The organism is Streptomyces sp. NPDC016309 (genome assembly GCF_043077235.1).
Lineage (GTDB): Bacteria > Actinomycetota > Actinomycetes > Streptomycetales > Streptomycetaceae > Streptomyces.
Map to the genome: position 1 here is coordinate 166,090 of NZ_JBIBSG010000010.1, position 53,277 is coordinate 219,366.

62 protein-coding genes and 2 pseudogenes (2 of these 64 cut by a window edge) are annotated in these 53,277 nt (G+C 72.1%); 19 read left to right on the forward strand and 45 right to left on the reverse strand.

The genetic code is table 11. The features are described from left to right. The 5 genes from ACF068_RS25300 to ACF068_RS25320 all read right to left on the reverse strand — a co-directional run. A protein-coding gene (locus ACF068_RS25300) for a DUF6087 family protein (RefSeq protein WP_392276579.1) crosses the window boundary here: on the reverse strand, positions 1 to 259 show its 5' portion. 35 nt of this gene lie to the left of the window's left edge; the window shows 259 of its 294 coding nt (coding positions 1–259); the start codon lies at positions 257 to 259; its stop codon lies beyond the left edge, outside the window. A gap of 17 nt (positions 260 to 276) precedes the next feature. Continuing rightward, the gene (gene tgmC / locus ACF068_RS25305) at positions 277 to 1,440 is read right to left on the reverse strand and encodes an ATP-grasp peptide maturase system methyltransferase (RefSeq protein WP_392276580.1); all 1,164 of its coding nucleotides are present in this window, start codon (positions 1,438 to 1,440) and stop codon (positions 277 to 279) included. Beyond that, the gene (tgmB, locus tag ACF068_RS25310) at positions 1,437 to 2,396 is read right to left on the reverse strand and encodes an ATP-grasp ribosomal peptide maturase (protein WP_392276687.1); all 960 of its coding nucleotides are present in this window, start codon (positions 2,394 to 2,396) and stop codon (positions 1,437 to 1,439) included. The genes tgmC and tgmB overlap by 4 nt, the downstream gene beginning before the upstream one ends. A 5-nt stretch (positions 2,397 to 2,401) precedes the next feature. Further along, a complete protein-coding gene (gene tgmA / locus ACF068_RS25315; protein WP_392276581.1) occupies positions 2,402 to 2,662 on the reverse strand; it encodes a putative ATP-grasp-modified RiPP in 261 nt (86 codons plus the stop codon). A 79-nt stretch (positions 2,663 to 2,741) separates the two neighbouring features. After that, positions 2,742 to 2,948, reverse strand: coding sequence for a hypothetical protein (locus ACF068_RS25320; RefSeq protein WP_392276582.1), 207 nt, complete (start codon positions 2,946 to 2,948; stop codon positions 2,742 to 2,744). Between the two features lie 347 nt (positions 2,949 to 3,295). Here ACF068_RS25320 and ACF068_RS25325 point away from each other — a divergent pair, with 347 nt between their 5' ends. The 3 genes from ACF068_RS25325 to ACF068_RS25335 all read left to right on the forward strand — a co-directional run bounded on the left by ACF068_RS25325 (position 3,296) and on the right by ACF068_RS25335 (position 5,742). Beyond that, a complete protein-coding gene (locus ACF068_RS25325) occupies positions 3,296 to 4,552 on the forward strand; it encodes a multiprotein-bridging factor 1 family protein (protein ID WP_392276583.1) in 1,257 nt (418 codons plus the stop codon). 16 nt (positions 4,553 to 4,568) lie between these two features. Then, a complete protein-coding gene (locus ACF068_RS25330; RefSeq protein WP_392276688.1) occupies positions 4,569 to 4,922 on the forward strand; it encodes a hypothetical protein in 354 nt (117 codons plus the stop codon). Positions 4,923 to 5,415: 493 nt separating this feature from the next. Continuing rightward, complete coding sequence (locus ACF068_RS25335; protein WP_392276584.1) at positions 5,416 to 5,742, forward strand: nuclear transport factor 2 family protein; 327 nt, start codon at positions 5,416 to 5,418, stop codon at positions 5,740 to 5,742. A 64-nt stretch (positions 5,743 to 5,806) separates the two neighbouring features. On the opposite strand, the gene ACF068_RS25340 is transcribed toward ACF068_RS25335, so the two are convergent. Then, positions 5,807 to 6,559 carry an SDR family oxidoreductase gene (locus ACF068_RS25340; protein WP_392276585.1) on the reverse strand — a complete coding sequence of 251 codons (753 nt, stop codon included), beginning with the start codon at positions 6,557 to 6,559 and terminating at the stop codon, positions 5,807 to 5,809. A 100-nt stretch (positions 6,560 to 6,659) separates the two neighbouring features. Beyond that, positions 6,660 to 6,815 (reverse strand): annotated as a pseudogene (locus tag ACF068_RS25345) (gfo/Idh/MocA family oxidoreductase); the annotation flags it as partial. A gap of 115 nt (positions 6,816 to 6,930) precedes the next feature. On the opposite strand from ACF068_RS25345, the gene ACF068_RS25350 reads away from it, so the two are divergent. Then, positions 6,931 to 8,313, forward strand: coding sequence for a multidrug effflux MFS transporter (locus tag ACF068_RS25350; protein ID WP_392276586.1), 1,383 nt, complete (start codon positions 6,931 to 6,933; stop codon positions 8,311 to 8,313). Here ACF068_RS25350 and ACF068_RS25355 read toward each other — a convergent pair. Then, positions 8,295 to 9,638, reverse strand: a complete 1,344-nt coding sequence (locus tag ACF068_RS25355) for a hypothetical protein (protein WP_392276587.1) — start codon at positions 9,636 to 9,638, stop codon at positions 8,295 to 8,297. The two genes, ACF068_RS25350 and ACF068_RS25355, sit on opposite strands and share 19 nt — an antisense overlap. A 130-nt stretch (positions 9,639 to 9,768) precedes the next feature. On the opposite strand from ACF068_RS25355, the gene ACF068_RS25360 reads away from it, so the two are divergent. Beyond that, positions 9,769 to 10,764 carry a small ribosomal subunit Rsm22 family protein gene (locus tag ACF068_RS25360; protein ID WP_392276588.1) on the forward strand — a complete coding sequence of 332 codons (996 nt, stop codon included), beginning with the start codon at positions 9,769 to 9,771 and terminating at the stop codon, positions 10,762 to 10,764. Positions 10,765 to 10,878: 114 nt separating this feature from the next. Further along, positions 10,879 to 11,400 (forward strand): hypothetical protein, encoded by a 522-nt coding sequence (locus ACF068_RS25365; protein ID WP_392276589.1) that lies wholly within the window; start codon positions 10,879 to 10,881, stop codon positions 11,398 to 11,400. A 67-nt stretch (positions 11,401 to 11,467) separates the two neighbouring features. On the opposite strand, the pseudogene ddaH reads toward ACF068_RS25365, so the two are convergent. Next, positions 11,468 to 12,310: pseudogene (ddaH, locus tag ACF068_RS25370) on the reverse strand (dimethylargininase); the annotation flags it as partial. A gap of 79 nt (positions 12,311 to 12,389) precedes the next feature. Beyond that, entirely contained in the window at positions 12,390 to 12,569 is a 180-nt protein-coding gene (locus ACF068_RS25375) for a DUF6243 family protein (RefSeq protein WP_392276590.1), read from the reverse strand. A 135-nt stretch (positions 12,570 to 12,704) separates the two neighbouring features. Here ACF068_RS25375 and ACF068_RS25380 point away from each other — a divergent pair, with 135 nt between their 5' ends. Together ACF068_RS25380 and ACF068_RS25385 are read left to right on the forward strand one after the other, a co-directional pair. Next, positions 12,705 to 13,322, forward strand: a complete 618-nt coding sequence (locus ACF068_RS25380; protein WP_392276591.1) for a TetR/AcrR family transcriptional regulator — start codon at positions 12,705 to 12,707, stop codon at positions 13,320 to 13,322. Between the two features lie 226 nt (positions 13,323 to 13,548). Next, positions 13,549 to 14,286, forward strand: coding sequence for a bifunctional DNA primase/polymerase (locus tag ACF068_RS25385; RefSeq protein WP_392276592.1), 738 nt, complete (start codon positions 13,549 to 13,551; stop codon positions 14,284 to 14,286). Between the two features lie 101 nt (positions 14,287 to 14,387). Here ACF068_RS25385 and ACF068_RS25390 read toward each other — a convergent pair whose 3' ends face one another. From ACF068_RS25390 to efeO, 4 genes are read right to left on the reverse strand one after another with little or no spacing between them, the layout of a single operon-like run. After that, entirely contained in the window at positions 14,388 to 15,305 is a 918-nt protein-coding gene (locus tag ACF068_RS25390) for a hypothetical protein (protein ID WP_392276593.1), read from the reverse strand. Beyond that, positions 15,256 to 16,242: an iron uptake transporter permease EfeU gene (gene efeU / locus ACF068_RS25395; protein ID WP_392276594.1), complete on the reverse strand. Its 987-nt coding sequence runs from the start codon at positions 16,240 to 16,242 to the stop codon at positions 15,256 to 15,258. Before efeU ends, ACF068_RS25390 begins: the two co-directional genes overlap by 50 nt. 15 nt (positions 16,243 to 16,257) lie before the next feature. Next, positions 16,258 to 17,499, reverse strand: coding sequence for an iron uptake transporter deferrochelatase/peroxidase subunit (gene efeB, locus ACF068_RS25400; protein WP_392276595.1), 1,242 nt, complete (start codon positions 17,497 to 17,499; stop codon positions 16,258 to 16,260). A gap of 6 nt (positions 17,500 to 17,505) precedes the next feature. After that, positions 17,506 to 18,648, reverse strand: coding sequence for an iron uptake system protein EfeO (efeO, locus tag ACF068_RS25405; RefSeq protein WP_392276596.1), 1,143 nt, complete (start codon positions 18,646 to 18,648; stop codon positions 17,506 to 17,508). Positions 18,649 to 18,884: 236 nt separating this feature from the next. Between efeO and ACF068_RS25410 the strand changes: the two genes are divergently transcribed. Continuing rightward, the gene (locus ACF068_RS25410) at positions 18,885 to 19,535 is read left to right on the forward strand and encodes a PhzF family phenazine biosynthesis protein (protein ID WP_392276597.1); all 651 of its coding nucleotides are present in this window, start codon (positions 18,885 to 18,887) and stop codon (positions 19,533 to 19,535) included. On the opposite strand, the gene ACF068_RS25415 is transcribed toward ACF068_RS25410, so the two are convergent. Together ACF068_RS25415 and map are read right to left on the reverse strand one after the other, a co-directional pair. Continuing rightward, the gene (locus tag ACF068_RS25415; protein WP_392276598.1) at positions 19,525 to 20,190 is read right to left on the reverse strand and encodes a heme oxygenase (biliverdin-producing); all 666 of its coding nucleotides are present in this window, start codon (positions 20,188 to 20,190) and stop codon (positions 19,525 to 19,527) included. The genes ACF068_RS25410 and ACF068_RS25415 overlap by 11 nt on opposite strands. 133 nt (positions 20,191 to 20,323) lie before the next feature. Next, on the reverse strand, positions 20,324 to 21,181 hold the full coding sequence (gene map / locus ACF068_RS25420) for a type I methionyl aminopeptidase (RefSeq protein WP_392276599.1): 858 nt from the start codon (positions 21,179 to 21,181) through the stop codon (positions 20,324 to 20,326). 58 nt (positions 21,182 to 21,239) lie between these two features. On the opposite strand from map, the gene ACF068_RS25425 reads away from it, so the two are divergent. After that, positions 21,240 to 21,467, forward strand: a complete 228-nt coding sequence (locus ACF068_RS25425; protein ID WP_392276600.1) for a hypothetical protein — start codon at positions 21,240 to 21,242, stop codon at positions 21,465 to 21,467. Positions 21,468 to 21,530: 63 nt separating this feature from the next. On the opposite strand, the gene ACF068_RS25430 is transcribed toward ACF068_RS25425, so the two are convergent. Beyond that, entirely contained in the window at positions 21,531 to 22,136 is a 606-nt protein-coding gene (locus ACF068_RS25430; RefSeq protein ID WP_392276601.1) for a hypothetical protein, read from the reverse strand. A gap of 101 nt (positions 22,137 to 22,237) precedes the next feature. Between ACF068_RS25430 and npdG the strand changes: the two genes are divergently transcribed. Both npdG and ACF068_RS25440 read left to right on the forward strand, forming a co-directional pair. Next, positions 22,238 to 22,912: an NADPH-dependent F420 reductase gene (gene npdG / locus ACF068_RS25435; protein WP_392276602.1), complete on the forward strand. Its 675-nt coding sequence runs from the start codon at positions 22,238 to 22,240 to the stop codon at positions 22,910 to 22,912. A gap of 68 nt (positions 22,913 to 22,980) precedes the next feature. Beyond that, positions 22,981 to 23,154 (forward strand): hypothetical protein, encoded by a 174-nt coding sequence (locus ACF068_RS25440; protein WP_392276603.1) that lies wholly within the window; start codon positions 22,981 to 22,983, stop codon positions 23,152 to 23,154. Here the strand turns inward: ACF068_RS25440 and ACF068_RS25445 are convergent. Further along, complete coding sequence (locus ACF068_RS25445; protein WP_392276604.1) at positions 23,141 to 23,947, reverse strand: site-2 protease family protein; 807 nt, start codon at positions 23,945 to 23,947, stop codon at positions 23,141 to 23,143. The genes ACF068_RS25440 and ACF068_RS25445 overlap by 14 nt on opposite strands. 87 nt (positions 23,948 to 24,034) lie before the next feature. Between ACF068_RS25445 and ACF068_RS25450 the strand changes: the two genes are divergently transcribed. Then, complete coding sequence (locus ACF068_RS25450) at positions 24,035 to 27,340, forward strand: BTAD domain-containing putative transcriptional regulator (RefSeq protein ID WP_392276605.1); 3,306 nt, start codon at positions 24,035 to 24,037, stop codon at positions 27,338 to 27,340. 3 nt (positions 27,341 to 27,343) lie between these two features. Here the strand turns inward: ACF068_RS25450 and ACF068_RS25455 are convergent, their stop codons facing one another. The 4 genes from ACF068_RS25455 to panB all read right to left on the reverse strand — a co-directional run bounded on the left by ACF068_RS25455 (position 27,344) and on the right by panB (position 30,661). Then, the gene (locus ACF068_RS25455; RefSeq protein WP_392276606.1) at positions 27,344 to 28,150 is read right to left on the reverse strand and encodes an ABC transporter permease; all 807 of its coding nucleotides are present in this window, start codon (positions 28,148 to 28,150) and stop codon (positions 27,344 to 27,346) included. Beyond that, positions 28,147 to 29,145, reverse strand: coding sequence for an ATP-binding cassette domain-containing protein (locus ACF068_RS25460; protein WP_392276607.1), 999 nt, complete (start codon positions 29,143 to 29,145; stop codon positions 28,147 to 28,149). The genes ACF068_RS25455 and ACF068_RS25460 overlap by 4 nt, the downstream gene beginning before the upstream one ends. Before the next feature lie 111 nt (positions 29,146 to 29,256). Next, positions 29,257 to 29,628 carry a cupin domain-containing protein gene (locus tag ACF068_RS25465; RefSeq protein WP_392276608.1) on the reverse strand — a complete coding sequence of 124 codons (372 nt, stop codon included), beginning with the start codon at positions 29,626 to 29,628 and terminating at the stop codon, positions 29,257 to 29,259. Positions 29,629 to 29,797: 169 nt separating this feature from the next. Next, the gene (gene panB, locus ACF068_RS25470; protein WP_392276609.1) at positions 29,798 to 30,661 is read right to left on the reverse strand and encodes a 3-methyl-2-oxobutanoate hydroxymethyltransferase; all 864 of its coding nucleotides are present in this window, start codon (positions 30,659 to 30,661) and stop codon (positions 29,798 to 29,800) included. A 302-nt stretch (positions 30,662 to 30,963) separates the two neighbouring features. On the opposite strand from panB, the gene ACF068_RS25475 reads away from it, so the two are divergent. From ACF068_RS25475 to ACF068_RS25485, 3 genes are all read left to right on the forward strand, one after another. After that, a complete protein-coding gene (locus ACF068_RS25475) occupies positions 30,964 to 31,989 on the forward strand; it encodes an endonuclease/exonuclease/phosphatase family protein (protein ID WP_392276610.1) in 1,026 nt (341 codons plus the stop codon). A 139-nt stretch (positions 31,990 to 32,128) separates the two neighbouring features. Then, positions 32,129 to 32,359, forward strand: coding sequence for a hypothetical protein (locus ACF068_RS25480; protein ID WP_392276611.1), 231 nt, complete (start codon positions 32,129 to 32,131; stop codon positions 32,357 to 32,359). 96 nt (positions 32,360 to 32,455) lie between these two features. Next, the gene (locus tag ACF068_RS25485) at positions 32,456 to 32,896 is read left to right on the forward strand and encodes a hypothetical protein (protein WP_392276612.1); all 441 of its coding nucleotides are present in this window, start codon (positions 32,456 to 32,458) and stop codon (positions 32,894 to 32,896) included. Here ACF068_RS25485 and ACF068_RS25490 read toward each other — a convergent pair. The 6 genes from ACF068_RS25490 to ACF068_RS25515 form a co-directional block, all read right to left on the reverse strand. Further along, complete coding sequence (locus ACF068_RS25490) at positions 32,862 to 34,622, reverse strand: NAD+ synthase (protein WP_392276613.1); 1,761 nt, start codon at positions 34,620 to 34,622, stop codon at positions 32,862 to 32,864. The genes ACF068_RS25485 and ACF068_RS25490 overlap by 35 nt on opposite strands. Positions 34,623 to 34,797: 175 nt before the next feature. Further along, the gene (locus ACF068_RS25495; protein WP_392276614.1) at positions 34,798 to 35,217 is read right to left on the reverse strand and encodes a CBS domain-containing protein; all 420 of its coding nucleotides are present in this window, start codon (positions 35,215 to 35,217) and stop codon (positions 34,798 to 34,800) included. 157 nt (positions 35,218 to 35,374) lie between these two features. After that, positions 35,375 to 36,004, reverse strand: coding sequence for a DUF305 domain-containing protein (locus ACF068_RS25500; protein ID WP_392276615.1), 630 nt, complete (start codon positions 36,002 to 36,004; stop codon positions 35,375 to 35,377). Next, positions 36,001 to 36,651, reverse strand: a complete 651-nt coding sequence (locus ACF068_RS25505) for a DUF3105 domain-containing protein (RefSeq protein ID WP_392276616.1) — start codon at positions 36,649 to 36,651, stop codon at positions 36,001 to 36,003. Before ACF068_RS25505 ends, ACF068_RS25500 begins: the two co-directional genes overlap by 4 nt. A gap of 66 nt (positions 36,652 to 36,717) precedes the next feature. Then, a complete protein-coding gene (locus ACF068_RS25510) occupies positions 36,718 to 37,116 on the reverse strand; it encodes a hypothetical protein (RefSeq protein ID WP_392276617.1) in 399 nt (132 codons plus the stop codon). 30 nt (positions 37,117 to 37,146) lie between these two features. Continuing rightward, a complete protein-coding gene (locus ACF068_RS25515; protein ID WP_392276618.1) occupies positions 37,147 to 38,226 on the reverse strand; it encodes a PP2C family protein-serine/threonine phosphatase in 1,080 nt (359 codons plus the stop codon). A gap of 119 nt (positions 38,227 to 38,345) precedes the next feature. Between ACF068_RS25515 and ACF068_RS25520 the strand changes: the two genes are divergently transcribed. Then, positions 38,346 to 39,707, forward strand: coding sequence for a glutamine synthetase family protein (locus ACF068_RS25520; protein ID WP_392276619.1), 1,362 nt, complete (start codon positions 38,346 to 38,348; stop codon positions 39,705 to 39,707). A 76-nt stretch (positions 39,708 to 39,783) separates the two neighbouring features. Here ACF068_RS25520 and ACF068_RS25525 read toward each other — a convergent pair whose 3' ends face one another. The 15 genes from ACF068_RS25525 to ACF068_RS25595 form a co-directional block, all read right to left on the reverse strand. Beyond that, positions 39,784 to 41,052, reverse strand: coding sequence for a tyrosine-type recombinase/integrase (locus ACF068_RS25525; RefSeq protein WP_392276620.1), 1,269 nt, complete (start codon positions 41,050 to 41,052; stop codon positions 39,784 to 39,786). Between the two features lie 81 nt (positions 41,053 to 41,133). Then, on the reverse strand, positions 41,134 to 41,406 hold the full coding sequence (locus ACF068_RS25530) for a helix-turn-helix domain-containing protein (RefSeq protein ID WP_392276621.1): 273 nt from the start codon (positions 41,404 to 41,406) through the stop codon (positions 41,134 to 41,136). Positions 41,407 to 41,823: 417 nt separating this feature from the next. Further along, the gene (locus ACF068_RS25535) at positions 41,824 to 43,299 is read right to left on the reverse strand and encodes an ATP-binding protein (RefSeq protein WP_392276622.1); all 1,476 of its coding nucleotides are present in this window, start codon (positions 43,297 to 43,299) and stop codon (positions 41,824 to 41,826) included. Positions 43,300 to 43,302: 3 nt separating this feature from the next. Next, complete coding sequence (locus tag ACF068_RS25540) at positions 43,303 to 44,151, reverse strand: DNA primase (RefSeq protein ID WP_392276623.1); 849 nt, start codon at positions 44,149 to 44,151, stop codon at positions 43,303 to 43,305. Next, positions 44,148 to 44,834 (reverse strand): SAM-dependent methyltransferase, encoded by a 687-nt coding sequence (locus ACF068_RS25545; protein ID WP_392276624.1) that lies wholly within the window; start codon positions 44,832 to 44,834, stop codon positions 44,148 to 44,150. Before ACF068_RS25545 ends, ACF068_RS25540 begins: the two co-directional genes overlap by 4 nt. Before the next feature lie 101 nt (positions 44,835 to 44,935). Then, complete coding sequence (locus ACF068_RS25550; protein WP_392276625.1) at positions 44,936 to 45,124, reverse strand: hypothetical protein; 189 nt, start codon at positions 45,122 to 45,124, stop codon at positions 44,936 to 44,938. Positions 45,125 to 45,144: 20 nt separating this feature from the next. After that, complete coding sequence (locus ACF068_RS25555; protein ID WP_392276626.1) at positions 45,145 to 45,399, reverse strand: hypothetical protein; 255 nt, start codon at positions 45,397 to 45,399, stop codon at positions 45,145 to 45,147. A 149-nt stretch (positions 45,400 to 45,548) separates the two neighbouring features. Beyond that, positions 45,549 to 47,621, reverse strand: coding sequence for a cell division protein FtsK (locus ACF068_RS25560; RefSeq protein ID WP_392276627.1), 2,073 nt, complete (start codon positions 47,619 to 47,621; stop codon positions 45,549 to 45,551). Between the two features lie 94 nt (positions 47,622 to 47,715). Further along, positions 47,716 to 47,883, reverse strand: coding sequence for a DUF6257 family protein (locus tag ACF068_RS25565; protein WP_392276628.1), 168 nt, complete (start codon positions 47,881 to 47,883; stop codon positions 47,716 to 47,718). A gap of 19 nt (positions 47,884 to 47,902) precedes the next feature. Beyond that, positions 47,903 to 48,085 carry a hypothetical protein gene (locus tag ACF068_RS25570; protein ID WP_392276629.1) on the reverse strand — a complete coding sequence of 61 codons (183 nt, stop codon included), beginning with the start codon at positions 48,083 to 48,085 and terminating at the stop codon, positions 47,903 to 47,905. An 82-nt stretch (positions 48,086 to 48,167) separates the two neighbouring features. Beyond that, positions 48,168 to 48,563, reverse strand: a complete 396-nt coding sequence (locus tag ACF068_RS25575; RefSeq protein WP_392276630.1) for a DUF6251 family protein — start codon at positions 48,561 to 48,563, stop codon at positions 48,168 to 48,170. Positions 48,564 to 48,583: 20 nt separating this feature from the next. Continuing rightward, positions 48,584 to 48,922, reverse strand: a complete 339-nt coding sequence (locus tag ACF068_RS25580) for an RRQRL motif-containing zinc-binding protein (RefSeq protein ID WP_392276631.1) — start codon at positions 48,920 to 48,922, stop codon at positions 48,584 to 48,586. Next, the gene (locus ACF068_RS25585; protein ID WP_392276632.1) at positions 48,922 to 50,040 is read right to left on the reverse strand and encodes a conjugal transfer protein; all 1,119 of its coding nucleotides are present in this window, start codon (positions 50,038 to 50,040) and stop codon (positions 48,922 to 48,924) included. Before ACF068_RS25585 ends, ACF068_RS25580 begins: the two co-directional genes overlap by 1 nt. Then, the gene (locus ACF068_RS25590) at positions 50,037 to 50,483 is read right to left on the reverse strand and encodes a Pycsar system effector family protein (RefSeq protein ID WP_392276633.1); all 447 of its coding nucleotides are present in this window, start codon (positions 50,481 to 50,483) and stop codon (positions 50,037 to 50,039) included. Before ACF068_RS25590 ends, ACF068_RS25585 begins: the two co-directional genes overlap by 4 nt. Further along, entirely contained in the window at positions 50,480 to 50,749 is a 270-nt protein-coding gene (locus ACF068_RS25595; protein WP_392276634.1) for a DUF6284 family protein, read from the reverse strand. The genes ACF068_RS25590 and ACF068_RS25595 overlap by 4 nt, the downstream gene beginning before the upstream one ends. 660 nt (positions 50,750 to 51,409) lie before the next feature. Between ACF068_RS25595 and ACF068_RS25600 the strand changes: the two genes are divergently transcribed. Together ACF068_RS25600 and ACF068_RS25605 are read left to right on the forward strand one after the other, a co-directional pair. Next, complete coding sequence (locus tag ACF068_RS25600) at positions 51,410 to 52,180, forward strand: helix-turn-helix transcriptional regulator (RefSeq protein WP_392276635.1); 771 nt, start codon at positions 51,410 to 51,412, stop codon at positions 52,178 to 52,180. Beyond that, the gene (locus tag ACF068_RS25605; RefSeq protein WP_392276636.1) at positions 52,177 to 52,650 is read left to right on the forward strand and encodes an NUDIX hydrolase; all 474 of its coding nucleotides are present in this window, start codon (positions 52,177 to 52,179) and stop codon (positions 52,648 to 52,650) included. The genes ACF068_RS25600 and ACF068_RS25605 overlap by 4 nt, the downstream gene beginning before the upstream one ends. Here the strand turns inward: ACF068_RS25605 and ACF068_RS25610 are convergent. Then, on the reverse strand, positions 52,638 to 53,207 hold the full coding sequence (locus tag ACF068_RS25610) for an HD domain-containing protein (protein ID WP_392276637.1): 570 nt from the start codon (positions 53,205 to 53,207) through the stop codon (positions 52,638 to 52,640). The two genes, ACF068_RS25605 and ACF068_RS25610, sit on opposite strands and share 13 nt — an antisense overlap. Positions 53,208 to 53,218: 11 nt before the next feature. Beyond that, positions 53,219 to 53,277, reverse strand: partial view of a GntR family transcriptional regulator gene (locus tag ACF068_RS25615; RefSeq protein ID WP_392276638.1) — the 3' portion only. The gene runs 385 nt beyond the window's last position; the window shows 59 of its 444 coding nt (coding positions 386–444); its start codon lies beyond the right edge, outside the window; it ends in the stop codon at positions 53,219 to 53,221.

A 53,277-nucleotide genomic window follows, 5' to 3' on the forward strand; every position in this document is an offset into this window, starting at 1 on the left:
TCCCTGGGCCGAGCTTCGGTGTTGCCTCACGGGTGGAGGTAGCGTCGGTGTGGGGAAACAGGATGCGTCGTGCTTCCGCGAGGTTCGCCGCGAAGCCGTGCGGTTCCCACAGATGGCCGTTCCACCGCTGGATCGCGCGGGGAGCATCGGGGTTCAGATGCGATGCCCTCGGGTCGCCGGTGACGAGGGGTACGGCGCGGAGCTGCCCGATCCTCGCATCGCGACGCTCGGCCCACTGGGAGAGCGGTTCGTCGTCCATGTCCGGAGCGTAGTGGGTCAGGTGATCCGGTGTTCCCAGCGCAGGGAGGGCGCCTGGTCAATCCAGTACCGGTGGGACGTGGGCGTCACGTGGAGCCGTACGGAGTCGATCTCCGGTGCCCCGGCGACCTGCCAGGCGACGAGGGAACGTTCCACGTCGTCCCACAGGGCCACCGGACCGCCTTGGCGGACGGTCCAGTTCTCGCCGTCGGCGAGGAACTCGGCGAACGACTCCTTCTCCGGATCGAACAGGTACCGCAAGGGCGAGCCGTCACCGCCCGTCGCGCGGACGAACTGAACGCCGGGCGCCGCCAACTGCGCAACGAAGGCGGGCATCCACTCCTCCAGGACAAGAGGAGACACCTGAGTGCGCCGCTCACTGTCCGCGTACGCGGTCCGGGCGGAGAGATCGCCAGCCGCGGGAGCCACTGCCTGGGCGCGCGCCTGCATGAAGGAGGAGCGCCCGACGAACGAGCCCTCGGCGGTGCCGTCATCGCCGACGGTCAGTTTCGCAAGGCCGGTTCCCCACGGCCACGAGCCGACCGTGCCGAGGACGATGCCTCCAGGGATCGTCTGCCTGATCCAGGCGTACGGGATGCGGCGAACCGCGCAGGTGGCGATGACCCGGTCGTACGGTGCTCGGTACGGGTGGCCGAGGAGACCGTCGCCCGTCACCGTCCATGTCGAGAAGCCGACGGCTTCGAGAGCGGCATCGGCGCGTGCGGCCACCTGTGCGTCGACCTCGACCGTGGCGACGTTGTCCTCGCTGAGGTAGTGGCACATCAGGGCTGTGGAGTAGCCGGTGCCTGTGCCGATCTCCAGGACTCGGTGGCCCGTCACGAGGTCCAGGGTCTCGATCATGCCGACAACGGTGGCCGGGTCGGTCGAGGAGGACGTGGGCACGCCCATTACGGGTTCGTCGGCCTGGTCGGCGGTGAGGTGGCCGTCGAGCTGGGTGGTGAGGGTGTCGACGCTGTATGCGATCTTCAGCCACTCGTCCGGATTCGTGTCGGTGACGGTGACGGGCCGCCAGGTCCGCCCCTCGTCCAGGAAGACTCCCGGGCGGAGGAACCGCTCGCGGGGGACGGACTCGATGGCCTCACGCAGCCAGGGGGATTTCAGGACTCCGTCATTCATGAGAACAGTCGCCATGCGGCGTCGCTCGGATGCCGGATCGGTCATCGGCGATCTCCTTGTGCGAGTAGGTCGGCGAAGGCAGCGGACATCGGGAGGCCAGTCTCGGTCTCCAGCCACCCCCACTGTCCGTTGGGATTCAATTCCAGCCACCAGTAGGCCCCCGCCCGGTCGACCGCGAGGTCGAAGCTTCCCGATACCAGATCCAGCCGGTCCAGGTAGGCATGCAGTCCCTTGGCCACCCGGTCGGGAAGGTGCTCCACGGTGTAAGTCAGGGCGCTGTAGTCCTTGCGCCAGTCCAGGAGTTGGGAGTCGATGCGTACGGCGAACGTGTGCCGGCCTACGAGCAGTACGCGAACGTCGGCGACTTTGTCCACGCGGGCTTGGAACAGGTGGGGTGCGACCCGAACGCTGTCGTCGAGATCGTCGGGGGTGACGGGGGCGGTCCATCCCGTCATCGGCACGCTGTCACGCGTGTAGGGGGTCCATCGCAGCGTCTTGAAGATCGCCTGCCCTTGAGCCTGGACGAACTCGCGGGCCTCGTCCGGGTCGTTGGTGACAAGGGTGGGAGGGATGGTGAAGCCGAGTTGCTGGGCGAGAACGAGCTGCCCGGGCTTGTAGTCGGCTGCGGTAACGCGCAGGGGGTGGTTGACCCAGAGAGGGCCGCCCAGGGCGAAGAGGGTGCCACCGAGTCCGTAGCGGACCTGCGCCGCCGCGAACCGGGAGTCGTCAGCGGACAGGTGGGGAAACGTGGGCCATTCCGGGCGGCGCCAGTACACCGACCGGACGTGGGTCACATCAGCGGTTCTCGACGGGGTGCGTACCTGCCCGACCACCGGGGCCGGGCAGGTGCCGAATCGAGCCGAGACCGTGAGGTTTTCGCCGATGTCGGCGGGGTTGAACCGGACCACCGGCACATCTCGCCGGTTGAGTTCGGTGATCACCATGTCGGCGGTGATGTCGTCCGCCTCGGTGGCCACCAGAACCGGCCTCTCCTCGGTCATGGTCATCAGTCCTGCGTGCTGTCCTGATCGTGACCCTGGTCGTTCCGGGAGTCCGAGTTCGTCGTCGTGGAGGTCTCGGTGCCCGAGCTGGTGCCGTGCTTGCCCATCTCGACCACCTGCCCGACGCGGTCGCGGAACACCCCGAGCTGCGTCGTGGGGTCGATGGCGACCGTGGCGTGGGGTCGGCGGACGACCGTCGGGTAGGGCGCGAGTCGGCCCGCACCCCACGGCCGCGTGGGGCAGGGGAGTGCGACAGAGGTGGTCATGAGACTCCTCGGGTTGAAGGGTGTGATGCGGGAATCCGTCTGCGCCAGGGGGCGCGGACGGCGATCTGCGGGCCGCGGCTCAGGGGTGAGCGGCCTGGATGTTGTCGGCCGCGGTCGTCCACTCGACTCCGGACGCGGGCCGGATGTGCGCGATGCGGACCATGCCGTGGCTGTGGAGCTCTTGTGTGACGGCGACGAGCACACCCTCCCCACGCGAGGCGATGTCACGGACAAGCGTGTCCAGGAGCGGGTGGTGCTCGTAGCCGTCGGAACCGACCGGGTTCACTCCTCCGGCTCCTGCCGGGCCTCGATGCGGCGCATGAACCTCTCCCAGCCGCCGGCCGCTCGCACCCGAAGAGCCCGGCTCGGCGCACCCGGCCGGGGCTCCGGCAGCGTGTACGTACGGCCACTGACGCCAGGGTTCCTGCGGGGCAGTCCGGAGGTTGTCACTCGGTCGCTCCTCTCCGTGGGGAGCCGCCCGGAGGGTCCTTCGGCCTCCGAGCGGTGTGTGACCAGTCAACGACGATCCGTTACCTTCTCCCAGAGCGGACCTCGCGCAATGCCCGGGCGTTTTCCAGGCGTTGGCGCGTGGCGGGTATGCGTGCGTGAAAGGGTTCTCGTGAGGGGAGACCTATGACGTCGAGGCGAAGGTGCTTTGCGGAACGGCGCGCGGCCCGGGGCTACTCTCAGGAGGAATTCGCAGAAGCGCTCTCGGTGGCCGCGTCCACCGTGGTCCGTTGGGAAAGTGGTCGTGCCACCCCGCGTCCCCATCAACGGCCGAAGATCGCAGGGCTGTTGGGAGTGACCCTCCCCGAGCTGGAAGCCCTTCTCTCCGACGATCAGTTGGCCGAGACAGTCGGGCTCTCCGCTGCTCCACCCCTCCTCCATGGTGATGATGACGACATGAAGCGCCGCGAAGTCCTGGGCCTGCTCGCCGTTACGGGTGCGCTGGTCGCACTTCCCGATCCCGGTGATGCCGCCCGAGGGCGCGCAGCGTCGACGCTCTTGGAGACGGGGGACGCCTTGCATCGCAGCCTCTGGCAGGTCTACGCGCTATCGGACGCCAAGCAGGTCGTCTTCCCTGCGGTGCGCGCACAGCTCGATGTGATGGCGAAGGGACTGACCGAGACGCGTACTGCCGTGGATCGGTCCCGATTGTGTCGGATGACGGCCGACCTCTACCAGCTCGTCGGCGAGCTGTTCTTCGACGCCAACCGGTACACCGACGCCGCGCAGTGCTACACACTGGCCGCCAACGCGGCCTATGCCGGTGGCGACCACGACCTGTGGGCCTGTGCCATGACCCGCCACGCGTACGTCGAGCTGTACGCGCGCCGCGCGCACGCTGCCCAGCCCCTGCTCGCGGCAGCTTTCCGCATCGCCCGGAGAGGTGACGACACTCTCTCCACCCGTCACTGGGTCGCGGCTGTCCAGGCGCAGGCGTACGCGGCCGTGGGCGATCTCGACGCGTGCAACCGGGCTCTTGACGAAGCTGAGAAAGTGCACGCCCTCGACAGCGCTCACTCCCATAACAGCGGCTGGCTCCGCTTCGACGGCTCCCGCCTGGCAGAGGAGAGAGGGGCCTGCTACCTCCAACTGGGCCGCCCTGATCTCGCCGATGAAGCGCTCACCGCAGCCCTTGCCCAGCCTCTGTCCCTGCGTCGCCGCGCTGCCGTCCTGAGCGACCTCGCCGTGCTCGGGGTGCATAGGCGAGACATCGACCAGGTCGTGCACTACGCGGAGCAAGCACTGGGACTGGCCGACCGGTCGAATTCGGGATTCATCGGCAAGAAGCTGGACGGGCTTCGGGGGCGTCTTGCCCCGCTCATGTCCGATGACCGAGTCTCGACTCTTGATCACCGAATCGCGGCGCTTCCGCGCACCGCATGACGAGAGGGACACGCGCATGAATGACGGCCGGATCTTCCGCGAGGCGTGGATCGACGGTGTGAACAAGCACTATCCCGGCGAGCCCAAGCCTGGCTACGTCACGCCGTGGGACGACACGCCCGCTTGGGAGCGCGAAGCGGCCACCGCCGTGTACGGGCAGGTGCGCGACTTCATCGAGGTCAGCGGCGGGCATACGGCGAGGCTCACACGCGAGCAGAAGGGCCGATTCGTCGCGATCTGCTGGACCGCCCAGATGTTCAGGCACTTCGAAGACCCGAAGCCCGGATATGTTGCCGACTGGTCCGACCTGCCGGACTGGCAGCGGGAGACCGACGCGGACATCTTCGAACGCATCGAAGGGACCGTCTGATCTCAGGAGCGACGACGTCCCCGTCCGGGCCGATCCCGGCGGGGATGTCTTGTTGCGTAGCCATCAAAGTAGCCACGGAAGCACCGTACCTGCTCGTTTGTGCAGGTCATAGCGTTGCGCCGACAGTCCCCGGCGTACAGCCCAACTCGTCTGCCTCTCCCGCCTCGGTGACAATCCGGGTCACCGATCTGCACGGCATGCCCGGCACGCTCAGGTCCGGATGGCGTTCTCCGCAGCTCATGGGTCGTCGGGTGCCGCTCACTCATGTGGAGATCCCGCCCTGGCGGGGTATTCGGTCTCCCGGCTGATGGCCGTGTTCATACGGCCGATGGTCCGCCCCGCGCACCGCGTCCCGCCCGCAGCGCCGGGCGGTGCCCCTGACGCGCCACGGGTGGCGCAACGTCCCCGGAACGCGGGGTCCGGGGGTGTACCGGGTACGGGGGTGTACCGGTGGGGAACCGCCCCGCCGGCCCCAAACCCGAGGAGACACCTGATGACCATCCCCGCGGAACAGCTCAGCGACCCCGCCGTCCGTGCCTTCGTCACCGCCGTGAACGCGGGCGACCGCGCCGCGTTCGCCGCCGTCCTCGCGCCCGGGGCCACCATGGCGGACGACGGTTCCGACCGGGACCTTGACCAGTGGGCCGAGAAGGAGATCTTCACGGTGGGCGGTCACATGGACGTCGAGTCGGAGCAGGCCGGCGGCCGTGCCCTGACCGTCCGCTACCGCAACGACACCTGGGGGGAGATGCGGACGGCGTGGCGGTTCACGGTGGGCGACGACGGGAAGGTCACCCGCTTCGAGACCGGCCAGGCATAGCCCGGCGCCAGGACCGGCGCCGGTGGGCCGGGACGCCGGCGCCCTCGGGGTCCACCCGCCCGGGTCAGCCCCGGCCGATGTAGGGCATCGCCGTGGCCATCACCGTCGCGAACTGGACGTTCGCCTCCAGCGGCAGCGCCGCCATGTGCGCCACGGTGCGGGCGACGTCCGCCGCGTCCATGACCGGCTCCGGGGCCAGCCGTCCGTCGGCCTGGAGGATGCCCGTCCGCATCCGCTCGGTCATCTCCGTGGCCGCGTTGCCGATGTCGATCTGGCCGCACGCGATGCGGTACGGGCGGCCGTCCAGGGACAGCGACTTGGTGAGGCCCGTCATGGCGTGCTTGGTCGCCGTGTACGCCACTGAGTGCGGCCGCGGGACGTGCGCCGAGATGGAGCCGTTGTTGATGATCCGGCCGCCCCGCGGTGACTGGTCCTTCATGTGCCGGTAGGCCGCCTGGGCGCACAGGAACGCGCCCGTCAGGTTGACGTCGACGACCGCGCGCCACGTCCCGGGGTCCAGGTCCTCGACCGGTGTGCCGCCCCCGGCGAAGCTGCCCGCGTTGTTGAACAGCAGGTCCACCCGGCCGAACCGGTCCCGGACGGCCGCGAACAGGGCCGTCACCGCGTCGGGCGAGGTGACGTCGGTCGGGACGCACAGGGCGTCCGTGCCGGTGAGGGCGGCCGTCTCCCGCAGGGGCTCCGCCCGGCGGCCCGCGAGGGCCAGGGACCAGCCGTCCTCCGCCAGGGCGAGCGCCACGCTCCGGCCGATGCCCGAGCCGGCTCCCGTCACCACCGCGATCCTCCGTACAGCGCTCATGGGCCGCAGCGTACGGGAGGGTCCGGCACGCGATACGGAAGTGGCCGACATGTGGATGTTGTGTACCCGACAATCGGTCGGCCGGTATGCCCCTCGTTCGTCACCGGGGCGGGCGACCCGGGGCTCCACCCCGTGTGACCGCCCCGTCGGCCGGGTAGCGGACGCCGACCCGGTCCCGTACCGCGTCGAGCGTCCGCATCACGGCCAGGGTCCCGTCCAGCGGCACCAGCGGCGACTCCGTCTCACCGGCCCGCAGGTCGCCGGCACGCCCCACCGCACGGTCCCGCCCATAACCGCCCCCCCCAGATTGAGGTTTCAACCACCGTCGACGAGCTGAGAGCATTGGCCCGGCCCCCACGACAGGAGACGAGATGCCGGAGAGCGGCCCGAGCAGCGGCCCGAGCAGCCCAGGACACATACCCGCCGACCACCCTCCGGCCGCCCGCCCGGCCCCCGCGGCCGCCGGCCGCCCGCCCGCCGGGGACCCCCAGGCCCCCGCTCCCGGCACCCCGGCCGCCTCTGCCGTACCCGCCGCGCGGCGGGCGAGTCTGCTCGTGACCCTCGTCCTCGGCGGGCTCACCGCGCTGCCGCCGCTGTCGATGGACATGTACCTCCCGGCGCTGCCGCAGGTCACCCAGGCCCTCCACGCGCCCGCCGCCACCGTCCAGCTCACCCTCACCGCGTGCCTCGCCGGCATGGCGCTCGGCCAGCTCGTCGTGGGACCCATGAGCGACCGGTGGGGACGCCGCCGCCCGCTGCTCGCCGGCATGCTGGTGTACGTCGCCGCCACGGCCGTCTGCGCCCTGGCGCCCAGTCCCGAACTGCTCATCGCCTTCCGGCTGCTCCAGGGCCTCGCGGGCGCGGCCGGCATCGTGATCGCCCGGGCCGTGGTGCGCGACCTGTACGACGGCGTCGAGATGGCCCGGTTCTTCTCCACCCTGATGCTGATCTCCGGGGTCGCCCCGGTCGTCGCCCCGCTCATCGGCGGCCAGATCCTCCGGGTCACCGACTGGCGCGGGGTCTTCCACGCCCTCACCGTGGTCGGCGTCCTGCTGACCCTGGTGGTGTGGAAGTGGCTCGGTGAGACGCTGCCACCCGCCGAGCGGCACGCCGGCGGGGTCGGCGAGGCGCTGCGCACCATGCGCGGGCTGCTCGCCGACCGGGTGTTCTCCGGCTACATGCTCGCGGGCGGGCTCGCCTTCGCCGCCCTCTTCGCCTACATCTCCGCGAGCCCGTTCGTGGTGCAGGAGATCTACGGGGCGTCGCCGCAGACCTTCAGCCTGCTGTTCGGCGTCAACTCCGTGGGGCTGGTCGCGGTCGGCCAGATCAACGGCAAGCTGCTGGTGGGCCGGGTCAGCCTGGACAAGGTACTGGGCCTCGGCCTGGCGGTGATCACTCTCGCGGCCGCCGCGCTGCTGCTGATGACCAGCGGGGTGTTCGGTCCCGTGGGCCTCGCGCCGGTCGCGGCCGGCCTGTTCGTCCTGATGTCGGCGATGGGCCTGGCGATGCCCAACACCAACGCCCAGGCCCTGATGCGCACCCCGCACGCGGCCGGTTCCGCCTCCGCGCTGCTGGGGACGACCTCGTTCCTGGTCGGCGCCGTGGCGTCACCGCTCGTCGGCATCGCGGGCGAGGCGACGGCCGTCCCGATGGCGGTGGTCCAGCTCGTGTGCGGCCTCGGAGCCGTCGCCTGCTTCCTGGGCCTGTGCCGCCCGTGGCAGCGGCGGCAGGAGCGTCAGCCCCGCGCCTCGTAACCGACCAGGTGGACGCGGTCCCGCGGGTCCGTCCAGCGGAAGACGCCCACCCCGGCCACCTCCGCCACCGGGAGCCGCACGCTCGCCCCGAGCGCCCGGGGCACCCCGGTCGCCAGGTCCACGGCGACCGGGCTGCCCCCGCCGGCCAGGGCGTCCGCCGCGTCACGGGCACCGCCTGCGCCGTAGGCCACGCCCCGGTCGGTGACGGTGGTGAGCGTCAGCGGCCGGGAACCGTCCGCCTCCTCGAAGCAGCGCCCGGTCCGCGCGTCCAGGTCGAAGGCGAGGCTCCCGGCGACCAGGTACCGGCCGCCCGGCGAGACCACCGCCCGCGGGTACTCGCCCGGTTCGAGCGCCGGCCGCCGGCATTCGGCCTTCACCAGCGGCCTGCCCGTGGCGGCCTCGTGGACCGCCCACACGTCGTGCGTGGCCGCCCGCGGCGCGCCCTTCCGCCCCCGCCAGCGCGCCAGGACGTGCTCCGCCGTCAGCGCGGCGGGCACCCCGCTCGCCGGGTCCGCGCCGGCCGGCGCCCGGTCCCGGCCGGCCCAGCCGCCCCGTACCCAGAAGCCCCGCGCGCCGCTCACCAGCAGGCCCTTCGACGTCACCCCGCGCACGGCGGTGAGCCGGCGGCAGTCCGCACAGCCCGCGGGAGGGCCGAGGCGCTGCGGCGGGACCGTCGTCACCCCGCCGGTGTCCGGGGCGACGACCGCGCTCCTCGCCCGCCCGTCGCTGATCAGGACGCCCGGCCCGGTGCCGGTCACTATCGGCACGTCGGGCCAGGGCACCTCCACCCGCCGCCGGGTGCCGGACACCGCGTCGTACACGTCGAGCGACACGAAGCTGCCGGCCGTCGCCAGCGGGTCGTCGCCGGCCCTGCCGTACGACCAGGTGGCGAAGAACTGCCGGCCGTCCTTGGCGAGCACGAGCAGACCGGGGGAGCTCCCGGGCCCGCCGAGCGGCCGCCACGGCCGGCCCGCCCAGCCGTGGCGGCCGGTCCGGGCGTCGAGGGTGCGGAGGCGGAAGCGGGTGCCGTCGACCCGCTCCAGGTACGCGAGCGTCCCGGTCCGGGGGGCGAGGACGTACTCGGGGGACGGGCCGGTGACCGGGCCGGTGACCTCCCAGCCGTGCGAGGTGTCGTACGCGGGCGGGACGGTGAGCCGGGTGACGGGGGTGCCGGCCCGGCGGGCGGCCCCGGAGGCCCTGGTGTCCGGCGCCGGCGCGGCGCCCCCACCGCCGGTGCCGCCGGTGCCGCAGGTGGTGAGCAGGACCAGCAGGGCCAGGACGGTCGCACCGGCCACCAGGGCCAGGCGCACGATCCGCTGTCTCATGGTCCCCCCACCCGGCCGACGGGCGGCCAGCGTAGCAACTGCCCCGCGCCGCCGGGGCGTTCACCGCCACGGGCACCGGGGCGTCCCGGGCCGTTCCGGACGGCCCGGCCCCGCCGCCTACGATGGATCGGTGAACGCCTCCCTCTCCACCGCGGAAGCCCTGCGCGGTGCCCTCGCCGGGCTGCTCGACGGGCTCCCGCCGACGCAGGCGGCGCAGGCCGTCGACCGGCTCATCGCCAACTACCGGGGCACGGTCCCGACCGGGGCGCCCGTGCTCCGGGACCGGTCCGACGTCGCCGCCTACGCCGCGTACCGGATGCCCGCCACCTTCGAGGCGGTGCGGGCGGCGCTGGGCGCGCTGCGGGACGCCGCGCCGGAGTGGGTGCCCGGCACGCACACCGACATCGGGGGCGGCACGGGGGCGGCGAGCTGGGCGGTCGCCGAGGCGTGGGGGACCGACGGGGCCCCGGGCACCACGGTGCTGGACTGGGCCGAGCCGGCGCTGGCGCTGGGCCGCGAACTGGCGGCCGCGTCGGGGCTACCGTCCCTGGAGAACGCCACCTGGCGGCGCTCGCGCATCAGCACGGCGCTCCGCGTCGACAGCACCGACCTCGTCACCGTGTCGTACGTCCTCAACGAGCTCACCGAGCAGGACCGCACCGCCGTCGTCACCGAGGCCGCCCGGGCCGCGCGGGCCGTGGTGATCGTCGAACCCGGCACCCCGGACGGCTACGCCCGGATCATCGCCGCCCGGGACCTGCTGATCGCGGCGGGGCTGACGATCGCCGCGCCCTGCCCGCACAGCGGCGCCTGCCCCATCGAGCCCGGCACCGACTGGTGCCACTTCGCCGCCCGGGTCAGCCGTTCCTCCCTGCACCGCCAGGTCAAGGGCGGTTCGCTGGCGTACGAGGACGAGAAGTTCGCCTACGTCGTGGCGACCCGGTTCCCCGTGGTGCCCGCCCCCGCCCGGGTGGTCCGCAAGCCGCAGCTCCGCAAGGGCCAGGTGCTGCTGGACCTGTGCACCGACGACGAGGGGCTGCGCCGCGACACGGTGACCAAGCGGCACGGCACCCTCTACAAGGCCGCCCGGGACACCGCCTGGGGGGACGAGTGGCCGCCCCGCTGACGGGGTGACAGCGCGCGACCACGCGGGTGACCCGGTGCCCGTGGCAATGGCCCACGGCGCCCGGGCGGAGTTGAGCTGGGCTCGTCCCCGCTCCTCGTACACCCTGGAGGTTCCATGCCGCGTACCCCCTCCCGCGCCCGGCTGCTGAGCCGGGGCGTCCTGGCCGCCGCCACCGTGGTGCTCGCCGCCACCGCCCTGGCCCCCACCGCCGGGGCGGCGCCCCGGCCGACGCCGAAGGACACGCCCAAGGACTCCGTGAAGGTCCTCGACTGGCTGGCGGTCAAGCAGTCCGACAGCAGGCCCGAGCGCGTGCGCGTCGGCGCCGACTGGACCGTCCACGCCCACCTGTACACCAACAGGAAGGGCAAGCCGGGCAAGAAGATCGGTGACGCCTCCGCGCACTGCAGCGCCGTCGACCTCACGCGCCACGGGTACGTCGCCCTGTGCCACCGGGTGCTGCGCACCGACGGTGGCAGTATCAGCCTGAGCGACACCATCGACCGGTTCCCGCACCGGCGCCACGGCGGGCTGTCGGCGGTCACCGGCGGCACGGGCACGTACGTCGAGGCCGAGGGGCAGGCCGAGGTCACCTTCGACGGCGACGTCGCCCGCTTCCTGATCAAGCTCGACGACTGAGCGTGCCGTACCCCGAAGCCGGGGGGCCGGTCCGTGGCGGACCCGCCCCCCGGCCACGGGCCGGACATCAGGCGCGCAGCTCCTGCGTACAGCACTTCACGCTGCCGCCGCCCTTGAGCAGTTCGCCCAGGTCCATCCCGATCGGCTCGAAACCACGCTCGCGCAGCGGCCGGAAGAGCCCCACCGCGGCCTGGGGCAGCAGCACGTGCCTGCCGTCGCTCACCGCGTTGAGCCCCAGCGCCGCCGCGTCCTCCTCCTCGGCGATCAGCGCGTCGGGGAAGAGCCGGCGCAGCACCGAGCGGCTGCCGGGGGAGAAGGCCCCGGGGTAGTACATGATCTCGTCGGCCGCGTCGTCCAGGACGCACAGGGCCGTGTCCAGGTGGTAGTAGCGGGGGTCCACCAGGTCCAGCCCGATCACCGGCCGCCCGAAGAACTCCTGCGCCTCGTCGTGCGACAGGGGGCTGGAGCGGAAGCCGCGGCCGGCCAGGACGTACGTCGAGGTGACCGCGAAGTCGCCCTCGCCCTCGTTGACGTGGTCGGGTTCGCGTACGTCGGTGAAGCCGTGGGTCCGGAACCACTCCCGGTGTACGGCGGCCTCGGCGGCGCGTTCGGTGAAGGCGAACCGGGCGCCGAGGACCCGGCCCTCGATGACGGTGGCCCCGTTGGCGGCGAACACCATGTCGGGCAGGTCGCCGCGGGGTTCCAGCAGTTCGACGGTGTGGCCGAGCGACACGTACCGGTCCTTGAGGTCTTCCCATTGGGTGAGGGCCAGCGGCAGGTCGACCGGTTTCGCGGGGTCCATCCACGGGTTGATGGAGTACGTCACCTTGAAGTGCGCGGGTGGGCACATCAGGTAGCGGCGGGGTGATGCGTCACGCGGCAAGGAAGGCTCCTCACGGACGACGGGCGCACGATCTGTGCGTGCCTGCCATGGTGCGCCGTGCGGAGCCTCCGCGCAGTGGACCGTACGGGTGAGTTCACGCCGGCGCTCAGGAAGTGCCGTGAGCCGTGCGCCCCTCCTTCAGCTTCCGCAGCAACGCCCGCTTCCGGGCGGCCGGATCGACGCCCCGCCCGGCCGCTCCGCCGCCGCTGCCGCGCAGCGCCTCACGGGAGAGGTTCTTGCGGGTGCCGCCGACGCCCAGCATCCTTCCGGCTCCACCTCGGGTCATGGTGGGCTCCTTTCCGTTCGGTTCCGTTCTTCTCCGGTCGTCGTGCTCACCGGCTGACGTCCTCAACAATGAACGAGACGTCTCGTCTTGTCAAGAGACGATACGTCTCGCCTCGCCCGCTGCTAGATTGATGCCATGGCTGAGACCAAGGCACCCGACTCCACGCGCCGCAGCGAACGCTCCCGCCGCGCGATCTACGACGCCGCCCTCACCCTCGTCGGCGAGGTCGGCTACGCGAGGACCACCATCGAGGGCATCGCCGCCCGCGCCGGGGTCGGCAAGCAGACGATCTACCGCTGGTGGCCCTCCAAGGCGGCCGTGCTGCTGGAGGCCTTCATCGACCTGGGTGTCCAGGCCAACGAGGCGCTCGGCGGCGACGCCGACAGCGTCATCCCGGACACCGGCGACCTGGAGGCCGACCTCAAGCTCGTCCTGCGTGCCACGGTCGACGAGATGACCGACCCCAGGTTCGAGGTCCCGGCCCGGGCCCTGACCGCCGAGGGCGTGGTGAACCCCGAACTGGGCGCCCGGTTCGTCGAGCAGTTGCTGGAGCCGCAGCTACTGCTGTACGTCGAGCGCCTGACCGCCGCCCGCGAGGCCGGGCACGTCCGCCCGGACATCGACCCCCGCATCGCCCTGGAGCTTTTCGTCGGCCCGCTCACCCACCGCTGGCTGCTGCGCACCCAGCCGCTCAGTCACGCCTACGCCGACACCCTCGTCGAGTACGCCCTCCGCGGACTCGCCCCCCGCTGACCCCCGCCCCGCCCCCGCCGGCCCCCGCCCGGCCCCTCCGTGGAGCTCCTCACGCCCGGCGGTCCCCGGCGCGGTGCGAAACATCGCATACGCGGACAAAATCACCGCCCCGGAGGCCCCTGGTGCGCGGTCACCCTCCTCGGATCGGGGACTCCGGTCACCGAAGGAGCAGGATGGTGGGACCATGGCAGGGACCGCAGGGCTTGGCAGAGGTGTGAGGGGATAGATGGGCGACGGTATCGGCCGCTACCGCGGCACGGAGAACAAACTCGCGCAGTGGCTGCGCCGGCGCCCGAAGAAGACCGCCGCCGAGGCCCCGGACCGCGAGGACCTGCTCCGGGCCATCGCCGCCGCCGGCCTGCCGCTCGCCCCCGCCGCGCATCCCGTCGGCTACCGGTGTTCGTGCGAGCGCATCGGCTGTCCCACCCCGGCCCGCCATCCCCTCTCCTTCGCCTGGCAGACCCAGTCCACCACCGACCGCGCGCAGATCGAGCGGTGGGCGCAGGGCCAGCCGCAGGCCAACTTCATCACCGCGACCGGCATGGTCCACGACGTCCTCGACGTTCCGCTGGAGGCCGGTCGCGCCGCGTTGGAGCGGCTGCTCGGCGAGGGGATCGACGTCGGCCCGGTCGCCGAGTCCGGGGACGGCCGGATGCTGTTCTTCACCGCCACCCGCGGCACCCCCGAGGACGAGGACGAGTGGTGGCCGTGCGAGCTGGACTGCCACCCCGAGACGATGGACGAGCACCCGGGGCTGCGCTGGCACTGCCGCGGCTCCTACGTCCTCGTACCACCCGCGCGCCTGCCCGGTGACCTGGGCGTGGACTGGGTGCGCGGCCCGGAGCACCCGCTGCCCGACCCGCTGACCCTGCTGGAGGCGCTCACCGACGCCTGCGCCCGCCACGCCGACCGGTACGACGGGCAGGACGACCACCACTCGGTGGCCTGGCCGCTCAGCCGCTGAACCGGCCGCAGTGTCCGGAGGGCCCGGCCCTCGCACAGGCGCTCAGCCGCTGAACCGGCCGCTCGGCCCCGGCACCGGGCCGCCCGGCCACCCCGGCCGGGTCACGACCCGGTGGCCGCGGTGACGCCCTGGAGCCGGCTCAGCACCGTCACCTGGTCCGCCGTGGCACCGGCGGGCTTCACCAGCGCCGCCTGGCTGGTCACCCACTCCTTGGTGAGGGTGCTCCTGACCTCGCCCGTCATCAGCGCGCGCACATCGGGGTTCACCTTCGGCCGGTACCCCTTGGCCGCCACCTGCCGGTCGTAGAACCGCGTCGCGAAGAAGACCAGCGCGCCGCCGTCCTCGGTCGTCAGGGCGAGGGGGGCGTAGTCACCGGTGTCGAGCGGCTGGTCCACGTACTGCGTGGCGAGCCCCGGGCGCTTGCCGACCCTGGCGCGCTCGTCGCGCCACACCGAGGTGTGCGGACCGGCGGTGAAGTGCGCCGGCTTGCCCGTCTGGAGGTACGAGGAGTACTCCTCGCTCAGGTTCTTCGGCGCCACCGCCAGCGACGCGGAGTCCGGCGCCGCCGGCTCGGCCCAGCCGTCCGCGTCCGTCCGGAACGCGGGCACCCCGGCGGCCGGCAGGATCTGGAGGTAGGCGACCTCCCAGAGCTGCTGGGGCCCGTTGCGGACGAAGACCAGCACCCAGCGGTTGTCGTCCGCGCCCCGGTCGGTGTCCCGGTTGGAGTCGGTGTCCGCGACGAACCAGCGCGGCCAGCCCGCCTTCTTGGGGATGGCGTACCGGGCGTCGGTCAGCTCCAGCGGCCGGTGGGCGGGGTTGCCGCCCGGGCTGGTGACGCTGCGGGCCTTGAGACCGGCCTGGTTGATCGCCCCCAGCGCGCCGGTGACCCGGCCCGCGTCCAGGGCCGGGTCGTAGGCCTTGTCGGCCTTGTTGTACGCCTCGGTGAAGTCGGCGAGTGCCTCGGCCGCCTCAGCCTTCGTCACCGACGGGACGACCGCCAGCTCGCCGTGCACCGTCACGCACCCGCTCGCCGTCAGCGCCAGTACCGTCGCCGTCGCCGTCGCGAGCCCCGCCGCCCGGCCCCGAACCCGACTCCGCCCCAGCCTTCTCATCGGTTGCCTTCTGCTCCTCGACCCCCACTGACCGTCCGAACCCTACCGGGGCCAGGAACAGCGCGAGCGTGGGGACCAGATACAGGGCCCACACCGTGACCTGAAGGACGGTCGGGTCGGGCTGGAAGTTGAAGACGCCCTTCAGCAGCGTCCCGTACCAGCTGTCCGGCGGGACGGTGGCGCTGACGTCGAACGCCTTGTCCGCCAGGCCGCCGAGGAAGCGCGCCTCCTGGAGGTCGTGCACGCCGTACGCCAGCACGCCGGCGGCCACCACGACCAGCATCCCGCCGGTCCAGGTGAAGAACCGCGCCAGGTTGATCCGCAGCGCGCCCCGGTAGAACAGCCAGCCCAGCACCACCGCCGTGGCGATGCCCAGCAGCACGCCCACCAGCGGGTCCGAGGACCCCGCCTCGTCGGTCGCCGCCCGCACCGAGGCCCACACGAACAGCGCGGTCTCCAGGCCCTCCCGGCCCACCGCGAGGAACGCGGTGGCCACCAGGGCGCCCGTGCCCAGCCGGAGGGCGGCGTCGAGCCGTCCGTGCAGCTCGGCCTTCAGGTGCCGCGCGGTGCGCCGCATCCAGAAGACCATCCACGTCACCAGGCCCACCGCGAGGATGGACAGCGAGCCGCCCAGCAGTTCCTGCGCCTCGAACGTCAGCTCCTGGGAACCGAATTCCAGGACGCAGCCGAACGCCAGCGCCAGCCCCACCGCGATGCCGATGCCGGCCCAGACCGGCTTCAGCGCGTCCCGCCGCCCGGTCTTCACCAGGTACGCGACGAGGATGCACACGACCAGGCTGGCCTCCAGGCCCTCGCGCAGCCCGATCAGATAGTTGCCGAACATTCCTGTCCCGTCCCCTCAGCCGAACAGCGCCCGGCCCCACCAGTCGTCCGTGCCGCGGACGCCCGGCGGGACGGCGAACAGCGCCGAACCCACGTGCTGGATGTACTCGTTGAGCACGTCGTGGCGTGCGAGCCGGGTCTGCACCGGGAGGAATCCGGTGCGTACGTCCCGCTGGTACGCCAGGAAGAACAGGCCCGCGTCCAGCCGGCCCAGCCCGTCGGTGCCGTCCGTGAAGGAGTAGCCGCGGCGCAGCATCCGCGCCCCGCCGTTGGAGTCGGGGTGCGCGAGGCGCACATGCGCCTCGGGCTTCATGGCCGGGAGGAACGGCTCGTCGTGTTCCTTCGCCTTGCCGACCGGGGCGCCCTCGCCCTTGTCGCGGCCGAAGATGTCCTCCTGCTCCTGCAACGGGGTGCGGTCCCAGGTCTCGACGTTCATCCGGATGCGGCGGGCCACCAGGTAGGAGCCGCCGGCCAGCCACTCGGGGCCGTCCTTGGGGGAGACCCACACGTGCTTGTCGAGCGCGGCGGTGTCGGTGCCGGCGATGTTGCGGGTGCCGTCCTTGAAACCGAAGAGGTTCCGCGGGGTCTGCGCGTCGGGCGTCGTCGAGGACGTCTTGCCGAAACCGAGCTGGGACCAGCGCACCGCGACCCGGCCGAAGCCGATGCGGGCGAGGTTGCGGATGGCGTGCACCGCCACCTGCGGGTCGTCGGCGCACGCCTGGACGCACAGGTCGCCGCCGCTGCGGGCCCGGTCGAGGTTGTCGCCGGGGAACGGCGGCAGCTCCGTGAGCGCCGCCGGCCGCCGGTCCGCCAGGCCGAAGCGCCCGTCGAACAGCGACGGGCCGAACCCGATGGTGAGCGTGAGCCGCGAGGGCTTGAGGCCCAGCGCCTCGCCGGTGTCGTCCGGCGGGGCCTCGGGCAGCCCGCCGTACGCGCCCTCGCCGACCTCGCGGCCCGTGGTCAGCCGCTCGGCCGCCCGCGTCCACTCCTTCAGCAGTCGCACCAGCTCGGCGCGGTCCTTCGTCTTCACGTCGAACGCGGCGAAGTGCAGCCGGTCCTGGACGGGCGTGGCGATGCCCGCCTGGTGGGGGCCGTGGAAGGGCACCGCGGCGCCGGTGTCCGCGGCGGGCGCCGCCCGGTCCAGCGGGTCGGTCACGGCCATGGCGCCGCCGGCCGCCGCGGCGCCGAGGGCGAGGCCCGCCCCTCCCCAGCCGAGGAGGGCGCGCCGCGAGGGGGTCGTCTTCTCGTCGTCGGCCATGGGGTCCTACTTCACCACCGCGGCGGCGAGCTTGGACAGCGGCTCCGCCAGGGCGTTGACCCCGTCGGACAGCTCCTTGCGCTGCCCGGCGGAGACCTTGTCGTAGGGGGTGAAGTCGTAGGAGGCCTTGTCGGCGCGGTACTTGTCCAGCAGGCCGTTCAGCGCCGCGAACTGCTTGTCGAGCTGGGCGACGAGCGCCGGGTCGTTCTTGGCGGCGACCGGCTTCAGCAGCTCGAAGGACTTCTGGGCGCCCTCGACGTTGGCCTTGAAGTCGACCAGGTCGGTGTGGGAGTAGCGCTCCTCCTCGCCCGTGACCTTGCCGGTGGCGACCTCGTCCAGCAGCTCCTTGGCGCCGTTGGCCATCGAGGTGGGCGTGATCTCGGCCTTGCCGACCCGCTTCACCCAGTCGGCCAGGTCCTTGTCGAGGGTGTCGGCGAGGGTCTTGGCGTCGGGACCGAGCTTCTTCTCCTGCCACAGCGCCTTCTCCAGGCGGTGCCAGCCCGTCCACGCCTGGCCCTTCTCCAGGCCGTCCTCGCGGACGTCGACCTTGGGGTCGATGTCGCCGAAGGACTCGGCGACCGGCTCGGTGCGCTCCCAGCCGATGCGGGAGGCGGCGTACGCCTTCTTGGCGGCCTCGACGTCACCGGCGCGGACGGCGTCGGTGAAGGTCTTCACCTTGGGCAGGGTCTCGTCGGCCTGCTGCTGGACGTACTGGCGGTACGCGGCGACGGCGGCGTCCATCTCGGGGGAGCGGGTGGCGGTCCTGCCGCCGGTGGCCGTGACCTTCTGCCGGATGCCCTCGCCCTTCATGCCGGGCTTGCAGGCGATCTCGTAGTCGCCGGCCTTCACCTCGGCGGTGATGGTCGCCTTGGTGCCGGGGCCGATGTTCTCACGCTCGGTGACGATCCGGTCGTCCGGGAAGAGGACGTAGACCTCGGTGACCTTGGAGCCCTTGTTCTCCACGGCCAGCTTGACGTGGCCGGCGGGGAACTCCTTCTTCGACACCTCGCAGGCGTCGTCCTTGGCGATGACCCGGACGGCGCCGTCACCGGCCTTGGCGTCGCTCTTCTCGGCGCAGCCCGTGACGGAGGTCAGAGCGGCCAGGGAAGCGGCGGCGGTGACGACGAGGGGCAGACGGACGGGTCGCATACGGGCTCCGAGGAGGGGATCAGGTGCTGTCGGTACGGGGCAGGGGCGAAGGGTTCGAGGTGAGGCGAACCTTACTTAAGGGAGCCTTACAAGCCGGCGACTCAGGGCGGTAACGGACGGTTCATGGGTAGCCCATCGGCGGGTCAAGTGCTGGTCAAGTGGCGATCATTATTCCGCTTTGTGCCGCTTCGTCCCCCCGCCGGTCCCGGCGTCCGCGCCCGTGCTTCAATGCCCGGGTGAACACTGCATACGACGTGCTCGCCGTCTTCTGCGGGGGCGACGGCCGCCACGGCAACCTCCTCGGTGTCGTGCGCGACGGAAGGGCCCACCCCGACGAGGCGTCCCGTCAGGCGTTCGCCAAGCAGCTCGGCCACAGCGAGACGGTGTTCGTCGACGACCCCGAGCGCGGGGTCGTCGACATCTACACCCCCGGCGTCCGCCTGCCCTTCGCCGGCCACCCGCTCGTGGGCACCGCCTGGCTGCTGGACCTGGAGGTGCTGAACCCTCCGGCCGGCGAGGTCTGGGCCCGGCACGACGGCGAGTTCACCTGGATCACGGCCCGCGCGGAGTGGGCCCCGCCCCGGACCCTGCGCCAGTACGCCTCGGCCGCCGAGGTGGACGCGCTGGAGGTGCCCCCGCCCGGCGAGTGGATCTACGCCTGGGCCTGGGAGGAGGAGGCCGCCGGCCGGGTACGGGCCCGGGCGTTCCCCGGGCGGGGCGACGGCATCGACGAGGACGAGGCCACCGGCGCCGCCGCCCTGCTGCTCACCGCCCGCCTGGGCCGGGCGCTGAACATCGCCCAGGGCCGCGGGTCCCAGCTCCTGACGGCGCCCGGCCCCGACGGCACCATCGAACTCGGCGGCCGGGTGCGCGAGGTCAGGCGCTGAGCGGGAACTCGTCCGCGAGCTGACGGAACACCGCGCCGTTGAAATCGAAGGCGCGCCGGCACTCGTCGATGATCCGCTGCTTCTCCAGGTCGTCCGCCTCCACCCGGTCCAGCAGCTCGCGGTAGCCCCGCTTGAACGCCGCCGGGTTGGGGATCGACGCGAAGACGTAGAACCGCACGCCGTCGCCCTTGCGGGCGAAGCCCCACGTCCGCTCGGCCCGGTCCCGGATGATCTGCCCGCCGGACAGGTCCCCCAGGTAGCGCGTGTAGTGGTGCGCCACGTACCCGCCCGGCCACCGGTGCCCGCACTCCTCGACCCGGGCCGCGTACGCGGCGGTGGCGGGCAGCGGCGCGGCCGCCGCGCGCCAGTCCGGGCCGCGCAGATGGGCCAGGTCCCGCTCCAGCTCGGCGGTGCGGAACAGCTCCGGACGGATGAACGGCCCGGCCACCGGGTCGTCCCGCAGCGCGCCGGCGGCACCCTCCAGGGCCCGGTAGACGAACCAGAGCTGCTCGGTGTAGCGCGCGTAGGCGTCCACCCCGAGCCGGCCGCCGAGCAGGTCGCTCATGAAGGTCGAGTTCTCGGCCTCGGTGTGCTGCTGGTGCGACGCCGTGCGGATGAGCGTCGAGAACGGGGTGGCGGTACCGCTCGTGTCCAAGGCGGGCCTCCGGGGGCCGGGGGTGGAGCGCGGCGGCCGGGGGCCGCCACCGCCGCCGGGCCGCTCCGCCCAGGGAGCCCCGGGCCGGCCGCTTCCCGACGGCCTGTCGGTAAAACGGTACCCACCCGGGGCGTCAGGGCAACGTCAGGATCTCGGCACCGGTGTCCGTGACGACCAGGGTGTGCTCGAACTGCGCGGTCCGCTTGCGGTCCTTCGTCACCACCGTCCAGCCGTCGTCCCACATGTCGTACTCGTGCGTGCCCAGGGTCAGCATCGGCTCGATCGTGAAGGTCATACCGGGCTGGATGACCGTGGTGGCGTGCGGGGAGTCGTAGTGCGGGACGATCAGACCGGAGTGGAACGAGGAATTGATCCCGTGCCCGGTGAAGTCCCGCACCACCCCGTAGCCGAAGCGCTTGGCGTACGACTCGATGACCCGCCCGATGACGTTGATCTGGCGGCCCGGCTTGACCGCCTTGATCGCCCGGTTCAGCGACTCCCGGGTCCGCTCCACCAGCAGCCGCGACTCCTCGTCCACGTCGCCGCACAGGTAGGTGGCGTTGTTGTCGCCGTGGACACCGTGGATGTACGCCGTCACGTCGAGGTTCACGATGTCGCCGTCGCGCAGCACGGTGGAGTCCGGGATGCCGTGGCAGATGACCTCGTTGACCGAGGAGCACAGCGACTTCGGGAAGCCCCGGTAACCGAGCGTCGAGGGGTAGGCGCCGTGGTCGCACATGTACTCGTGCGCGACCCGGTCCAGCTCGTCCGTGGTCACACCCGGCGCGATGTGCTTGGCGGCCTCCTCCATCGCCCGCGCCGCGATGCGGCCCGCGACGCGCATCCGCTCGATGGTGTCGGCGTCCTGCACCTCCGGGCCGGTGTACGGCGTCGGGGCGGGCCTGCCCACGTACTCGGGGCGGCGGATGGATCCGGGAACGGAACGGGTGGGGGAGAGTTCCCCTGGTACGAGCAGCGACTGGCCAGACATGCCAGCGAGTCTAACCAGCCGTCGCGGGGGCACCCTTGCGACAGAGGAAGGAGCCGACATGGCCTTGTTCAAGAGGCGCGCCGTCGCGAAGGCGGGCGAGTGGTACTACTGCCTGAAGCACGGAACGGTCGAGGAGGGCCCGGAGTGCCGGGCGGCGGACCGCTTCGGCCCGTACGCGACCCGTGAGGAGGCCTCCCGCGCGATGGACACCGCCCGGGAGCGCAACCTCGACTGGGAGACCGACCCCAAGTGGCACGACACCCCGAAGGACGAGGACACCCCCTGACGGGCGGCCCCGGCGCGGACGCGGGCGCGCCGGGATGACGCTCCCGGCCCGCCGCGGCCCGCCCTACCACAGCCGGGGCGGCGGGGCCGTGAGCTGATCGGCCAGCCGGGACAGCCGGTCCCGGAACCGGTGCCGGCCCGGCGGCGCGGCCGGCAGCGTGTTCTCCCCGGCCGCGGCGCTCACCAGGTGCTGGACGATGTCCAGGTCCACCTCGTCCGCCTCCGCCACCGTCAGCGCCTCGTGCGCCAGCCCCCGCACCTCCCGGTCCCCGCCGTCCAGCGACAGCACCGTCGCCCCGGCCCGTCGGGCGTCGTGCACCCGCTCCAGCAGCGCCGCGTCCGGCCGCTCCGGCGCCACCACCAGCAGCGTCGCCCCGCGCCCGGCCGCCTCCAGCCGCCCCAGCCCCACCGACAGGTGCGCCGGACCGGCCGGCGCCGTCCGGTGCCGCACCAGCGTCGGCGCCAGCTCCGGCCGGCCCGACCAGGCCGCCTCGTCCACCAGGTGCGCGGCCAGGTGCCACGGCTCGTACCGCTCCGTCCCCACCAGCAGCAGCCCGCCGCCCCGCGGCACCACCGCGGACCGCAGGACCCCCGCGAACCGGCGCGCCGCCGCCGGCCACTCCGTACCGTCCAGGACCTCGCGCAGCAGCGCGACACGTACGGCATCCATGGCGCCGTATCGTGCCCCCGCCGGCGCCCCTGAGGCGGCCGTTCCGCGTCGTGTCACCCGCACGGGGGCACCCGCCGTCACGCCACGTACTGTCAGGGACCATGACTACTGATCCGTACGACCTCCCCGACGTCTCCGGGCTCGTCGTCGGTGTCCTCGGCGGCACCGGCGACCAGGGCCGCGGCCTCGCCTACCGCCTCGCCCGCGCCGGCCAGAAGGTGATCATCGGTTCGCGGGCCGCCGAGCGCGCCCGGGCCGCGGCCGCCGAACTCGGCCGGGGCGTCGAGGGCGCCGACAACGCCGAGTGCGCCCGGCGCAGCGACATCGTGATCATCGCCGTGCCGTGGGACGGGCACGCCGCGACCCTCACCGCGCTGCGCGAGGAACTGAGCGGCAAGCTCGTCATCGACTGCGTCAACCCGCTCGGCTTCGACAAGAAGGGCGCCTACGCCCTCAAGCCCGAGGAGGGCAGCGCCGCCGAGCAGGCCGCCGCCCTGCTGCCCGACTCGCGCGTCACGGCCGCCTTCCACCACCTGTCCGCCGTCCTCCTCCAGGACGAGACGGTCGACGAGATCGACACGGACGTGCTGGTGCTGGGCGAGAAGCGCGCCGACACCGACCTGGTGCAGGCCCTCGCCGCCCGCATCCCCGGCATGCGGGGCGTGTTCGCCGGCCGGCTGCGGGGCGCCCACCAGGTGGAGGCGCTGGTCGCCAACCTCATCTCGGTCAACCGCCGCTACAAGGTCCACGCCGGACTGCGCGTGACCGACGTCTGACGGCCGCCGGGCATGGGGGACACTGGACGGGCACGTCTCACGCCGTACCCGGACAGGAGCCGACCCCCATGCCCCGCCTCGCTCTGTACGCCCTCGCCGTCTGCGTCCTCGCGGTCGCCGCGGCCGTGGTCTCCTTCACCCAGGGCACCTGGCTCGGCATCGTGTGGGTGCTGCTGGCCGGTGTCTCCTCCAACATGGCGTGGTACTACCACCGCCGGGCCAAGCACGTCACTGGTCGATGATCGCCGAGCAGCCCGGGTGCTGCTCCTGCCAGAAGCGGTAGAGGTTCTGCCCGCAGTACGTCTCGACCTCCTGCACGCCCAGCCCGTCCAGCACCGCGTCGACCAGCCCGAAGAAAGCCTGGTTGACCTCCGGGACGAAGAGCAGCGCGAACACCGCGAGCAGCCCGAAGGGCGCGAACGGCTCCACCTGGCGGCGCACCTTGTACGACAGCCACGGCTCGATCACGCCGTAGCCGTCCAGGCCCGGCACCGGCAGGAAGTTCAGGATCGCCGCCGTCACCTGCAACAGCGCCAGGAACGCCAGCGCGAAGCGGAAGCCGGACGGCACGCCGTCCAGGCTGCCCAGCCAGAACGGGGCGGTGCACACGACGGCGAACAGGACGTTCGTCAGCGGGCCCGCCGCCGAGACGAGGCTGTGCTTCCACCGCCCCCGGATACGGTCGCGCTCGATGAAGACCGCCCCGCCCGGCAGGCCGATGCCGCCCATGATGACGAACACCACCGGCAGCACGATGCTCAGCAGCGCGTGCGTGTACTTCAGCGGGTTGAGGGTCAGATAGCCCTTCGCCCCGATGGTGATGTCACCGCCGTGCAGCGCGGTGCGGGCGTGCGCGTACTCGTGCAGGCACAGCGAGACGACCCACCCGGACGTCACGAAGAGGAAGACGGCGAGGCCCAGGTTGGCCGAGAAGCCCGTCCACACCGCCCATCCGGTGACCGCCATGACGGCGGCGATCCCGAGGAAGACGGGGCTGATCCTCCGGTCGCCGGTGCGGGAGGTGGCGGTGGCCATGGGGGGCGCTCCTGAGGGTGGGCGGGTCTGGTGGTGACCGACCGTACCGGACGCGGCGCGCGGGCCGGGGGCGGGGACAATGGGGCGGTGCGCATCTCCCTGCTCGGTCCCATACAGGTCCACCGCGCGGACGGCTCCGCCGTACCGGTAGGCGGGGCGCGGCTGCGCGCGCTGCTGACCGTCCTGGCGCTGCGCGCCGGGCGGACCGTCCCGGCCGGGCTCCTCGTCGACGAGGTGTGGGGCGGCGCGCCGCCCGCCGACGCCACCGGCGCGCTCCAGGCACTGGTGGGGCGGTTGCGGCGGGCGCTCGGGCCGGACATCGTCGTCTCGTCGGCGGGCGGGTACCGGCTCGGTGCAGACCCGGACGACGTCGACCTGCACCGCTTCGAGCGGCTGGCCGCCGAGGGCGTACGAGCCCTGGAGACGGGCGACCCGGCCGGGGCGGTGACCGCCCTGGACGAGGCGCTCGCGCTGTGGCGGGGCGGCGCGCTCGCGGACCTGCCCGACCGGGCGGCCGAGGCGGCGCCCCGGGAGGCCCGCCGCCGGGAGGCCCGCCGGGCCCGGCTCGCGGCGCTGCTGGCACTGGGGCGGGCGGAGGAGACGCTGCCGGAACTGGCCGGTCTGTGCGGCGAGTTCCCGCTCGACGAACCGCTCCAGGCGCTGCGGATCCGCGCCCTGCGCGCGGTGGGCCGCCCGGCGGAGGCCCTCGCCGCGTACGAGGCGGTACGCCGGGACCTGGCCGCCCGCCTCGGTACCGACCCCTGCCCCGAGCTCCGCGCCCTCCACACCGAACTCCTCACCCCGCCCCCGGCCCCCGGGGCGGCCGGTGTCCCAAGCAACGGCGACGGCGGCACCGGCGGGGCGCGGCGGGTGGGGAACCTGCGCGCGCGGTTGACGAGCTTCGTGGGGCGCGAGGAGGACATCGGGGCCGTCCTCGGCGACCTCGCGCGGGCCCGGCTGGTGACCCTGCTCGGGCCCGGCGGCGCCGGGAAGACGCGGCTGTCGCAGGAGGCGGCCGAGCGCGGCGGGGCCGCCTGGCCCGACGGGGTGTGGCTGGCCGAGCTCGCGCCGGTCGACGACCCCGACGCCGTACCGGACGCCGTGCTCACCGCCCTCGGGGCGCGCCAGACCGTGCTGCGCGGCGCCGGCGCCGAGGGGCTGCGGGCGGCCGAGCGGCACGGCGACACCGGCGACGCCCTCGTACGCCTCGCCGAACACTGCTCGCGGCGCCGCATGCTGATCCTGCTGGACAACTGCGAGCACGTCGTCACCGCCGCCGCCACCCTCGCCGAGCGGCTGCTGGAGGAGTGCCCCGGGCTCACCGTCCTCGCCACCAGCCGGGAACCCCTCGGCGTGCCCGGCGAGACCGTGCGCCCGGTCGACCCGCTGCCCGACCCCATGGCGCTGCGGCTGCTCGCCGAGCGCGGGGCGGCCGCGCGGCCGGGTTTCGACGTGGCCGACGACCCCGACGCGTGCGCCGAGATCTGCCGGCGCCTCGACGGCCTGCCGCTCGCCATCGAACTCGCCGCCGCCCGCCTCCGGATGCTCACCCCGCGCCGGATCGCCGACCGGCTCGACGACCGCTTCCGGCTCCTCACCGGCGGCAGCCGGACCGTCCTGCCCCGCCAGCAGACCCTGCGCGCGGTCGTCGACTGGTCGTGGGACCTCCTCGACGCACCGGAACGGGCGGTGCTGCGGCGGCTGTCGGTGTTCTCCGGCGGCTGCGACCTGGACGCCGCCGAGGCGGTCTGCGGCGGGCCGGAGGTGCCGGACGTCCTGGACGCCCTCGGGTCCCTCGTCGACAAGTCCCTCGTCGTCGCCGCCCCCACCGAGAGCGGCGACATGCGCTACCGCCTCCTCGAAACGGTCGCCGAGTACGCCGCCGAACGCCTCGACGAGGCCGGCGACCGGCCCGGCACCGAGCGCCGCCACCTCGTCCACTACCGCGAACTCGCCCGTACCACGGACCCGGAACTGCGCGGCGCCCGCCAGCGCACCGCGCTCGCCCGGTTCCAGCGGGAGTACGAGAACCTCCGCTCCGCGCTGCGCCGCGCCGTCGCCGCCCGCGACGAGCAGGAGGCGCTCTGCCTCGTGCTGTCGCTCGTCTGGTACTGGCACATGCGCGACCTGCGCACCGACGCCCTCCACTGGGCCGAGGCCACCGCCGCCCTCGGCCCCGACCCGTTCGCCCCGCCCGTCGCCCCCGCCCCGCCGCTCACCACGCGCTGCACCGACGCCCCGCCGCCGATGAGCGACGAGCAGGTGGCGGAGGCACGGCGCGGGGTGCGCCTGGTGCAACTGGCCAGCATGGACCACCAGACGGCGACCTGGACCACCCCGGAGGGGCTGGAACGGGCGCGCCGGATCAGGAGCGCGTACCGGCCCGGGCTGCCGCAGACCTGCTGGATGCCCGGCACCCTGTGGTGGTACGCGGTACTGCTCACCGGCGAGGCCGACCAGCTACGCGGCCTCCTGGACGACACCGTCGGGGCGTGCCGGGAGTACGGCTACGAGTGGGAGCTGGCCTGCATCCTCCAGATGCGGGCCAACGTGCTGGCCAACCGGAGCGACTGGGCGGGCGACGCGCTCCGCGACGCGGACGAGAGCCTGAAGGTCTTCGGCCGGCTCGGCGACTCGTGGGGCGCGGCCGAGGCGCTGTCGGCGCGCGGGGAGGCCCGGGAACGCCAGGGGGACCACGCGGGTGCCGCCGAGGACTTCCTGGCGGCCATGGAACACGCCGACCGGATCGGCGCCCAGGCCCAGATGTCGCTGCTGCGCGTCCGGTACGCCGAGACGCTGAACGAGACGGGACGGGGCGAGGAGGGTGAACGGATCCTGCGCGAGGTCCTGGCCGAGGGCCGGGGCTCGGGGCAGGAGGCGGTTCCCGCCGCGCGGCTGTTCCTGGCGCTGTGGCTGGGCCGCAGCGGCCGCACGGGTGAGGCCCGGAGCCAGCTCGACGTACTGATGGAGGAGTTCCGCCCCGGGGCGCTGGCGCTCTTCCAGGGCTTCACGCTCGGCGTGCACGCCTGGCTCGACACCCTGGAGGGCCACTACGACAGCGCGCTCGACCGGGTGTCCCATGCCCTGGCGTACGCCAAGGAGCCGCTGTCGGAGATGATCGCCCCGCACATGCCCGCCGTCCACCTGGTCACCGCGGCCCGCGCGCTGGCCGGTGTCGGCGGCCCGCGGGCGTACACGGCGGCCGTGCTGCTGGGCGCCAACGACGCGCTGCTGCCCGCCGGTTACGTCCGCAGCCCGATGGAGCGGGAGAGCCTGGAGGGCGCCGTGACGGCGACCCGTGCCCGGATCGGGGACGCCGCCTTCGACGCCGGGTACGCCGAGGGCGGCGGCCTCTCCGTCGAGGAGGCCGCCGCCCTGCTGGCCGGCGGGTGACGCTCAGGTCTTCCGGCGGAACCTGGACACCGCGAGCGGCGCCGTGACCAGCGTGATGCCGACCGCCCAGGCCAGCGTCATCCATACGGAGTGGGCGACCGGCCCGCCGTTGATGAGGTTCCGGGCGGCGTCGGCCAGGTTGGACAGCGGGTTGTAGTCGGTGAACGTCTCCAGCCAGCCGGGCATCGACGTCGGCGGGGCGAAGATCGAGGAGCCGAACTGCAAGGGCATCAGCACGAGCATGGCCACCCCCTGCACCGCCTGCGCGGTCTTCATGGTGAGTCCCAGCAGAATGAAGATCCACATCAGGGAGGCACCGAAGACCACCGACAGACCGACCGCCGCCAGCAGGTCCAGCACCGAGGTCTTGATCTCCAGACCGAGGAGGAAGCCCATGCCGAGGAGGATCGTGGTGGCGATCATCATGCGGCCCACCTCGACGACGATCTTCGCGACCAGGACGGACGACCGGGCGATCGGCATCGTCCGGAACCGGTCCATCACCCCCTTCTTGAAGTCGTCGTTGATGCCGGTCCCGACGGCCATGGCGATGTTGAGACCCATCATCGCCATCAGGCCGGGGGTGACGTAGTTGACGTAGTCCTCCTGGTTGCCCTTGCCGGCGATGGCGCCGCCGAAGACGTACACGAACAGCAGGATGAAGACGATCGGCATCAGGACGGCGTCGAACATCGACTCCGGGTCCTGCTTGATCTGAAGGGCGTTGCGGCGCACCAGGGCGCCGATGTGGCGGGCGTTGGCCCGCGGTCCGATGCGGCCCTCGCCGGGCGCCGCCGTCACCGTGCTCACGCGGCGACCTCCTCGGGGATCGTGTCGGACACCGCGGAGGACGTCTTCTCCCCGGTGATGGCCAGGAACACCTCGTCCAGGCTGGGCAGGTGGGTGCCGATGTGCGCGATGCCGAAGCCCCGGGCGGCCAGCAGACCCACCACCGCGGTCAGTTGGGCGTCGGTGAGGATCGGTACGTACAGCAGGCCCTCGTCCGGGACGACCGTCGCCCCCGCGACGCCGGCCAGTCCGCTGTCGCCCAGCGCGCGGGCCATCTCGGGCAGTTGGTCCGGGTCGACGGGCCGGACCTGGAGGGTGCGGCCGCCGACCCTGGCCTTGAGCTCGTCGACCTTGCCGCCGGCGATGACCCGCCCGCGGTCGATGACGGTGAGCTCGTGGGCCAGTTGCTCGGCCTCCTCCATGTACTGGGTGGTGAGCAGGACGGTCACGCCCTCGGCCACCATCCGCTGGACCTCGTCCCAGACCTCGTTGCGGGTACGCGGGTCCAGACCGGTCGTCGGCTCGTCCAGGTAGAGGACGGCCGGCCGGCCGATCATGGACGCGGCCAGGTCGAGACGGCGGCGCATACCGCCGGAGTACGTCATGACGGGCCGCTTGGCGGCCTCCGTCAGCGAGAACCGCTCCAGCATCCCGTCGGCGCGCCGGCGGGCGTCCTTGCGGGACAGATCGAGCAGCCGCCCGATCATGTACAGGTTCTCCCAGCCGGACAGCTTCTCGTCGACCGACGCGTACTGGCCGGTGAGTCCGATGGTGCGGCGGAGCTGCCGCGGCTGGCGCACGACGTCGTACCCGGCGACGGTGGCGGTCCCGGCGTCCGGGACGATCAGGGTGGACAGGCAGCGGACCAGCGTGGTCTTGCCGGCGCCGTTGGGGCCGAGGACGCCCAGGACGGTGCCCTCGCGCACGTCGAGGTCCACTCCGTCCAGTGCCCTGGTCGCGCCGTAGTGCTTGACGAGGCCTCGTACCTCGACGGCGTTGGTGTCGGATCGCTTCATGCCCCCATGGGAGCAGGGCCCGCCGACATGTCACCGACACCGATGACGGCCCACCGGCAGGTCGCCGACGGATCACCGACGGATCACCGACGGGCCGTGGTTCCCGCGTCCCTACGAGGACGCCGGGACGGCGTAGTCGCCGAATCCCACCCAGTCGACGAGGACACAGGGCTCGTCCCCGACCACCCAGGCGTCGTGGCCGGGCTCGACGGCGAAGAAGTCACCGGGGCCCACGTCGTCCTCGCTGCCGTCGTTCATGACGACCTTCATCCGGCCGCTGACGACGTAACAGGCGTGGGAGGCCTCGCAGCTCTCGGTGCCGGCGATGGGCTTGACGTGCTCGGTCCACCGCCAGCCCGGCTCGAACACGGCCCGTCCCACCGGGCCCCGGTCCGTGTTGACCAGATCGAGCCTCCCCTTGCCGTCCTCGAACGGTCGGGTCTCATCCGCGGAGTCGAAGTTCTTGCGGACGATTCCGGGCATGTCCACCACCTCCTGGGCGGCTGGGAACGGGCCCCCGAGTCCACTTCCCAGGCTACGGCCCGGACGAGCCGTCCACACGCCGGCGGCCGGCGCCCGCCCACCCGGGAGGTGACGGCCGACGGCCCGCCGATGGGGGAAGTCGGCGGGCCGTCGTCCGTACCGGGAGTGGCTAGTGGAAGGTGTGCTCCTCCTGCGGGAACGTTCCGCCGGTCACCTCGTCGGCGAACGCCCGCGCCGCGTCGCCGAGCGTCCGCCGGAGGTCGGCGTACTGCTTGGTGAACCGCGGCACCTTGCCGCCGGTCAGGCCCGCCATGTCGGTCCAGACGAGGACCTGCGCGTCCGTGTGGGGACCCGCGCCGATGCCGATGGTCGGGATGTGCAGGGACCGGGTGACCTCGGCGGCCAGCTCGGCCGGCACCAGCTCCAGGACCAGCGCGAAGGCGCCCGCGTCCTGGGCGGCCTTGGCGTCCCGCAGCAGCCGGTGGGCGGCCTCGTCGCCGCGGCCCTGCACCCGGTAGCCCATGGTGTTCACGGACTGCGGCGTCAGGCCCAGGTGCGACATCACCGGGATGCCGGCCTGGACCAGCATCTCGGTCTGCGGCAGCGACCGCTCGCCGCCCTCCAGCTTGATCGCGCCGACGCCCGCCTCCTTGACCAGCCGGGTGGCCGACCGCAGCGCCTGCACCGGGCCCTCCTGGTACGAGCCGAACGGCAGGTCGCCCACCACCAGGGCGCGCCTGGTGCCCCGGACGACGGCGGCGGACAGGATGGCGACCTCGTCGAGCGTGACGGGGACGGTGGTCTCGTAACCGAGGTGGCAGTTGCCCATCGAGTCGCCGACGAGCATGACCGGGATGCCGGCCTCGTCGAAGACGGACGCGGTCATCGCGTCGTAGGCGGTCAGCATGGGCCACTTCTCGCCGCGCTCCTTGGCGCCGGCGATGTCATGGACGGTGATGCGCCGAGTGCCCTTGCCGCCGTACAGCGCCTTGCCGCTGTCGGCGGGCTGCTTGGGGGCAGCCTGAAGCGTCATTGAAAGGCTCCTTCGTCATCTCGAGGCGCCCTCACGGCGTCCCCGGACCACGTCCATGGTGGCACTTCGTGCCGTACGGGGGGAAGTGGGTCCGCGGCCATCTCCGCCACACGCCCCCCGCCCGGCCCGGTTCCCGTTTTGTGCGCGTTCTGTCACAGCCCGCGCTCCGCCCGCAACCCCAGGAACCCGGCGCGCCGCCTCTTCGTCCTCGTGGCAGTACGCCCGTCCCCCGATCCCCTAGGGTCGGGTCCGGGGCGGGGCGTACGACGGAGCACGACGAGCAAGGCAGTGAGGACGGCGGCATGGCGCGGGTGGACGTGACGGAGACGGGGAACGGCAGCGCGCGGGACCAGCGGCGCACCGGATCCCGGGTCCGGTCGGTGCTCGACCGCTGGCGCGACGACCCGGGCATCTGGCGCCGGGGTGCCCTGCTGGCCTGCTGCGCCGTGCTGCTGGCGCTGCTGATGGTCTTCCACGCGCAGATCCCCAACAAGATCGGCAACCTGGGCAGTCTCACCGAGACGTTCCTGCCGTGGCTCGGCGTCTTCGTGCCGGTGATCATGGTGGCCGCGGTGGTGCGGCGCTCGGCGACCGCGCTGGTCGCCGCCCTGCTGCCGGGGGTGATCTGGCTCAATTTCTTCGGCGGGCTCGTCACCGACAAGTCGGGCTCGGGCGGGGACCTGATGGTCGTCTCGCACAACGTCAACGCCGACAACCCGGACCCCGGGGGCACCGCCCGCCAGGTCGCCGGCTCCGGGGCGGACATCGTGGCCCTGGAGGAGCTCAAGCCCGGCATGGTCCCGGTGTACGAGCGGGCGCTCGCCGAGACGTACCCGTACCACTCCGTCCAGGGCACGGTCGGCCTGTGGAGCAAGTACCCGATGGGCGAGAGCCGCCCGGTGGACATCCGGCTGGGCTGGACGCGCGCGATGCGCGCCACCGTGACCGCGCCCCAGGGCCAGGTCGCCGTGTACGTCGCCCACCTGCCGTCCGTGCGGGTCAAGCTGAACGCCGGGTTCACCGCCAACCAGCGCGACGACAGCGCCGACGCGCTGGGCGAGGCCATCGTCCGTGAGGACCTGGGCAAGGTCATCCTGCTCGGCGACCTCAACGGCACGATGAACGACCGGTCGCTCAACGCCGTCACCTCCCAGATGCGCTCCACCCAGGGCGCGGCCGGCGACGGCATGGGCTTCAGCTGGCCGGCCGCGTTCCCGATGGCGCGGATCGACCAGATCATGGTCAAGGGCGTGGAACCGGTCGCCTCCTGGACCCTCCCGGAGACCGACAGCGACCACCTCCCGATCGCCGCCCGCGTCACCCTCTGACACCGCGGGGCCGGGCGTCACCCGGCCGGGCGGTGACCGGTGGCACGGCACCCGGCACGGTGTTTGGCTGACGGGGGTCCGCCACCGATGGCGGACCCGCCCGGTCACGGGCCCCGGAGCTGGGAAAGGGCAGGTCGCCATGGCGAACAAGGAACAGAGGTTCCAGATCGACATCGACGGGATCGACCTGCCCGACGAGGTCGTCCAGCGCATCGACGCCGCTGTCCGCAAGGCCGTCCTCACCGAGCTGGCGACGGTCGATCTGCACGGCCGCGCCACCGACCTCCTGGCCCAGGGCTTCGCGGTGGAGTCGCTCGGCGGGCCGGGCCACCTCCAGGGACTCCGCGTCAAGGACGCGAGGACGGTCTAGGTGCCCGGTCCGGGCTCCGGTACCGGCGCGTCACCGGGAGCCGCCGCGGCCACGCGGGGCATGACGTGCCCGAGCGCGCCGTGCCACGAGGGTGCCGTGCTCATCGCCGTGCTGGGGGAGGACGGGCGCCTCGGCTACCTGCGCCCCGCGCTCCCCGTCGACGACGCGTTCGTGGCCGCCGCCGAGCGGCACGGCGACCCCGAGTCGCGGTTCCGGTTCGCCGACCGGTGCCGCGAGGACGGCTGCGAGAACTGGAGCGGCCGGGACTGCTCCCTCGTCGACACCCTGGTCGGCGCCGCGCCCGGCCCGGAGCCGGAGGCCGCCGCCGACGGCCTGCCCCGGTGTGCCGTCCGCGCCGACTGCCGGTGGTTCGTCCAGCGGGGCCCCCGGGCCTGCGCCGTCTGCCCCCTCGTGGTCTACCGGCCGGAACCCCGCCCGGTCGGCCAGGACCCGGACCCGGCGGTACCGGCGGACCGAAGGGGGCGGGGGCGGTCCGGGGACGTCAGCCCGTCGTCGTCTCGCGCCAGCGGTTGGTGATCGGCAGGCGCCGGTCCTTGCCGAAGCCCTTGGCCGAGATCTTGGTTCCCGGCGGGTACTGGCGCCGCTTGTACTCGGCCGTGTCCACCAGCCGCAGCGTCCGCGTCACCAGCTCGTCGTCGTACCCCCCGGCGACGATCGCGTCCTTGCCCTGGTCGCGGTCGACGTACAGCTCCAGGATCCGGTCCAGCACGTCGTAGTCGGGCAGCGAGTCGGTGTCGACCTGCCCCGGCCGCAGTTCGGCGCTCGGCGGCTTGGAGAGGGAGTTCTCCGGGATCGGCGGGGTCTGGCCCCGCTCCTCGGCCGCGCGGTTGCGCCACCGCGCCAGGCGGAAGACGGTCGTCTTGTACACGTCCTTGATGGGCCCGTACGCGCCGACCGAGTCGCCGTACAGCGTCGAATACCCCACCGCCAGCTCCGACTTGTTGCCCGGCGCCAGCACGATGTGCCCCTCCTGGTTGGAGATCGCCATCAGCATCGTGCCGCGCAGCCGCGACTGGAGGTTCTCCTCCGCCAGGCCCGTCAGGCCGAGCGAGCCCATGTAGGCGTCGAACATCGGCTCGATCGACACCGTGCGGAAGTTGAGGCCCGTGCGGCGGGCCAGCTCCGCCGCGTCGCCCTTGGAGTGGTCGGAGCTGTACTTGGACGGCATCGACACCCCGTACACGTTCCCCGCGCCCAGCGCGTCGCAGGCGATCGCGGCGACCAGCGCCGAGTCGATCCCGCCCGACAGACCGACCAGCACGGAACGGAAACCGTTCTTGGCGGCGTACGCCCGCAGCCCCACCACCAGGGCGGTGTACACCTCCTCGTCGTCGTCGAGGCGCTCCGCGTACCCGCCGGTCAGCTCCGCCTCGTAGGCGGGCAGCGGCTCCTCCGACAGCACGACCCGCTCGATGCGGAGCCCGTCGTCCACGACGCCCTCCGGGGCGTCCGGGGACGCCGCCGGCAGGTCCAGGTCCAGGATCACGCTGCCCTCGGCGAACTGCGGCGCCCGCGCCACGACCTCGCCGTCCTTGTCGACCACGATGGAGTCGCCGTCGAAGACCAGGTCGTCCTGGCCGCCGATCATCGCCAGGTAGGCGAGGGTGCAGCCGGCCTCCTGGGCGCGCTTGCGCACCAGTTCCAGCCGGACGTCGTCCTTGTTCCGCTCGTACGGGGAGGCGTTGATCGAGATCAGCAGACCCGCGTGCGCGCTGCGGGCGGCCGGGACGCGGCCGCCGTCCTGCCACAGGTCCTCGCAGATGGCGAGCGCGACGTCCACCCCGTGGACCCGGACCACCGGCATCGTGTCGCCGGGCACGAAGTACCGGAACTCGTCGAAGACGCCGTAGTTCGGCAGGTGGTGCTTGGCGAACGACAGCACCACGTCCCCGTCGTACAGCACCGCGGCGGCGTTCCGCGGCGCCCCGGCGGGCTGGCCGTAACGGGGCTGGGCCTTCTCCGTACGGTCCAGGTAGCCCACCACCACGGGGACACCGCCGAAGCCCTCCTCGGCGAGGCGCGCGGCGAGCGCGCGCAGCGCGCTGCGGGACGCCTCGACGAAGGACGACCGCAGGGCCAGGTCCTCGACGGGGTAGCCGGTCAGCACCATCTCGGGGAACGCGACCAGATGCGCTCCCTGCTCCACGGAGTGCCGGGTCCAGTGCACGATCGCCTCGGCGTTCCCGGCGAGATCACCGACGGTCGAGTCGATCTGATTCAGAGCGAGGCGTAGTTGAGGCACCCGGCCAGTGTAATCGTCAGAGCGACGCGATGTCCTGACGGGCCCGCCGGACGCGCCGGGCACGACGACGCGGGCGGGCCGCACCGGGCACGGCGACGCGGGCGGGCCGCGCCGGCCACGACGACGGGGGCGGGCCGCACCGCGCGCGTGCCACGCCCCCGTACCGGTGGAGCGGTCAGCGCCGCTCGTAGACCCGCCCCGCCCAGTCGGCCACCTGGGCGTCCGACAGGTGCCGGGCCAGGTCGGCCTCGCTGATCATGCCCACCAGACGCTTGTTCTCGATCACCGGAAGCCGGCGGATCCGGTGGCCCTTCATCTCGCGGAGGACCTCCTCCACGTCCGCGCTCGCGTCGATCCAGCGCGGGGTGCCCTTCGCCATCTCGCCCGCCTTGACGCGCGCCGGGTCGTGGCCCATGGCCACACAGCCGACGACGATGTCCCGGTCGGTGATGATGCCGCAGAGCCGCTCGTTCTCGTCGGCGACGGGCAGGGCGCCCACATCGAGGTCGCGCATGAGCTGCGCGGCACGGTCGAGGGTCTCGTGGGCGGGGAGCCACTCGGCTCCGGGGTGCATGATGTCCTTGGCGGTGGTCATGGGGTTCGTTTCCTCCGAAGACGCCGTACGGCGCCGTACGCGGTCCCCGAGCGCCTTCATTCTCGTCGCCGCCCCGTCGCCCCGCGACCGCTGCTCGGCCGTACGGCCGCCCCGGGCACCCCGGAGCGGCCGCACGGCGGCCGGCCGCCGCCGGACGCTACGGCTTCGCGCCGCGCTTCTCCAACAGGTCGGCCATCAGCAGGATCTCCGACTCCTGCGCGTCGACCATCCCCTGCGCCAGGTTCCGCTCCACCCCGGGACGGCACCGGTCCACACAGCCGCGCGCCATGTGCACCCCGCCCCGGTGGTGCTCGGTCATCAGCCGCAGGTACAGGACCTCCGCCTGCCGGCCGCTCGCCGTCCGCAACCGGTCCAGCTCGTCGGCCGTGGCCATGCCCGGCATCAGCGGGCCGGAGTGCCCCGGGCCGTGGGACGGCATGTCCATCCAGGCCATCGGCTCGCTCCCCGCCACCACCTTCGGCAACCCCCACATGTCCAGCCAGCCCAGCATCATGCCGCGCTGGTTGGCCTGGGTGTTGGCGATGTCGTACGCCAGCCGGCGCACCTCCTCGTCCTTCGTGCGGTCCCGCACGATGAACGACATCTCCACGGCCTGCTGGTGGTGCACCGACATGTCCCGCGCGAACCCGGCGTCCGCCGAGTCCTCGGCCGGCACGGCCGCGGCACGGCCCTCGGTCCCCGGGCCCGCCGACGCGACCGTCGCCGCCCCGGCGAACAGCAGCGCCAGCACCACCGCCGTCACCGCCGCCCAGTGCGTACGGGTCACTGCGGGTCCAGCCCGTTGGTGCACGCCGCGCCCGGCTCGGGCGTCTGCGGGCCCTGCACGTACTTGGTGAAGAAGGCGTCCACCCGCGGGTCGTCGGCACCGTCGACGGTGACCTGCTTGCCCCACGCGCTCAGCATGATCGGACCGGCCTGGCCCTCGACCGGGCTCATGAAGGAGTACGAGGTCTTGCCGACCTTCTCCGCCAGCTTCTTCACGTCGTCCGCCGGCGCCTTGGAGTTGTACGTCACCCACACCGCGCCGTGCTCCAGGGAGTGCACCGCGTTCCGCTCGGGAACCGGCTTCTTGTACACGTCCCGGTCGCAGTTGAGCCACACCTGGTCGTGGTCACCGCCCACCGGGGGCTTCATCGGGTACGTCACGGACTTGGTGACGTGGTTGCGGCCCAGCTTCTTGGCGTCCCAGGACTTCTCGTCCTCGATCGGCGCCTTGGCGGCCGCCTCCTGCTGCTCCTGCTCCTTGTTCTCCTTGTTCAGCACGTATCCGCCGAAGCCCACGAGGCCGGCGACCACGAGAGCGCTGACGGAGATGGTGATCACGCGGTTGCGGCGCTCACGGGCGCGCTCGGCGCGGCGCATCTCCTCTATTCGGGCACGGCGGTCGGCGGTGGACGATCGGTTGGCAGCCATGGTGGGGGTTTCCTTGTCGGATGTGGAGGGTCGTCACTGCTGGGTCCGGGACTGCGGCGGGCTGCCCTAGGTCCGCAGCACCTGGAGGACGTGGAGGTCCGGCGCGCGCGGCCGGACGCCGGAGGCGGCGGGCCGGCCGGCGGGAGCGGTTGCCCCCGCCCGCACCAGGCCGTCCGGCTGGGCCGGCGGGTCGAGCGGCGGGGCGGTGAGGACGGCGGGGGTCAGGTACGGGAAGAGCCCGCAGTCGCCCCGGTCGTACGGGCAGATGTACTCGCCGGCTTCGTGCCCCGTCCCGTACCCGGAAGCCGGGTGCCCGGCGGCGGTGCTGCCGGCCACGGGGCCCCGGTGCCCGGCCCCGGCGCCGCCGTGCGGGGCGACACAGACGAAGAGCGCGGCGAGCAGCGTCGCCACGGCGCCCGCGAACGCCATGGGACGCGCGATGCGTATGAGCCCGTGGCCCCCCATGGGCGCTGATGGTAATGGGCCGCCGTCCGGTCAGCCACGCCCGTCCGGCGTACAGAGCGCCAGCAGCGCCACGTCGTCGGCCACCTCACCGGCGTACGACGCCAGATCGCGCCACACCTCACGCACCAGCTCCACCGGCGAGACGGGCCACGTCTCCGCCCGCAGCCGGGTCTCCAGCGGGTAGAACGCGCCCGTCGCGTCCCGCGCCTCCGTCACGCCGTCCGTGTGCGCCAGCAGCACGTCCGACGGCCGCAGCGGCACCGTCACCGCCTCCGGCGCCCGGTACTCCCTCAGCCCCAGCCCCAGGGGCGCGCCCGGCGCCAGCTCCACCTCGCGCGGGCCGTCCCCGTCCACCAGCAGCGGCGCCGGGTGCCCGCAGCTCAGCACCCGTACCGCCCTGCCGCCCGGCGGGAACTCCATCAGCACCGCGGTCGCGAACACCTCCGTCTCGCCCCGCCCCGCCGAGTCCACCACCAGCCGCCGGTCCAGCCGCCGGGCCACCCCGGCCAGCTCCGGCTCGTCCAGCACGGCCTCCCGGAACGTCCCCAGCAGCGCCGACACCGTCCCCACCGCCTCCAGGCCGTGCCCCTTCACATCGGCCACGATCGCCCGCACTCCGTACGGCCCGTCCTGCACGTCGTACAGGTCCCCGCCCACCAGCGTCCCCCGCTCCGCCGCCCGGTACAGCGCCCCGCACCGCACCGGGCCCACCCGCTCCGGCATCGGCGGCAGCACGGCGAGCTGGGCCGCCTCCGCCACCGTCCGCACCGACACGAGCTGCGCGTCCCGCCGCACCCGCACCCCGGCCAGGATGACGCTGACCGCGCCGATCAGCCCGAAGGCCAGCAGGTCGCCGTAGGTGACGTCGTCGGCGCGGATGGCGGGCATCAGCAGCAGCCCGAACAGGGTGCCCGCCACCATGGCCGTGCCGAGCATTCCGTACAGCAGCGAGGTCAGGGGCGGCACCACGGCGAACGCGAAGCCGAGCTGCACGCTCCTCGGGGTGGTGAGCTGGACGACCACCAGAAGGACCATCGTCAGCCAGGGCAGCAGACGCAGCCAGGCCGGCGGCTTGCCGGCGCCGGGCAACTGCTGGGTGCCACGGTCCATGGGACCAGTCTGCGAGGCCTCCGTTACCTACGCCACAGAGGTCCATGCACTATGGGTTCGCAACGTGCACGAAACCGTGTGGTGGCATGCTGGCCTGATCAGCGAGGATGGGTGTGGACATGGACAAGCAGCAGGAATTCGTACTCCGTACGCTCGAGGAGCGCGACATCCGCTTCGTGCGCCTGTGGTTCACGGACGTGCTCGGCTTCCTGAAGTCCGTCGCCGTGGCCCCCGCCGAGCTGGAGCAGGCCTTCGACGAGGGCATCGGCTTCGACGGCTCGGCGATCGAGGGCTTCGCCCGGGTGTACGAGTCGGACATGATCGCCAAGCCCGACCCGGGAACCTTCCAGATCCTGCCGTGGCGGGCGGAGGCACCGGGCACGGCCCGGATGTTCTGCGACATCCTCATGCCCGACGGCTCCCCGTCCTTCGCCGACCCCCGGTACGTGCTGAAGCGGATCCTGGCCAAGACCTCCGACCTCGGCTTCACCTTCTACACCCACCCCGAGATCGAGTTCTTCCTGCTGAAGGACAAGCCGCTGGACGGCACCCGCCCCACCCCGGCGGACAACTCCGGCTACTTCGACCACACCCCGCAGAACGTCGGCATGGACTTCCGCCGCCAGGCGATCACCATGCTCGAGTCGATGGGCATCTCGGTCGAGTTCAGCCACCACGAGGGCGCCCCCGGCCAGCAGGAGATCGACCTCCGCTACGCCGACGCGCTGTCGACCGCCGACAACATCATGACGTTCCGCCTGGTCATGAAGCAGGTGGCGCTGGAGCAGGGCGTGCAGGCCACCTTCATGCCCAAGCCGTTCTCGGAACACCCCGGCTCGGGCATGCACACCCACCTCTCCCTCTTCGAGGGCGACCGCAACGCCTTCTACGAGTCGGGCGCCGAGTACCAGCTCTCCAAGGTCGGCCGCTCCTTCATCGCGGGCCTGCTGCGCCACGCGGCGGAGATCTCGGCCGTCACCAACCAGTGGGTCAACTCCTACAAGCGCATCTGGGGCGGCTCCACCCGCACCGCCGGCTCGGGCGGCGAGGCCCCCTCGTACATCTGCTGGGGCCACAACAACCGCTCCGCCCTGATCCGCGTCCCCATGTACAAGCCCGGCAAGACCGGCTCCGCCCGCGTCGAGGTCCGCTCCATCGACTCCGGCGCCAACCCGTACCTGACGTACGCGGTGCTTCTGGCGGCCGGCCTGAAGGGCATCGAGGAGGGCTACGAACTCCCCGCCGGCGCCGACGACGACGTCTGGGCCCTCTCCGACGCCGAACGCCGCGCCATGGGCATCGAGCCGCTCCCGCAGAACCTGGGCGAGGCGATCTCCCTGATGGAGCGCAGCGAACTGGTCGCCGAGACCCTCGGCGAGCACGTCTTCGACTTCTTCCTCCGCAACAAGAAGCAGGAGTGGGAGGAATACCGCTCCGAGGTCACCGCCTTCGAGCTCCGCAAGAACCTCCCGGTGCTGTAACCCCAGGTCAGCCCCACTTTCGCGGTTGCACGCCACTCCGGGCCGACGGTCACCGACCGCCGGCCCGGAAGCCGTGTCAGCCGCCCTGGGCCGTCTGTGGGCCGTCGGAGGTGGGAGAGGCAGCCCGGTACATGGTGTCCACGGCCTTTCGCGCCCGGCCGTCGCTGCTCGGCATCAGGTGCGTATAGACGCGCAGGGTGAACCCCGGGTCGCTGTGTCCGAGGTACGTGCTCACCACCTTCACGTTCTCGCCGGCGTCCAGCAGAACCGACGCGTAGAAGTGCCGGAGCGCATGCATCCCGTGCTCACGGGCGGCCTGGTGCCGCTCGCCGGCCGACGGCTGCGGGATGACGCCGGCGGCCACGAGCGCGGGCTTCCACACTCGCGTGTTGAAGTCCGTACGCCGCACGGCCCCGCCCCCGTCGATCCGGGTGAACAGCAGGTGCTTAGTCACGGGCGGCCCGTCCGGGCGCAGCCAAGGCAGAGTGACGGCAACCGGCCGGAACCGCGCCATGTGTTCCTCCAGGACGCGCGCGACACGGTCGGGGAGCGGCACATCCCTGACCTTGTTGCGCTTCGGCGGACTGAAGACGAGGTGCCCGTTCGCCACCTTCACCTGGCACGCGACGTGCAGCCAGCCCGTGTCGAACCTGACCTGGTCGTCTGCCAGGCCGAAGATCTCGCCCTGCCGGAGACCGCACCCCGCGCCGAGGTCGACCGCGGCCTGGTACTGCGCCGGCAGCGCCGAGCGCACAGCGAAGACCCGCTCCGACGACCACGGGACGACCCGCGTGTGGCCCGGTTCCGGTGGCCGGACGGACCTTGCATGGCACGGGTTCTTCTGGAGGTGGCCGTCGTCCACGGCAGCGTTCAGGACGGTCGAGACGCTGTTGTAGATGACGCGCCGGTACGACGACGCTGGCACGGCGCCCTCCAGCTTGCTCAACCAGTCACGGATGTGCCCGGGCTGGAACGACCCGAGCGGCCGTGTGCCGAGGTACGGGATCGCGTGACTGCGAATCTGCACCACCACGGAAGAGCGTGTGGTCATGTCCGTGGTCTGAGAGGCCAGCCACGTTTCCGCGTACTCGCGGAAGGTGACGCGGCCGGCCGTCGGGTCGATGTACTGGCCGCGCGACATGTCGGCCTCGATCGCAGCGAGCCACTGCTCGGCAAGGCGCTTCTGCCGGTCGGGGAAGCTCTTGGACTTCTCCGTGCCGTCGGGGCCGATGTAGCGGGCGCGGTAGCGCATGCCGGAGCCGTGGCGGTCGCTCTTGACCCGTCGCGCTCTGCCGTCGGGGCCGGCTTCGGTCTTGTACCAGCGGTCTTGGATGTGGCCTGCCATGGAGGGGTGGTCCCTTCTGGGGTACGACGAGAGCGGGCCGCCGGGCGGCCCGCTCTCGTGGCGTATGGGTGGTTGGAGGTGTCAGGCGGCGTCGGCGGCCATTCGCTCGGCGGCCCAGCGGTGGACTGCCGCAGGGTCGTAGCGGATGTGCTTGCCGACGCGGAAGCCGGGCGGGCCGGTGCGCTTCTTGCGCCACTGGTAGACGGTCTCTTTGGGCACGTCGAAGAGCTCGGCGATGTCGTCGGGAGTGAGGTAGCGGTCCGGGAGTCCGGCCCGGAGCGTGGTCCGGGGGTCGGTATCGGGTCTCACTGGGTGCCCTCCGGAAGCGGCGTTGGGCGGCTTGGGCGTCCGCATGTGTCCGAGGTGCGGATTTCTGCGTCACTGCGTCATCTGCGTCACGTCATCCGTCTGAGCTGGGGGTTCTGGTGACGCAGTGGCTGCTGGCGTGCGTCATCGGTGACGCAGGGCTTGCGTCACCGATGACGCACGTGACGCGGAATGACGCAGCCGCAGCCGTCTGCGTCACTCCTGTTGCGGCAGGTCACGGGGCGTTTACGACTCCTGAGTGACGCAGATGACGCAGCGTCTTTCCCCTTAGGACGAAGGGAGGGGTTTTGTTGTGGTGCGGTGCGGCTCAGGGAGTGAATGCGGAGCCGCTTCGCGGCGCGACCCTTGGGCGGCGGCGGGCCGCCGAACTGCAAGAGGAGCACGTCGTCGTGGCGCCCGGTGCTCTTCTTGCTTGTCCGCGCCGTGCCGTCGTGGCGCGGCAGGTCAGGTCAGCGCTTCCTGCTGGTGTACGGGAGGTGTGGGCGGGCGGGTCATGGCGATGTAGCGGGCGGAGCCGGTGCGGCCCCAGTCGATGAGCACACCCCGGGCAGCCAACGTCGGCTGGAGGCGCTTGAGACGGTCGGAGAGGACTTTGCCGGTGGTGGGCCACCCCTTGGGCAGGGGACGGCACTCCTCGCCGCTGTAGAGGCTGGTGAGGGCATACAGCCACTCCGAGGAAGTCATCCGGGTCTCACTGCCCGGCATCATGTCGGCGGCCTGCTTCAGCACGGTCTGGGCCAGCAGGTCACCCTCGATGACGTCGTCGTTGAGGTCGTCCAGGCTGGCCCGGTAGGCGTCCAGCGAGCCGAAGCCGGTCGCGGCGTCAAGCTGCGCGCACAGATGCGCGAAGTCGGCCATCCGCAGGTCGGCCGGGATGTCCGCCTCGGCGGCCCGCACCTTCACCGTCAGGTCCAGGAGCGAGCCGAGGATGACGGGCAGCACCTCCTCGTACTCCGCCCACAGCTCCGCCTCCGTCCGCCGTACCCGGGGGCGCTCCAGACGCAGCGGGAGGAGCCGTTCGGCGAGGTCGGGGCGGATGACGCCGACGTCGATGCCGGTCAGCAGCATGGGGCGGCGGTAGCGGGCGCGGAAGACGTCCCCGTCGGTGAACAGGGCGCGCTTGACGTTCTCGGCGCCGGTGACGATGCAGCACATGGCGTCGGACAGGTCCGGGGTCATGTGGGAGAGGTTGTCCAGGGCGGTGACCCACCCGGCGGCGACGGCCGCCGTCAGGTTCTCCTCGTCCTTCGGGGCGCGGCGCAGGTCGCCGCTCATGCCCTCGATGATCCGCACGAGCATCCGCCCGGCGGTGGACTTCCCCGCGCCCTGGGGGCCGGTGAGGAACGGCGCGGGGACGGGAACGGACGGTTCGAGGCAGCCGATGAGCCAGGCGATGGCCAGGCACTCGGTCTCCGCGGTGGCGAAGTTGGTCAGCCTCAACAGCAGGTCGATGCCCTTGCCGTCGGTGTCCTTGGCCGGCAGGGGCAACTCCCCGGTGAGCTGGGTACGCCGCCAGCAGACCTCACGCGGGTCCGGGACGGTGATGTCCCACCCGGTGGGGTGGATACGGACCGACTGCCCGTCGTTGCGGCCCAGGTCCAGCCACGTGGCGCCGTCGAAGCCGGGCGCGACGCGGATGTGCACGGGCTGGGTGTCCTCGGTCAGCGCCAGCGCCTCGATCAGGTCGAGGGCCTCCTTGAGGGCGGTGCCGTTGAACACGCCGACCCCGTCGCGGAAGAGACCGACCATGAGTTCCTGCCGGTGGCTCCCCGTGGTGCCCTGGGAGCGGATCGGCCGGGCCACGGGGTGGCCGTTCCTCTGCGCGTATACGGTCCCGTCGGCCGTGCGGAAGTACCGGAAGTGCGCCTGCGCGTAGTCGGTGATGACCTCGCGGGCCGGGGTCTTCTCGTCCTCGGACATGCCTCACATCCCCAGAGCGGTGCGGGCGTTGGTCCACGCGTCGGTGCAGTGCCGCAGGCTCTCGCCCTTGGCCTGCGCGGCGGCAAACAGCCGCCCCACGTGCACGTCGGTCAGGCAGCCGCACCGGCCATGCACGGACAGCACCGCGAGGAACGTCCGGTACACGGTGGCGTGCACCGCGCTGGAGGCCTCGGTGATGCGCTGCTCCGCCATGGCGATGCCCCGTTCCAAGTAAGCGGGCGTGCGGTGACGGCATTCCCCGGTGTCCGCCCGTGCGGGCGCAGCGAGGGCAGGCGGCGCCGGCCGACTCGGGGACGGCTTCTTCACGGCTAGTGCGCGGACGGCGTCCGGCAGGGGGGCGATGGTGCCAGCGCCGAAGCCGAGCCACCGGGCGTAGGCCATGGTGGACTTGATGTCCACGCCCGGTCGTACCGCGTTCGCGGACTGCATGGCACCGAGGTAGAGCCAGTGCTCGCCGCGCGTGGTCGGCACGGTCTGTGTGGTGGGCAGGGTCTCGCGGGCCCATGCGATCGCGTCGGCGTTGTCCAGGTCTACAACCGTCAGACCGGCCCCGCCGGGGTGGTAGGCGACCGCCTCGGCTCGCAGCCAGGCGCGGCGCCAGGGGCCGGAGGTGAGGACGTGCGGGTCGGTGGTGGCGGCGGCCCAGCCGTGGCAAGGCCCGGGGCAGTTGCACGGTCCGGAGTTCTTCATGTTCGGCCGGCCGCCGCAGGCGTTGCCCTGACAGCGGCGGCAATTGCCGAACGGGACCTTGCCCGCTCGCAGCGGCAGCACCGGGATCTGCGAGGCGGCGAGGCTCAGCGCAGTGTGCAGGAGGTCGAGCGTCGTGCTCATGCCGCCACCTCCAGTGTGGGGGCGAGCGTGGCCAGGGCTCCGCGGCCGATGTGCTGCGTGTAAGCCGGGGGGATGCACTCGCGGATGCCGTCGCGGTTCATCCACTCCACGCCCATGACGCGGCGGGCGTGGGCGACGCCGGAGAAGTTGCCGACGAACTGCCCGAAGTGGCCGGGTGGGATGGGACGGCCCATCTTCGCGACCGGCGCCGCATGGGCGGGGTGGGCCGGGGTGGTGAGAGACCACAGCCCGGTCTCGAACCAGCGGTGCCGGTAGGTCGCCATGTCGAACATCGCGCCGCACAGCATCACGGGCGTCTTCAGGTGGGGCACGGCGCCCCGTACGTTCTCGATGACGTAGGGGCGGCCGGTGGTCTGAAGGGCGGCCCGGGTGGGGGCGATCAGGTCCGGGTGGGCGTTGCCAGTCAGGCGCTGGGTGTCGCTGTAGAACTGGCAGGGCGGGGAGGCGTGGATGAAGTCGAACTCCGCGCCGTGCTCGCGGATGAAGCCGACCGCGTCGCCCTGGATGAAGGTGAAGGGGTAGCGGGGCTGGGGGCTGGTGTCGATGCCGGTGACGTCGAACCCGGCCAGGTGGTAGCCCATGCCGGCGCCGCCCTGGCAGCAGAACGCGTCCAGCAGACGCGGACGGGCGCCGTCTCGCCGGATCGGGACAGGATGAGTCATGCTGGAGACCTCCGTAGGTCTACTCGTGGACTGGAGAGCAGGGCGGCCCGAGGCTTTGGCGAGACGCGGGCCGCCCTTGTCGTTGCTGGAATCAGGCGCTGTCAGATGGCCGGGATGGCGTCGACGAGTGCGGTGACGAGTCGGTTGATGGGTTCGGCGGCGCCGGTGGAGGCGAGGAAGAAGCCGAACCCGGCGGCGGTGAAGGCGCTGCCGGCGCTGAGGCTGTGGGAGCGGAGCAGGAAGAACAGGACGAGCCCGAAGAGGGCGACGAGTGAGACGGTCACGGCCATGACGTGATCTTCCTTCCGGGTCAGTGGCGGGGCGGGATGGTGGGACGGCGGGGGCGGGTCCCAGCGGCGTGGATGTCGCGGCTGCTGTTGAGCAGTCGGCGGCCGACGCGCAGCCGGTAACGCTGGCCGTGGCAACGGCGGCAGACCTTGATGCCCTTGCGGACCTGCCGAATGCCGGTGCCCTGGCACTTGCGGCACGGTCCGAACGGCTTGACCAAGCACAACAGTGCGTAACCGGCGAGCGTGGCCATGATGAGGGCGCTAGCGGTAAGCATGACGGGGCGACCTCCCTTTCCAGGGCGGTTTCGAGGGTTCTTGCAGGTGGGCCGCTAGACGCTAGTTCGCTGATCAGCGGCCCTTTGGGTTGCTAGTGGGGCTGCTAGACCTAGCGGCGGTGGGTGCTAGGTCTAGCAGCGCTGCTCGGCTAGGCGGCGGCCCGGTCGGCGTCACGCCGTGTGATGGCTGCGGTGATCGCTGTGCGTTCGATGCCGCGCCGGTTCTTGCCCTCGCCGGTGTCGGTCTGGCCCCAGACCTGGCCCGGTTTGATGCCCCAGGGCTTGAGTGCGGCGGTGACGTTCTCGCCCTTCCACCCGCCGTACGTCTCCGGCCGCAGCTCCGCGAGCCGGGCGGCGATGCGCTCGCACCACACCGCCTTCTCGCCGGCGGGGATGACGTCCAGGACGTCGGCGAGGATGTCCGTGCTGTTGGTCTTCTCCGGGCCCTTGCCGATGGCGTGGCCGGTGACGTTGCCGTACTCCTCGCGCAGCTTCCGGGCCCGCTCAACGACCTGGGCGGCGCCGACCGCGTCGACGAACGCGGAGGCGACGATCCGGGGGTCGTCGCCTTCGCCGGCCATCCAGCAGATGCCCCGGTCGGAGCGGGAGAACATGGTGGCCCGGTATCCGGCCTTGTACATCGACGTCCCCAGCACCATGTCGTTGGCGGGCTGGCCCATGACCTTCAGGCAGAACCGCAGGACCGCGTTCGCGCTGATGCCGGTGGGCAGGGATTTGGCGTCGGGGCGCTGGGTGCCGAACATGGCGACGATGCCGAGCGCGGGGCCGCGCTTGACCAGGTCGGTGCAGATCGCCTCGATCTCGCCGCCGTGCTCGTCGTGCTCGAACGCGACCTGGCATTCGTCCAGCCCCACCACAATCGGGTGCAGCCCCAGGCTCTTGTCACTCGCCAACTCCGGCGTCACCTTCGACTCAGGGCACCGGGTGCGGGGAAGCTCCCGGATAACCTTCGCCCGCCGGCGCAGCTCCTCCTTCAGCTCCCGCAGGGCGTCGAGGACGTAGGCGATGTCCTCGGGGTCCTCGCCGGCGCGGTAGCGGTGGCAGACCGGCTCCAGGGCGCCGAAGTCGCCGGTGCCCTTGAAGTCGAACGCGTGCAGCTCCGCCCGCGGGTCCAGGGCGGCGATGAGCAGGAGCAGCCGCATGAGGAACGTCTTGCCCATGCGGGGGATGGAGCCGACGACGACGGCCGCGAACATCAGCGTCACGGCCACGTCCCGCATGCGCTGGTCATTGCCGAAGACGACCGGCTTGAACAGGTCGACCTGCCCCGACTTCAGCAGCGGCCACGCAGGCTTGGTCGTCTCGTTCATCGGCTTGTCGCCCACCCACAGAATCAGCCGGCCCTCATGCTCGCTCGGGTCGGGGGAGGGCCACACGCAGCCGACCTTGCGCCGAAGGCCAGAAGCGAGGGGCTTGCGGGCCTCCATGATGTCCTCCGGCGTCACGCCGTACGGAAGGTCCAGGTCGGCGCGGTAGCCGGGCCCGTCCCGCACAATTTCAGAGACGAACCGCAGACCGTTCATCTCCCCGCCCTTCTTGATGGCGGCGGAGATCTTCGCGTTCCCGATGCTGTCCAGCCCGCGCAGCACAATTGAGCCGGTGAGCTTTTGGATTTCGGTCTTCAGCACGGCGGGGCCGACGACCGGCGCGTCGGGCTGCTGGCCGGCGAACCCGAGCAGCAGCACGCCGCCGGCGGCGAACGCGTACAGGTACGCGGGCGCCAGGACGTAGAGCCACAGGGCGAACCCGAGACCGAAGACGGCGGCCACGAGGGTGACCAGGCCGCGCAGCCGGATGCGTCCCGACCGCAGCCGGGCCAGGCGCATGTACTCCTCGACGTCCTCCGTGCAGACGGCGAAGTCCCGAAGGGGGGCGGCTTCCCGGTCCCACACCCACCGGTTGGTGGAGGCGATGAACCGGCAGGCGCCCCGCGGGGACATCAGGGCCAGGCGTCCGGCATACACCGGCAGGCGCACCCCGTGGTACAGGCTCGCGTAGCCGAGGTTGGCGCCGGCGTGGCGGGCGGTGGCCAGGAAGTCACGCCGGTTGGTCAACCACCCGGCGAGCACCGGCTTGCGCTTCTCCACGGTCACCTTCGGGTCGGGAAGGTTCGGGTTGTCCACCGGCACCGGCGGGGCCGGCGCGTCGTCGCCGATGTCGGGCACCGGGTGCAGGTGCGCGGGGCGGGAAGGGTCGGTCATGCTGGGGCTACTCCTGTCTGGCGCTGTTGCTGGACGGGGAGGGGCCCGGGGGCGGCCCGATTCCTTGGCCGGGACGGCCGCCCCCGGGGCGTAGCTACTTGCGCTTGCCGGCGCGCTTGCGGGCGCCGTCGATGATCCGGTCGACCTTGCGCTGAAGGTCGCGCTGGTCGACGTCGGGGCCGGCGAGGTCCCGCTTGCACATCCGGGCCACGCACCAGGCGACGGTGGCCTTCTCCCTGGCGGTGAGCTTCGGCTGATCCATCACTTCTCTCCTTCGGTGGTCAGCGGCCCTGGGCCCAGCGGAACAGGCCCACGACCTGGTCGGTGACGTCGGTGACACGGCCGGACTCCAACTCGTCCGCCCTGGCCTCGTAGCGCTTGGCGGCGTCGTCCTTACCGCGACTGCGCAGCACCTTCGCCGCGTCACGGTTCTTGTCGGCCTGGGCCTTCATGCGGTCGAACACGTGGTTCTCCTTCAGGTGCGGGCCGGGTCTGTCCCGGCTCCCCGCCCCTCCCGGTGGTGGCCCGGGAGGGACAGGCAGCCGGTCAGCGGACCCTGTCACCGGACCTGAACGCACGGCCCCCTCGGCGGCCCCTGGTCGCGCTCTTGCCGGCGTCCTGGCCGCCCACGGCGCGGACGACGCTCACGACCCCCCATGCAAGGGCGACGGCCAGGAACGCGAGGATCGCCAGGTTCGCGACGATGGCGGTGAGCGCGCCGACGAGCAGCGGGCCGAAGTAGACCCCGGCCGCCACCGCCCCGGCGCCGACCCCGGATCCGAGCGCGACGCGCTGCACGGTGCGGTCCGGCGGGGCCTGGTGGATGTGCTGGTGGACGATCTGCGGCTGCACGGGCTGGTGGATGGCGGGCAGGCGGTCGGTGTAGACGTGGGTGCCGTCCGGGAGCTGCACCACCCGCACGGGTTCGGGAAGGTTGGACATGGCTGCCTCCTCGGGCAGGGTCAGGCGGCGTGCTGGGTGTCGGGGTAGGCACATGGGGCGCACATGCCGAGCGAGGGCGGGATGACGTAACCGGCATCCCGGTGGCACTGCGGGCAGGTGCGGCGGGCGGTATTCGCCTTGGCCAGGGCCGCCCGTTTCGCATCGGTCATGGGCCGGACCGGCTTGGCCAGGTCGATGTGGTAGAGGTAGGCGGTCAGAGGGCCTCGGCGGCGACGGGGGCGTTCGAGCTGAGCCGCCACGTCCTGGCCGCCGGGCCGCAGACCTTGTGCGCGGAGCTGGCGGCGGGTGGCGTAGCCATCCGGGGCCAGGCGCCAGCGGAACACCGGCAGCGCCCCCATCACGCCACCTCAGCCGCCGCAGCGGCTCGTTCGGCGAGAAGGGTGTCCCGCAGAAGCCGGGCGTTCGCCGGTGACGTACGGACCGCGCGGCGGATACCCTCGCCGGTCACCTTCGCGTCCGGCCAATCGGCCGTCGCGGCCCTCGCCTCGGCGAGCAACTGATCCGGCGTGCGCTTGGGACGGGTCGACTTCGCCACCTCCGGCAGGCGGCCGGTGGCGCGGCGCGGCCGGGCCGACTCAGCCGCTACTGCCCGCCGCTCGATCGAGGTCACCGGAGCGGACATGGCCGGAGGAAGCGGCTTGAAGGGCGGGGTCGACTTGCCCAGGTCGACCGCGACCGGCTCGGGCACGGTCAGTCGGGTCAACGTGACCACGGGGTCCGGGGTCGATTCGGGCAGGTCAGCCGTAGACCGTTTCCTGCTGATCTGTGACGATTCCTCCGCATTCGACTCCAGGCTGGAATCGAGGGCGGGTGAGGCGGTGATGCCGCCGAACATCGAGGCGAGCGCGGCATCCGCGCCGGCTGTGACCCGTTCGCGCTGGACATCGAGGAGCCTCGATCCGAGTGCTACGTCCCCGACTCCGACTTTGCGAGCCAGCCGCCACGACTTCCGCTCGGACCATGTCCTGACGCGACCGCTCGGGTGCTGGGTGGCGCGGGCACGGTGGTAGGCGAGCGCCTGCACCAGATCGGCGGTACGGCGTTCGTTCTCCGCGTCGCGGCCGTCGGTGTGCACCACAATCCGCCGGGCCAGGAACGCCATGCCCTCAGCCGAGACGGACATGCCCATCGGGGTCAGCGCGTAGATCACGGTCCGCCCCGGGTCGGGGGCCGCCATCGCTCCCATGACGGCGGCGGCGGCCGGCAGCACCCACAGACCCGCGCGGACGATGCGCGGGGAGGACTGCCCCAGCATGGTCAATCCCAGCAGCACCAGGGCGAGTACAGCCGTGGCGCCCTCACCGGCGGCCAGCGCACCGAGCGCGGTGCCCCTGCCGAAGGCGTGGCCGATGTTGCTGTACGTGCCGATCCCGCCGAACACGCCCGTGGCCAGCATCGGCACAAACGCGGCCGACAAGACCCCGATCTGTACGCGGGTCAGTTTGGTACCGGTCATCGCGCACCCCCGACAGCCAGCAGGGCGGCGAGGACGAGCAGGGCGCCGCCGGTCATGGTGAGGTCGACCGCGCGGCGCAGGGAAGTGAACTTGGCGACCGCCAGCCGGGACAGGCCGGCGATGTCGGCGGCCAGGTCCCCCGCAACGGCGGCCGTGATCTCCTCGGGGGTGAGGGTGGCCCACAGCGGGAAGCCGTGCCGGCCGCCCAGGCTCGGGCGGGTCGAGCGCAGCAGCAGGCCGGCCGCCGCGACCAGCAGGGCCAGACCCAGTCCGCCCGCGACGATCGTGGGCCAGGTCAGGGGCAGGTCCCGGGCGACGGTCCAGGTACCGGCGAGGACGGCCCCGACGAACGCCAGCAGCAGCGCGGTCTTGGTGTCGGTCCGTGCGATCTCCGCCTTTACCTCGGCGTGCGCGGCGATCAGGGTGCGGTCGGTGGCGCTCACGCGGCACCCCCGTGGAGGCTCGTGCCGGCCATGCGGTTGATCAGCGCGACGCGGGCGGCAAGCGCGCGGCGGCGGGCACGACGGATGCGGCGCTCGTCCAGCTCGGTCGGCATGCGGTCGAGGGTGACAATGTGTGCGTCCAGCAGGTCGACGTCCGCGAGGATCACGGGCATCTCGCGCTCGATCGCGTCCAGCTCTGCGTCCGTCGGCTCCATGAAGTCGGCGAACGCGGTAACAGCATCCTGAACAGTGACGATGTGGTCCATGGGTCGTGGTCTCCCTACCAGGTGCAACGGCCCGAACAGCACCCCCGGAGTAGCCGCTCCGGGGGTGCGCGCCGTTGAAGTCGGAATCTCCGGCTCCCCTCGGCGCTGCTCGTGCGAGACGAGCAGCGGAGGCAACCGGCCGCAGCGAGTGCTGCGCGGTTGTTCAGACCTCCGATTCGCGTGGTGCCGCTGACCCCGGGGAGGTCCGGTTCCCGGGGCGCGTCGCGGCGTCAATGTCGACCCACGCGGTTCTTTAGAGCCGATGGCGTGTCCCCCATGTGGGGTGTGAGGCCCGGCTGTGACACCGGGCCCGGTCTCGATCGGCTGGTCTCCACTCGCCTCGCCGGCGTCGTCACGGCGTCGTACTGCGGTGGATCACGCTGTTCAGTTCTCAAGCAAGCAGTCGCTTCCATCGAGCCGACCCGCCTAGTGCGGAGCCCTCCGAGCGTAAGGTACATGTAGTACCTGTTCCTCAGGATGAGGTGGATGGTTCGCGGAGTCAAGTCCTTCGGTTTCTTCGACTTCGCGAGTCCGCCCCCGCTGAGGTACCTAAAGCGTGGCTTGATCAGGCACGACGATGAACCCCGTGCTTGCCCAACTCCAGGACGTCTTCGCTACGGTGAAGTCGTCCCAAGTCGTCCCTCAGGGGGAGTGCAGGGCATGGCCAATGAGCGCTTGCGTGGTGCGATCGTCGAGAGCGGAATGACGCTAGATCAGATCGCGGAGCGACTAGGGGTTTCGACTAAGACCGTTGAGCGCTGGATCAATGAGCCCAAGCGTCAGCCTTACCGCCGGTACAAGTACGCGACGGCGTCCCTTCTGGGGCGGGAGGTGTCCTACCTCTGGCCGGAGGAGCGGACGTCGGCGGAAGTGACCGAGGCAGGCAACGCCGAGTTGGTTCAGCTCTACCCCCACCGCTCGGTCGTGCCGAACCGGCTTTGGCCGCGGCTCTACGCTGGCGCCAAGCGGCACTTCGACGTCCTGGTGTACTCGGGCTTCTGGCTCACCGAGGACGCCGCGTTCCACCAGGTGGTGAAGGAGAAGTCGGCCGATGGCCTACGGATCCGGTTCATGCTCGGAGACCCCGATTCGACCGCCGTCGCCGTGCGCGGCCAGGACGAGGGCATCGGCGATGCGATGGCGAGCAAGATTCGCAATGCGCTGGTGAACTACGCGCCGCTGTTCGGGCTCCCCGGGGTGGAGTTCCGGCTGCACTCCACCACGCTCTACAACTCGATCTACCGTGCCGATGACGCGATGCTGGCGAACGGGCACCTATACGGCGTCGGCGCCTATATGGCGCCAGTGCTGCACCTTCAGCGCGTCCCCGGAGGAGAGCTGTTCGACGCCTATGCGGAGAGCGTCGAACGTGTCTGGGAGAGCGCCCGTCCCATCTCCTCACCCGCCGAGCTGCGAGGATCGGACGCATGAGCCGGATCGACTACTTCCGCGACCCGAAGGCGCCCAAAGCCAACTCGGTGGTGCCCTCTGTGACGGTCGTGGTCCGCGACGACCACGGGCACCTCCTCCTGATCCACAAGACGGATAACGACCTCTGGGCACTCCCCGGCGGCGGCCACGATATCGGCGAGCGGATCGGCGACACAGCCGTCCGTGAGGTCGAGGAAGAGACCGGGATTCGCATCGAGGTCGACAACATCGTCGGGCTCTACACCGACCCCGATCACGTCCTCGCCTACGACGATGGCGAAGTGCGGCAGCAGTTCTCCATCTGCTTTCGGGCCCACCCGGTCGGGGGCTCGCTCCGGACGAGCAACGAGTCGAAGGAGGTCCGCTGGGTAGACCCGGTGGACCTTGATGGCCTGGACATTCACCCGTCCATGCGGCTGCGCATCGCGCATGGCCTGGACGAAACCCGACGGGAGCCCTACATCGGCTGAGCGCCGGCCGCGGCGGAAGCCATCCGGAGCTCTACGCGTTCGTTCGCGGCGTAGATCTCCGGCGCCGCGCGCTGAATGAAACGGCCCACGATCGTGTCCGGCCCATATCGCTGCACGATCTCGTCCAGCCGGGCCGCCGGCGTCGTGTGCTCGCCGTCAGGGGTCGTCGTCATGTCGGAGACGATGAGGGCGTCCACAAGTTCCGGCCGTTCCAGCTCGAACTCCGCCTCCAGTTCTTGCCGGAGCCCCCGCTCCTCGGCCTCCAAGAGCGCGCAGGAGTGATGGGCCACAAGCCGCACCACCCGGTCGTCAGCACCTTCCTGGTCGCGGAGGAACCGGGCGCCGTCGAGCGGGTGGAAGCCGGTCGCGGCGATGGAGGGCGAGTAGCCGACGTCGTGCAGAACAGCGGCGGCCTCCAGAAGCTCGGCGTCTCGGCCGAGGATCGGACTCAGAGAACGGGCCCGCTTGGCGACACCTAGGGAGTGTGCCCAGCGGCGCGGCAACGGTTCGGACAACATCGATTCGGAGAGCGAGTACGCCCACTCGGTAAGCCCCATGGGTGCCAAGGCTACGTTTCCTCCAGGCTCGTCGGGAGAGCGCGAACGGTGCGGCCCTTGCCGTGGACCG

Coding starts and splice junctions, on each gene's coding strand:
- ACF068_RS25460 (WP_392276607.1), bottom strand. CDS start 29,145: ATGAAGCGATCCGACACCAACGCCGTCGAGGTACGAGGCCTCGTCAAG.
- ACF068_RS25335 (WP_392276584.1), top strand. CDS start 5,416: ATGACCATCCCCGCGGAACAGCTCAGCGACCCCGCCGTCCGTGCCTTC.
- ACF068_RS25545 (WP_392276624.1), bottom strand. CDS start 44,834: ATGACTCATCCTGTCCCGATCCGGCGAGACGGCGCCCGTCCGCGTCTG.
- ACF068_RS25425 (WP_392276600.1), top strand. CDS start 21,240: ATGGCCTTGTTCAAGAGGCGCGCCGTCGCGAAGGCGGGCGAGTGGTAC.
- ACF068_RS25445 (WP_392276604.1), bottom strand. CDS start 23,947: ATGGCCACCGCCACCTCCCGCACCGGCGACCGGAGGATCAGCCCCGTC.
- ACF068_RS25465 (WP_392276608.1), bottom strand. CDS start 29,628: ATGCCCGGAATCGTCCGCAAGAACTTCGACTCCGCGGATGAGACCCGA.
- ACF068_RS25560 (WP_392276627.1), bottom strand. CDS start 47,621: ATGACCGACCCTTCCCGCCCCGCGCACCTGCACCCGGTGCCCGACATC.
- ACF068_RS25555 (WP_392276626.1), bottom strand. CDS start 45,399: ATGCTTACCGCTAGCGCCCTCATCATGGCCACGCTCGCCGGTTACGCA.
- ACF068_RS25550 (WP_392276625.1), bottom strand. CDS start 45,124: ATGGCCGTGACCGTCTCACTCGTCGCCCTCTTCGGGCTCGTCCTGTTC.
- ACF068_RS25385 (WP_392276592.1), top strand. CDS start 13,549: ATGGGCGACGGTATCGGCCGCTACCGCGGCACGGAGAACAAACTCGCG.
- ACF068_RS25495 (WP_392276614.1), bottom strand. CDS start 35,217: ATGACCACCGCCAAGGACATCATGCACCCCGGAGCCGAGTGGCTCCCC.
- ACF068_RS25515 (WP_392276618.1), bottom strand. CDS start 38,226: ATGGACCGTGGCACCCAGCAGTTGCCCGGCGCCGGCAAGCCGCCGGCC.
- ACF068_RS25355 (WP_392276587.1), bottom strand. CDS start 9,638: ATGAGACAGCGGATCGTGCGCCTGGCCCTGGTGGCCGGTGCGACCGTC.
- ACF068_RS25600 (WP_392276635.1), top strand. CDS start 51,410: ATGGCCAATGAGCGCTTGCGTGGTGCGATCGTCGAGAGCGGAATGACG.
- ACF068_RS25510 (WP_392276617.1), bottom strand. CDS start 37,116: ATGGGGGGCCACGGGCTCATACGCATCGCGCGTCCCATGGCGTTCGCG.
- ACF068_RS25350 (WP_392276586.1), top strand. CDS start 6,931: ATGCCGGAGAGCGGCCCGAGCAGCGGCCCGAGCAGCCCAGGACACATA.
- ACF068_RS25505 (WP_392276616.1), bottom strand. CDS start 36,651: ATGGCTGCCAACCGATCGTCCACCGCCGACCGCCGTGCCCGAATAGAG.
- efeU (WP_392276594.1), bottom strand. CDS start 16,242: ATGTTCGGCAACTATCTGATCGGGCTGCGCGAGGGCCTGGAGGCCAGC.
- ACF068_RS25525 (WP_392276620.1), bottom strand. CDS start 41,052: ATGGCAGGCCACATCCAAGACCGCTGGTACAAGACCGAAGCCGGCCCC.
- ACF068_RS25595 (WP_392276634.1), bottom strand. CDS start 50,749: ATGGACCACATCGTCACTGTTCAGGATGCTGTTACCGCGTTCGCCGAC.
- npdG (WP_392276602.1), top strand. CDS start 22,238: ATGACTACTGATCCGTACGACCTCCCCGACGTCTCCGGGCTCGTCGTC.
- ACF068_RS25565 (WP_392276628.1), bottom strand. CDS start 47,883: ATGGATCAGCCGAAGCTCACCGCCAGGGAGAAGGCCACCGTCGCCTGG.
- ACF068_RS25375 (WP_392276590.1), bottom strand. CDS start 12,569: ATGACCCGAGGTGGAGCCGGAAGGATGCTGGGCGTCGGCGGCACCCGC.
- ACF068_RS25365 (WP_392276589.1), top strand. CDS start 10,879: ATGCCGCGTACCCCCTCCCGCGCCCGGCTGCTGAGCCGGGGCGTCCTG.
- ACF068_RS25575 (WP_392276630.1), bottom strand. CDS start 48,563: ATGTCCAACCTTCCCGAACCCGTGCGGGTGGTGCAGCTCCCGGACGGC.
- ACF068_RS25480 (WP_392276611.1), top strand. CDS start 32,129: ATGGCGAACAAGGAACAGAGGTTCCAGATCGACATCGACGGGATCGAC.
- ACF068_RS25540 (WP_392276623.1), bottom strand. CDS start 44,151: ATGAGCACGACGCTCGACCTCCTGCACACTGCGCTGAGCCTCGCCGCC.
- ACF068_RS25440 (WP_392276603.1), top strand. CDS start 22,981: ATGCCCCGCCTCGCTCTGTACGCCCTCGCCGTCTGCGTCCTCGCGGTC.
- ACF068_RS25325 (WP_392276583.1), top strand. CDS start 3,296: ATGACGTCGAGGCGAAGGTGCTTTGCGGAACGGCGCGCGGCCCGGGGC.
- ACF068_RS25520 (WP_392276619.1), top strand. CDS start 38,346: ATGGACAAGCAGCAGGAATTCGTACTCCGTACGCTCGAGGAGCGCGAC.
- ACF068_RS25475 (WP_392276610.1), top strand. CDS start 30,964: ATGGCGCGGGTGGACGTGACGGAGACGGGGAACGGCAGCGCGCGGGAC.
- panB (WP_392276609.1), bottom strand. CDS start 30,661: ATGACGCTTCAGGCTGCCCCCAAGCAGCCCGCCGACAGCGGCAAGGCG.
- ACF068_RS25580 (WP_392276631.1), bottom strand. CDS start 48,922: ATGGGGGCGCTGCCGGTGTTCCGCTGGCGCCTGGCCCCGGATGGCTAC.
- tgmA (WP_392276581.1), bottom strand. CDS start 2,662: ATGACCACCTCTGTCGCACTCCCCTGCCCCACGCGGCCGTGGGGTGCG.
- ACF068_RS25605 (WP_392276636.1), top strand. CDS start 52,177: ATGAGCCGGATCGACTACTTCCGCGACCCGAAGGCGCCCAAAGCCAAC.
- ACF068_RS25380 (WP_392276591.1), top strand. CDS start 12,705: ATGGCTGAGACCAAGGCACCCGACTCCACGCGCCGCAGCGAACGCTCC.
- tgmC (WP_392276580.1), bottom strand. CDS start 1,440: ATGACCGATCCGGCATCCGAGCGACGCCGCATGGCGACTGTTCTCATG.
- efeB (WP_392276595.1), bottom strand. CDS start 17,499: ATGGCCGACGACGAGAAGACGACCCCCTCGCGGCGCGCCCTCCTCGGC.
- ACF068_RS25610 (WP_392276637.1), bottom strand. CDS start 53,207: ATGGGGCTTACCGAGTGGGCGTACTCGCTCTCCGAATCGATGTTGTCC.
- efeO (WP_392276596.1), bottom strand. CDS start 18,648: ATGCGACCCGTCCGTCTGCCCCTCGTCGTCACCGCCGCCGCTTCCCTG.
- ACF068_RS25530 (WP_392276621.1), bottom strand. CDS start 41,406: ATGCGGACGCCCAAGCCGCCCAACGCCGCTTCCGGAGGGCACCCAGTG.
- ACF068_RS25535 (WP_392276622.1), bottom strand. CDS start 43,299: ATGTCCGAGGACGAGAAGACCCCGGCCCGCGAGGTCATCACCGACTAC.
- ACF068_RS25340 (WP_392276585.1), bottom strand. CDS start 6,559: ATGAGCGCTGTACGGAGGATCGCGGTGGTGACGGGAGCCGGCTCGGGC.
- ACF068_RS25330 (WP_392276688.1), top strand. CDS start 4,569: ATGAATGACGGCCGGATCTTCCGCGAGGCGTGGATCGACGGTGTGAAC.
- ACF068_RS25585 (WP_392276632.1), bottom strand. CDS start 50,040: ATGACCGGTACCAAACTGACCCGCGTACAGATCGGGGTCTTGTCGGCC.
- tgmB (WP_392276687.1), bottom strand. CDS start 2,396: ATGACCGAGGAGAGGCCGGTTCTGGTGGCCACCGAGGCGGACGACATC.
- ACF068_RS25430 (WP_392276601.1), bottom strand. CDS start 22,136: ATGGATGCCGTACGTGTCGCGCTGCTGCGCGAGGTCCTGGACGGTACG.
- map (WP_392276599.1), bottom strand. CDS start 21,181: ATGTCTGGCCAGTCGCTGCTCGTACCAGGGGAACTCTCCCCCACCCGT.